This window comes from Superficieibacter sp. 1612_C1 (assembly GCF_015234305.1).
In the GTDB taxonomy this organism is placed as follows: domain Bacteria; phylum Pseudomonadota; class Gammaproteobacteria; order Enterobacterales; family Enterobacteriaceae; genus Superficieibacter.
The window spans coordinates 1-57,546 of the sequence record NZ_JADGMI010000003.1 but is presented as its reverse complement, the minus strand read 5'-3'; the positions used below and the strand labels follow the sequence as shown (position 1 = coordinate 57,546).

Genomic DNA, 57,546 nt, shown 5'->3' with positions numbered 1-57,546 from the left:
CGAATCAGAAGTGGGCGGGTGACATCACGTACTTGCGCACGGACGAAGGCTGGTTGTACCTGGCGGTGGTCATTGACCTGTGGTCCCGTGCTGTCATCGGCTGGTCGATGTCGTCGCGGATGACAGCGCAGCTGGCCTGCGATGCGCTACAGATGGCACTCTGGCGACGTAAGCGCCCGGAAAATGTCATCGTGCATACGGACAGAGGCGGGCAGTACTGTTCGGCAGACTATCTGGCGTTACTGAAGCGGCATAATCTGCACGGTAGCATGAGTGCCAAAGGATGTTGTTACGACAATGCCTGCGCGGAAAGCTTCTTCCACTCGCTGAAGGTGGAATGTATCCACGGGGAACGCCTTATCAGCCGGGAAATCATGCGGATGACGGTGTTTAATTATATCGAGTGTGATTACAATCGGTGGCGCCGACACAGTGCCTGTGGCGGACTCAGTCCCGAACAATTTGAAAACCAGAACCTCGCTTAGGGCCGTGTCCACATTACGTGGGTAGGATCACAAGGAGTCATTATTAGGGTGGCTTTTTTATGTTGAGGTGGCCGCGTTTCTTTCTCCTGCCATTATGGTCGCAGGACTGGCATGCCTGCAGAACATGGAATGGTACAGAAAGAAAGGGTATTCGAGTATTGGTGATTTGTTCAAACGCAACAGTACTGACAGGATTGAAGAGACTTGGCTAGTTAATAAGGAGGTCGGAGCTATTGAGCTGGCTGAAGCTCTGCAGGGATTTACCTCCAAAGAGGTCATTTCCCATGGAGATCGCTTCATCCTTATCATTGATAATCTGGACCGAATCAGTGCAGACAAAGTGAAAGAGCTCTGGAGTGATATGGAGCTTATTGCCGGAGCCACTCATGAACACTTCAGGATAGTGGTGCCCTATTCGGCAAGACAGGTTTCAGCCTCACTTTCTGTGGCGGGTTTCAGCGGGCGTGAGTTTATTGCAAAGCGGATTCCTGTAAGTTTTCAGGTTCCTCCTCTTATTTCGGCAGGATGGCAGGAAGCGTTAAGGCAGTACTGGAAAGAAACAGTAAATGAGGATGCAGGGATAGCGTGCCGGGAAGCAACGGTGTTGCTTGAGCGCTGGAAACCCTCTGAGTATCCTCGTATCACACCGCGATTAATGAAGAAGTTTGTTAATGATATTCATATTCTGAACCTTACCGTTCCTGCAACAGAAGATCATCGCCATATTCTTATTGCTCTCTACTTACTGGTGGTCAGATACGGGGAGCGAGATATTAAAGTATTACTTCGCGATCCCAAAGCTAGTCAGACCGAACCCGGTATTGCTCCGGATGATTTTGACGAGATGCTCTCGCTAACTTATCAACAAATATCCCGAATTTTTAATAACGATACAGAAAGATGGAGCGAATTTCTGATGAGCATCCACTATCAGTCCACGGTGGAGCTTGCCAGGAGCGAGTTGCTTGATACGCCTCTTAAAGACGCGATTGGTGCTATAAATATCCCACGGCTTGAAGAACTGACGGCCTTGTGGGGTTTCGCTGAAGCATGGCAGCGAGTGGCACCACATATTCAGATGCGAGACTGGCTGGTTTCTTATAGCCGGATGGATGAGAAGTGTCAGGCTCTCGCCGAACCGCAACTCAAAGTCGCAGTGCAAATGCTGAATCAGAGTTATGCTGTTTCACTCAGAGAAAAGAATGATGAAGGTTTCGTATTGAGTCTGCAGAAACTGATGGCTGACGGGCGGATAAGCCTAGAGCCTTTCGTCGAAAGGCAAATATCGTTTATTGTGAGTAAACTTGATGAAATTCAGGATTCAGAAAAATTGGAGGCTGAATCCACGCAGACGTTGCTGCAGGAAGCTGATTCATACTCTGTTCTGGCCGGTGAATCACTACTGAATAAAATGGAGAATTTTGTAGATGGCGTATTTTATGTGGAATACCTTGTCAATAATGAAGAGACCTTGTCAAACCTGAAAATTGGCACACTAGATATCGGAAATCACGGTCGGGAGGAGATGTTACGCTATGGAGCTGAGCAACCTCAGATAGACCTTTTTAATCCGGGAATTATCCGGCATATCAATATTGCATCGAAGGCGGTACAGAACGTAATTGGAAAGAATGATGGTACAGGTGGGGCTCAGGTTAGCTCTGCAATAATGACGCTTAAAAATCGTCAGGTTGTTGAGGACGTTATCCATTTCAGAAAAATTGTTCTGAGCCCGGACTGGAATAATAATGTTTTAAATCAATATTATCTTAATAATACGGCGACGAGGAATCTCTTCCCTGCGGAATTTGCTGCACAGGCTGTTGCTCACATGGTGCTCCATGGTAACTATGCCGGTATCGAGTCGTACAGTGAACATATTGGTGAGGAACGGTTTGACCTGGCTTTGGCTGCATATCTTCGTTATCTACGTACTGCCGAGAGTATCTTTATAGCACTTAAGGATAAAAATGTTCTGCCGTACATCAAAAATGCTGTTGGCAGGATTGTTGATTTAGGTCTTCTGGTGAATATACCTGTCCTGAGCTTTGTTAAAGGTCAGTATGACGTCATCAAAGAAGCTACAAATGCAACCTCTCTTTTAATATTTGTGCGAGAGCGTCAAAAAGCACTGTCAGAGAAAATAATTGAGTCTGATGTGAATGCTATGGGTCCAGTATTTCTCCATGACGTATATCAGTCAGGTGAGCAGTTTGATATTTTGAAGAAAAAGCTGAACGCCCTGGCATGTGGAGTATTTAGTTCTTCTGAAAGGCTTATTGAGTGTTTTACGGTTCTTCCTGTGAACATGCGCTTTATCCTTGAACAAATGCAACTTCAGGGGCAGCATATCCGGATGGAAGGTAGTGTGGGTATCTTTGCATCATGGTTCCGTGATGCAGAGCCAGACGTTGTCACAAATGCCGAGAACATTCATTTCCTGTGGTCTTGCCTCGACGATACCCAGAGAGAGACTGTACTTGATGAGTTGCACGATGTCTTACTTGAAAGACATATTCGTATTGACAGCCGTATTGCGATTATTACCCGTTTTCATAATGAGTTGTCGTTTATTGAACCTGAGAAGGCCGTTGAACGCAGGGCTATTGCGGCGCTGTTTAGCGCTTCTGTTGATAATGTATTATTGTCTCAATGGCTTGACCGTCAGACGTTTTCATTTTCATCATGGTCTCCGGAGGACGCCCGTACGGCAACGAGTTGTATAATGAATAACTCGGAGATTTTTCCTCTCATCTGCAGGAATTCACAGTATATTAAAAACAGAATGTTACCAGAGAAAGCGGACGTTACAGAAGATAGTGATACGTTTCCGGACTGAGTTCGTTCTTTAAATCCTATACCTGAAGACCACAGCGGTGGTCTTTGGGAGTTTTTTTATTGCCTGATATACATTAAGCATGTTATATCTTGCTAAGAAATAATCATTCAGGGATTAATCATAACTACTGAAGTTATGTTGTGTTCTTTTCTTTTAAAAATAAATTATTCAGATTTATTTTCTATTGATTTAATGAGGTAGGGAATGACAGAAAGTGCTTTGCTTTTGCGAGAGGCATTTAATGAATCGGTTAACTATATGACATGGTCTTTTTATTCACTGATAACTGCTTACGTTTCGATGGCTTTTTATGATAGAGTTGAGGTTAAGACCCGAATAAATAATTATCTGAATAAGTTACTTTTCGTGATTGCTATGTCCGTTTTTATCCCAAATATGTACTTTGTTTCAATGGTGTTCAGTCAGAAGTTAGGCACCGCAGCTGGCGTTGCGTCATTCATTATTGGGCTACTTTTCATGATGTTAAACTCGGCGCCTGTAATTACTGGTATCGTACAGCAGCGCAAAGATTGAGTTTTATGAGTATAGTCAGTTGGGTTTTCATCTGTTTTATCAGACTTAGAAAAATGAAATCTTTCAATTCATTGATTTTAAACGCAAAAAAATTTCTAAATGATCAGAATTATAGGGTGCTCGCTCTGCTCGATCACCGAGCATGAAGGGCGCATTATCCAGAGCCGCTCGGAAGACTCCATCATCAATGAGATCGAAGCGATCCGCGATTCTGTACCGGGTTTTACCGGGGTGATTTCCGATCTCGGCGGGCCGACGGCCAATATGTATATGCTGCGCTGTACCTCGCCGCGCGCGGAACAGACCTGTCGTCGCCTGTCGTGCGTGTATCCGGAAATCTGTCCGCATATGGATACCAACCATCAGCCGACGATCGACCTTTATCGTCGCGCCCGCGATTTGCAAGGTGTGAAGAAGATCCTGATCGCCTCCGGTGTGCGTTACGACCTGGCCGTGGCTGACCCGCGCTACATCAAAGAGCTGGCGACGTATCATGTGGGCGGCTACCTGAAGATTGCGCCGGAGCACACGGAAGCGGGTCCATTATCGAAGATGATGAAGCCGGGGATGGGCAGCTATGATCGCTTTAAGGAACTGTTTGACACCTATTCGAAGCAGGCGGGTAAAGAGCAGTATCTGATCCCCTATTTCATCTCCGCACATCCGGGCACGGAGGATGAGGATATGGTCAACCTGGCGCTGTGGCTGAAGCGTCACCGCTTCCGTCTGGATCAGGTGCAGAACTTCTATCCGTCGCCGCTGGCAAACTCAACGACCATGTATTACACCGGCAAAAACCCGCTGGGTAAAATCGACTATAAGAGTGAAGATGTGGTGGTGCCGAAGGGCGATAAACAGCGGCGTTTGCATAAGGCGCTACTGCGCTATCACGATCCGGCTAACTGGCCGCTGATCCGTCAGGCGCTGGAAACGATGGGCAAAAAGCATCTGATCGGCGGACGCCGCGAATGTCTGGTGCCTGCGCCGACCCTTGAGGAGATGCGCGAAGCACGGCGGCAGAACCGCACTACCCGTCCGGCGTTGACTAAGCATACGCCGGTGGCGCATCAGCGGCAGGGGCTGGCGGCGAATAAAAAACGCGTGAAATCGGCGGGGCGTTAAAGGGTTGGCCCGGCAGCGTTTCTGCCGGGCAGATCGTTTTATTACAAACGCGGCGGATTGGTGTATACCCTGCTACCGATCCTTCATTGCGCTCTTGCCGCTTCATCTTTTGCAGACTGAACTTCCGGGCGCAGTGCTTCAACGTCCTGCTGTAATTAACTCACCTTTGCATCCAGCGTTTGAATCTCTTCAGCCAGAAACCTTTTTCGCGCTGTATTTCATCTTTATTGGCGTAAATCGCAGCATGTTCAAAACCTAAAATAGCGTAACCCCGTAAGCGTACTTTTTCTGATGGTATTTATCCGGATTGGCCAGTAATTCAGAAATAGCAACATCTTCTACCTTGTGACTATTAGTCGCTAATTGCGGGGCTAATAATAGTTTCGATTGCGTGTCATCACGACGTTGCCACATCAGAGAAGGCAATGGATCGTCGAGGTTATCAACATCTGTCAGCAGCCAGCGATCGTGCGGTTTAAAAAGCTGAATCTTCATCGAATGCGAGCGTTTTTTCTCGTTCAGGGTAATGTGTGCCTCGGCAAACCGATTGCTATAAGGCAATACATGACGTATTTCGACGGAGATATCGTCCGGGTTATTACATAAACATAGCGCATCAGGCAGGGTGCTAAAAAGCGGTTTACTGGCGACGGACGCAGTGCGGTGGTTCTCTAACATTTCACCACGCAGCCCGATGTCATAATTCATCGAATCCTGTGGCGAATGATAAATACGCGTAATCGCCTGCTCAGGCGTTTCACTGCACCATGTGGCCTGGCTAAAGACGCCCAGCGCCAGCAGGAAAAAACATAGCCGCCAGTTTTTCACGGGCCATTCCTTATCGTCTGCGAGCCCGGCACATCATTCCGCTACCGGCAGCTGCCGAATACGAGCTGCCAGCGCCGCCAGTTTCTCATCGTCCGCTCGCTCACAGTCGTGTGAAGAAAGATAGCCTTCGTACTGCGTAAAATACGTCGTCTTTCGCGCCTCGATCGGCCTCCACTGCGTCATATCGCCGGTGCCGTGCATCGGGCTGAGTTTACTGTGAACGTGATCCACGCCGAAGCCTTCAAAAAACATCCCGGTACGGCCCACGTCAGGGAAAGCGCGATCCAGCAGTTTCGCCACCTTCTGCGTGGCGAGGGCTAAATCTGCCAGCGCCTGCGGTGGCAGATCGAATGCATAGCTCGGATAGTGTTTTTTCGGGATCACTACCGTAAAACCTTCGGTGTTGGGAAAGATGGATAGAAACGCCAGATGGTGATCGTCTTCCCAGATTTTATGGCAGGGGGCTTTACCTTCAACGATCTGGCAAAAAATACAGTTCATCATTGTGTCTCCGTTGATGATTTATGCTGGTTAATAACATTTTGCATCCGTTGAACCAGACTACTACTGCCAGAAGGAATAATGTCGTCAATAATCCATTTATCACTGATGCGATGCAGAATAAAGTCCTGCTCCTTATGCTGTTGATCATCAAGTGAGAAACGAACCCGAACCCTGACGACATCCGCTTTTTTTCTAACAATACTGATATTTTCGACCTCAGGATGCTGATCAAAATTGCAATCACAAATCGGATTGTTTAACAAATATTCTGGATAGTCATCTCCAGAATCGTTAGAGATTATGTACTGATATTTATACAAGTATCAATTATCCGTTCGACCTGTGCATGTTCTGCATCTGTAAGTTGGATCGGGATTCTCTATATATGTTGGTCAGGAATAATTGCAGTCTATCTTGCAACGCCCTAACCCCGGCAGGAATGAATGATTTCTGAAAAGCGCACGACTCATTGACTTAACAACCGAAACGGTAGTCAATAAAGAGGGATTAATGACGCGAGAAAAAGGATGCAAAAACGATTTTGTCTGGGCCTTATATTAGTCGCCCTGCTGCAAAGCGGGTGCGTAACGCACTATCAAAGTCAGCCGATGGTGGAAGGGAAGCTGCTGGATAGTCACGGACAGCCGTTGGCGGGGGCGAGTGTGACGTATTCGAGCAATGCCGGAGAGACAAGCGCCTTGTCTGACAACAACGGGCGTTTTTCCTTTCCTGCGAAGCATAAATGGGTTTTTTTCCTGCCATTAGGGCCGATGGACTGGATGCATCGTGCGGAGCTACATTTTCAGACGGCAACGCAGCAGTATGACTATCTTGCCGCAGGTAGATTAGGCAATGCGCATGAGCTGGACGGGGTGGAAATTGGCGTTATCTGCCAGTTGCCGGCAGCGACAGAATTGTCGCCGCCGGAAGTGTGTCATCAGGTTGATATCAACAAGGTGACGGGCAATCAGCCGCCGAACTGATCCGGATCCGGTCCCAGGCGTTTACCCTGGTCCAGTTTGGCGATTTCGCCCAGCTCGTCTTTGTCGAGGCGGAAGTCCCAGACGTTGAAGTTTTCCACAATACGGGACGGCGTGACTGATTTCGGGATCACCACCAGACCGTTGTCGAGGTGCCAGCGAATGACGATCTGCGCCGGGGTCTTGCCGTATTTATCGGCAAGCTGGCGGATCACTTTCTGATCGAACACACCTTCGCCGCCTTGCGCCAGCGGACTCCAGGATTCGGTCTGGATCTTATGCGTGGCGTTCCACGCATGAAGCTGGCGCTGTTGCAGCAGCGGATGCAGTTCGATCTGGTTGATCACCGGCGTAACGCCCGTTTCATCAATCAGCCGTTGCAGATGGTTGATCTGAAAGTTGCAGACGCCAATACTTTTTACCAGCCCCTGTTTTTGCAGATCGATCATCCCTTCCCACGCCTGTACATAGCGATCGATGGCCGGAACCGGCCAGTGCATCAGATACAGATCCACATGATCGAGTTGCAGCTTGTCGAGACTCTCCTGCAAGGCTTCGGCAGGACGTTTTTGATCGTCATTCCACAGTTTAGTGGTAACGAAAATCTCGCCGCGCGGTACGCCCGCGCTCTGTAACGCTTTCCCTACACCATCTTCATTTTTGTACGCGGCAGCGGTATCAATCGAGCGATAGCCCACTTCCAGCGCTTTATGAATAGCCTGGACTACCTCGTCATTGCCTGCTTTCCACACGCCGAGACCCAGTTGTGGCATTACGTTGCCGTCCTGAAGTTTGATTATGCCTGGATGTGTCATGCATTCCTCCTTATTGGAAACTCGCCGGAGCGATCCCGGCGAAGTTGTGTGCATTAAGTCTGGACGAAAAAGTCAAAAACGAAAGTCGGAAGATAAAATGGTTAGCGCGCCGCTTCGTAAATACGACGGCTGACATCAAGGGTAATATCGCCGTGTTCGCCCAGCGCGGTCATGCCGTGTTCTTCCAGTTTTGCCAGCAGCGCCGGGATGGAGCTACCGTCCAGGCCGTAGCCGGAAAGGCGGGTCGGCACGCCAAGCTGTTCGAAGAAGTTGCGGGTAGCGGCGATGGCGGCATCAATGCGCTCGTCTTCGCTGCCGTCGGTGATGTTCCAGACGCGCTCGGCATATTGCAGCAGCTTGCCGCGTTTGGCGTCGCGTTTTTCATTCCACAGCGCAGGCAGAACGACCGCCAGGGTTTGCGCGTGATCGAGACCATGCATCGCGGTCAGTTCGTGGCCGAGCATATGGGTAGCCCAGTCCTGCGGCACACCTGCACCAATCAGACCATTCAGCGCCTGGGTCGCGGCCCACATCACGTTAGCGCGGACATCGTAGTTTTCCGGTTCCTGTAACGCTTTCGGGCCATCTTCTACCAGCGTCAGCAGAATGCCTTCGGCAAAACGGTCCTGAATTTTCGCGTTCACCGGATACGTGATGTATTGCTCAACGGTATGCACAAAGGCATCAACCACGCCATTGGCGACCTGACGCGGCGGCAGAGTGTAGGTATAAACCGGATCGAGCACGGCGAAGACCGGCTGAACGAACGGCGAATGGAATGCCTGTTTGTCGCCGGTGGTTTTACGGGAAATGACCGCGCCTTTATTGGACTCGGAACCGGTAGCCGGGAGAGTCAGTACGGAACCCATTGGAATCGCGCTGCGAATGTCGCTGCCGCTGGTTTGCAGAATGTGCCACGGATCGACGCCGTCCGCGTAGTGTGCGGCAGCGGCGATGAATTTAGTGCCATCAAGCACGGAACCGCCGCCGACCGCCAGCAGGAAAGTGATGTTCTCGTCGCGGGCGATTTTCACCGCGTTCATCAGCGTTTCGTAAGACGGGTTCGGCTCGATGCCGCCAAATTCACGCACGTCCAGCCCGGCCAGCGCGCTGTGAACCTGATCCAGTACGCCGGTTTTTTTAACGCTGCCGCCGCCGTAGGTGATGAGGACGCGGGCATCAGATGGGATTTGATCGCGCAGGTCGGCAATCGCGCCTTTACCAAACAGAATGCGGGTGGGGGTATGCAGAGTAAAATTATTCATTGCTCGTTCCCTTAAGTAGGTAAAAAAACTGAGGCTTTCATTGTGGTCTTGCGATAGCGAGCTCTCAATGCATATTCCTGCCGTTCTCTTGCCCATTTCTCCATAGTGCTGGAGAAAGGCGTTAAATACGGGCAGACTAAACGGGTGAAATTGCGCCCCGGAGGTGACCGGTTATGAATCGTCAGGAAATCTGTCAGCAACTTACCGAAAAAATTAACCTGCTCAGAAATAACGAAAAATCGCTCAGCGCGCTGCTGCCGGACGTACGTCTGCTCTACGGTACGCAGCCCGGCACCCGTACACCGGTGATGTACCAGCCGGGGATCGTATTTCTCTTTTCCGGCCATAAAATTGGCTATATCAATGAGCGCGTATTTCGTTATGACGCCAATGAATATCTGCTGCTCACCGTCCCGCTGCCGTTTGAATGCGAGACGTACGCCACGCCGGACATCCCGCTGGCCGGGATTCGCCTGAACGTCGATATATTGCAGTTGCAGGAACTGCTGATGGACATTGGCGAGGACGAGCGCTTTCAGCCGGGCGAGTCGGCAAGCGGGATTAACTCCTCCGTGCTGACGGATGAGATCCTGTGCGCCGCCGAGCGGCTGCTGGACGTCATGAAGCGTCCGCTGGATGCACGTATTCTTGGCAGGCAGATCATCCGCGAAATCCTTTACCACGTATTAACCGGCCCACGCGGCGGGGCGCTGCTGGCGCTGGTCAGCCGCCAGACCCATTTCAGCCTGATTAGCCGGGTCTTAAAACGAATTGAAAGCCATTACACTGAGAATCTGAGTGTCGATCAGCTTGCTGCTGAAGCGAATATGAGCGTGTCGGCGTTTCATCATAACTTTAAGTCGGTGACCAGCACCTCGCCGTTGCAGTATCTGAAGTCGTACCGGCTGCATAAAGCGCGGATGCTGATGATCCATGACGGAATGAAGGCCAGCGCGGCGGCGATGCGGGTAGGCTATGAAAGCGCGTCGCAGTTCAGCCGCGAATTTAAGCGCTATTTTGGCATGACGCCGGGAGAAGATGCGGCGCGGATCCGAATGATTCAGGGAATGTAGCCGGGCAGGTTCAGCCGCCCGGCGCGGGAACGTCAGGCGTTACAGTATTTCTTTTTCACGACGAGGATAATGGTCCCCAGCAATCCGGCGACCAGCAGGAAAATCGGCAGGATCATCAGGAAGGTCATCACCTGGTCCTCATGACGCTTCACAAACGGGATCATGCTTAGCGCATAGCCAAAACTGGTGACAACCAGCACCCATAGCAGGCCGCTCAGCCAGTTAAAGAACTGAAAGCGACGGTTTGACAGACCGGAGATACCCGCCATCGTTGGCAGTAACGTTCTGACAAATGCCAGAAAGCGCCCGGCCAGTAGTGCCAGCAGGCCGTGACGATCAAACATGCAGGTGGCCCGCTGGTGATATTTATCAGGAAGCTGAGCCAGCCAGCCTTTTACCACACGGGTGTTTCCCAGCCAGCGGCCCTGAGCGTAGCTTAACCAGCAGCCAAGGCTTGCTGCCGTCGTCAGTATGGCAATGGTGGGAACAAAGCCCATCACGTCTCTGGCAATCAGCGCCCCGGCCAGCAGCAACAGGCTGTCTCCGGGTAAAAAAGAGGCGGGTAGCAGACCGTTTTCCAGAAACAAGGTGGCAAACATGACCAGATAGACGACACCAATAATGTGCGGATTCGCCAGGGCAGCAAAATCATGCTGCCAGAGCGCGGCGACGATATTATGAATAACAGCCATGAACTTTCCCGTGAAACAGCATCTATTCGACGATTCTATCCCTTATTGGTCCGGGCATTGTTGATCCCGGACGCAGCGTTGCAGACTTTTCCACTGTTGAGTTGCGAAAAGATGTGCGTCCTGGCCCTATTATTACACGATCCGCGTGAACCCCGCTGCTAAATCAGCAAGAAGATCGTCAACATTTTCCAGACCAATATGGACGCGGATAAGCGTGCCGTCAAAATCCACTTCGCCGTCGGGGCGAATAGCGGCAATATGCTCGGGTTGATTCGCGAGGATCAGCGATTCATAGCCGCCCCAGGAGTAGGCCATGCTGAATAATGTAAAGTTGTCGAGATACTCCGCCAGCTCCCGATCGTTCAGCCTTTTTCTAAGAACAAACGAGAACAGTCCGCTGCTGCCGGTGAAATCGCGCTTCCAGTACTCATGACCTTTGCTGCCGGGCAGGGCGGGGTGATTGACCTGCGCCACCTGCGGGTGAATGGCAAGCCACTCGGCAATTTTCAGACTGCTTTCATGGTGCTGGCGCAGGCGCACGCCGAGGGTACGCAGGCCGCGGCTGGTCATATAGGCAGTGTCCGCATCGACCATCTGCCCCATCAGATAGGCATTCTCGCGCAGTTGATCCCAACAGCGGGCATTGGCAACGGCAGTTCCTACCATGGCATCAGAATGGCCAATCAGATATTTAGTACCCGCCTGGATGGAGATATCAATACCGAAATCGAGCGCCTTAAACAGAATGCCCGCCGCCCAGGTGTTGTCGATCATAATGATGGCATGTGGTGCCACGCGTCTGACCGCTTCCACGATAGCCGGAACGTCATGGACTTCCATGGTGATGGAGCCGGGGGATTCCAGAAACACGACTTTGGTATTGGGCAGCACGCTATCGGCAATCTTTGCGCCAATCAGCGGATCGAACCAGGTCGTCGTGACGCCCAGCTTGCCGAGGATTTTAGTGGCGAAATCCTGGGTCGGTTCATAGGCGGTATTGGTGATAAGGATATGGTCGCCCTGTTCAACAAAGGCGAGGATGGTATTGGCGACTGCCGCCGCACCGCACGGAAAGAGCGCACAGCCCGCGCCGCCTTCCAGTTCGCACATCGCTTCCTGAAGCGAGAAATGGGTCAGCGTCCCGCGACGACCATAGAAAAGTTCGCCTTTCGCCCGGTTGCGGGTGGCGTGTTTTTTCGCTTCTACCGTCTCAAATACCAGCGATGAGGCGCGTTGGATCACGCTGTTTACCGAACCCTGCGTATATTTTTTGCTGCGCCCCGCGTTCACCAGGGCGGTATCAATGTGCTTCTCTGACATGTCGCTCAGCCTGTTTTTATCCATCTGGACGTCTAAATTAACACGATTACCGTATTATGCATCCGCCTGGCGGCATATTCAGAATAAAAATTTCCCTTAATTCGGCTGACCGCTTTTTTACTGCGTAAGCGCAAGGAAAATGAGCGGAATTTACGGCAATATGTAAATACTAATGAGAACTACTATCAATTCGACACTGTTTTGATATTATTATGCTCAGATTTTGTGACTTGTGTCCTGGAGATTGAGAGTGGGTAATAATTTGATGCAGACGGATCTCTCCGTTCTGGGTATGTATCAACATGCCGACATCGTGGTTAAAATTGTGATGATTGGCCTGATCCTGGCATCGGTCGTCACCTGGGCTATTTTCTTCAGCAAGAGCGCGGAAATGCTGGCGCACAAGCGTCGTATCAAGCGTGAGCAGCAGCAGCTGGCAGAAGCCCGCTCTCTGGATCAGGCCAGCGAAATCGCCTCTTCCTTCCACAGCAGAAGTCTGAGCACCCGTCTGCTGTATGAAGCACAGAACGAGCTGGAACTTTCCGCGGGCTCATCCGATAACGAAGGTATTAAAGAGCGTACCGGTTTCCGTCTGGAACGTCGCGTGGCGGCGTTTGGCCGTCATATGGGGCGCGGGAATGGCTATCTGGCGACCATCGGCGCGATCTCTCCGTTCGTCGGCCTGTTTGGTACGGTGTGGGGGATTATGAACAGCTTTATCGGCATCGCCCAGACCCAGACCACTAACCTGGCGGTTGTGGCACCCGGTATCGCGGAAGCGCTGCTGGCGACGGCAATTGGCCTGGTCGCGGCAATCCCGGCGGTGGTGATCTACAACATCTTTGCCCGCATGATCGGCAGCTATAAAGCGACGCTCGGCGATGTTGCCGCGCAGATCCTGCTGCTTCAGAGCCGCGATCTCGATCTGGACGCCAGCAACGCTGCGCAACCGGTTCGTTCTACTCAGAAACTCCGTTTAGGTTAATGCAGCATGGCTTTGCATCTTAATGAAAATCTGGATGACAACGGCGAAATGCACGATATCAACGTCACGCCGTTTATCGACGTGATGTTGGTTCTGCTGATCATCTTCATGGTAGCGGCCCCGCTGGCTACCGTTGATGTGAAGGTGAATTTACCGGCATCGTCCAGTCAGCCGCAGCCACGTCCGGAGAAACCGATTTATCTGTCGGTAAAAGCGGATAACAGCATGTTTATCGGTAACGATCCGGTGACTGATGAAACGATGGTTAATGCGCTGAATACGCTTACGGAAGGTAAGAAAGACACCACCATTTTCTTCCGCGCGGATAAAACTGTGGATTATGAAACGATGATGAAGGTGATGGATACCCTGCATCAGGCGGGTTATCTTAAGATCGGCCTGGTCGGCGAAGAGGTGACGAAGGCGAAGTAAACGCCTTTGTCCTGGATCGGCAACCCCGGTCCGGCATCTGCATCGTTATTTCCCCGGTGGCGCTGCGCTTACCGGGGCTACGTTTTGGTGCGCTGAAGGGAAGGTTAATCCACTCGCAGGCCCGGTAAGCGCAGCGCCACCGGGCAGATTGGTCGCAAAATTTCACCCCTCCGGGACAATCACCTCAAATGCTCCCCACCGCAAACGCCGTGAACTTCAGCGGTCACATAGCTCGATTCATGACTTGCCAGATAAACGTAAATCGGTGCCAGCTCCGCAGGCTGCCCTGCGCGCTTCATCGGCGTCTGCTGACCAAACTCGGGCAGTTTCTCCTGCGGCTGGCCGCCAGAAATTTGCAGCGCCGTCCAGATCGGCCCCGGAGCCACCACATTCACCCGAATCCCTTTCTCCGCCACCTGCTTCGCCAGCCCACGGCTGTAATTGAGAATAGCCGCTTTAGTCGATGCATAATCCAGCAGATGCGGGCTGGGCTGATAAGCCTGAATTGATGAGGTGGTAATAATACTCGCGCCCGGCGAGAGCAGCGGCAGGGCTTCCTGCGTGATCCAGAACAATGCAAAAACGTTCACCGCATAGGTTTTCTGGAACTGCTCGCTGGTCAGATCGGCAATCTCCTCAATGGCAACCTGCTTCCCGGCGACCAGCGCCAGTACATCCAGCCCACCCAGCGCTTCACGCGCTTTATGCACCAGCGAGCGGGCAAAGGTTTCATCGCTCAGATCGCCCGGAATGAGCACCGCTTTGCGCCCCTCAGCTTCAATCAGCGCCTTAACATCCTGCGCATCCTCTTCTTCCGCAGGCAGATAGTTAATCGCCACGTCAGCGCCTTCACGCGCGTAAGCAATGGCGGCAGCACGTCCGATGCCCGAATCGCCCCCGGTCACCAGTGCCTTACGATCTTTAAGACGTCCGCTACCAACATAGCTTTTTTCGCCACAATCCGGTACAGGCGTCATTTTGGCCTGCACTCCCGGTGAGGGCTGCTTCTGCTTCGGATATTCACCAGTGTGATACTGCGTCGTGGGATCCTGCGGGGTAGTTTGATTCTTCGGCATAAATACGCTCTCCATCGTTGCTTACGGATGAATTAAGCGTAGTCGCCCCTGATGACTTAAGAGAAATAATCGGGAATTTCTGTACCTGTCAGGCGGGATCGTTTGGCGAAGCTGGCTCTGTGGAAGTCGGCGCTTCAGCCTCAAGGGGGACGATCCTGACATTCGACGTGCGGTAATTGCCGTCGGAAAGTTTACGCGTCAGGCCCAGTGTAGCGGTTTCGCGCGCGCGTAAGTGCTGATAGCTGGCTTCAATGCTGTCAAAGATTTTCTCTTTCAGGTCCGGGCGGCGAGCGATGATTTCATTAATCACCGCGCCATAAATTTCCTCTTTTACCTGATAAGCGTAAATCTCGCGGCGGTTTTGCCATTTCATCTTCACCAGCGCGGCGGGGATGGAAACCAGCGCTTTGGCCGTATTCTGGATGGTAGTATTTTTATCGCTGATGAGCACCGCAAGATTGTGCTTTAAGGTAACGTCATCGCTTTTTGTATCGTCTAAAGTCAAATAAACGTCTTTGCCATCATATTTTTTCACGTTATTCGTCCTCCAGATCATAAAACATAGGCGCAATTTTCTCGCGGGTAATCAAATTAAGCCAAATTTCATTCCCGGCTTCATTAATTTCCAGCGTTTTATCTGCCAGAATTTGACTTAATTCCTGTGCCGAAAAGTCGCCGTTGGCCTGTAACTCATTAAGGACATGACAAAAAGCTTCAATTTTAACAACGCGAAACAGCCTGTCTTTTATATGGCGGTCGCGCTCTTCCAGCAGCATATTTCTGGAAAAACCGTTACGACCAATTGAGGTTAATATGTCATTCTCAAGCTCAAGGAGGGTTCTTTTTCCCTGAGTTAAACTAGCACTATTTTCTGCTTCCTCACTCTCTTCCCCTGCCACGGATGTGTGAAAGCGAGCCGGGATAAGGGTCTCGGGTATCATGTAAATTCCTTAACTTTCAACACCATGAGGAGCATTTTACTGTGAGGCTCGTTGACAATAACATGGCACACTTTTAAAATCAAAAAAAATGGAGCGCGCCATGAACAGTATTATTTATTTAGTGATTGCACTGCTATTGCTCACCGCTATTATTCTCTTACTGATGACAGAGTTCAATAAAAGACCGGTGGAAAGTGAAGAAGAATCCCCGTTGCCGGTACCGGCAATGTCAAAACTGGAGGGGGAGGACCATTTTTCTGTGCTGATGAACGCAATTACGCCGGTATGGTACTGGCGGGTAAACCATGAATATATTGACTTTTTACACGCCACTATTAAGCGAATGGACGTCACGCAAATAAAATCCACGCCGGGTTTATTTGATGCTCAGCGTCGCTGTAGCGATCTCAATTCCGCGGTTTATAAATATTACGATAATCTGAAACAGCGCTGTCAGAACGGTGAGAGAGTGCCGCGTACGGATTTGGATGTCGTCAACCTTCAGCAGTGCTTTCGCGAGTTTAGTATGGATGCCTATCCTACGCTGGTCGCACTCGTCTGGCCGGAATATCAGCGTCCGTTTGTGAAGCCTTACCTTGTTTAACCCTGATTCTCAGAAGGTCATCTTTTTAGAATGACTTAAGCCAGATGAATATTTCAGGATGTAGCGCTACTGAATGCTTTTTAACGAAAAGTAATATTTACAAAAAATAATCACAAAAGGTTATAAATTTCCGCCGTCTTGCCGATAACAGGAGGTAAGAGCGCCCTGTGGGCGTAATCCTTCCAAAGGCAAAGGTATCTCTATGCGACTTCTTCGTAACCTCACTATCCGTCTCGTCATGTTGTCGATTCTGGGTATTTTCTGCGTGCTGTGGTCCGGCGTCGGCCTGTACAGCGTCGTCTCCCTGAATAAGGTCGCAGAAGGCAATGATGTTGACCGACAACTGGTAAATCAGATGACCCTGTTAAGCCAGGGCAACGACCAGTATTTTCGCTTTGTTACCCGCCTGAGCCGGGCGATGGAAAGCAAAGCGGCAGGGGGAACAGCAGATTTTACCTCCGCACAGCAGGCGCTGGACACCATGCGCAAAAGACTGGATGAGCTGAAGGCCATTTCTCCCGGCGCGATGGATGCGCAAATCTCTGCGGAAGTCATTCAAAACTGGCAGGCGCTGCTGGAGCAGGGCGTTGTGCCGCAGATGCAGCGAGCGCAGCAGGGAACGGTTGAGGAGTACCGCGCTCAGGCCAATGACATCACACCGCCGCTGAGCCGTGCGTTTGGCCTGAGCGCCGAGAAGTTTAACGCTGCTGGCGCGTCGACGCTCGATCACACCCGCATTATGGTCGATGACCGCACCAATAAGACCCGGATTGCCATTATTGCCGCCGTGATTGTCGGCATTCTGCTGCTGATTTTTTCCGATCGCTATCTGGTAACGATGCTGGTGAAACCGCTGGCGCGAATTCGCCAGCAGTTCAGCCAGATTGCGCAGGGCGATCTCAGTCGGCCGATAGAAGACATGGGGCGTAACTGCGTCGGGCAACTGGTGCCGCTGCTGAAGGCGATGCAGGACAGCCTGCGTGAGGCGGTCAGCAATATTCGCTCCGGCAGCGAAAATATCTGGCGCGGGGCGACAGAAATTGCTACCGGCAATAACGATCTCTCTTCCCGCACCGAAGAACAGGCGGCGGCGCTGGAAGAAACGGCGGCCAGCATGGAGCAGCTTACCGCCACGGTAAAATTGAATGCCGATCATGCGCGCCAGGCCAGCGAGCTGGCCGATGTCGCGTCTACCACCGCCAGCGAGGGTGGAGAACTGGTAGGTGAAGTGGTCGATACGATGGTCGGGATCTCTGCCAGTTCGAAGAAAATCGCCGAGATTACCGATGTGATTAACAGCATTGCCTTCCAGACCAATATTCTGGCGCTCAACGCGGCGGTGGAAGCAGCGCGGGCGGGTGAGCAGGGCCGTGGGTTCGCCGTGGTCGCCGGAGAGGTGCGTAACCTTGCCAGCCGCAGCGCCGGTGCAGCAAAAGAAATTGAAGCCCTGATTGCCGATTCCGTCACCCGCGTGGATAAAGGCTCGCGCCTGGTTTCCGATGCCGGAACCACCATGGAAGCGATTCTGCGGGCGGTGCGGGAAGTGACGACCATCATGAAACAGATTGCCGCCGCGACCGATGAACAAAGCAAAGGCATCTCGCAGGTCGGCATTGCGATTGCGCAAATGGACAGCGTAACGCAGCAGAACGCCTCGCTGGTGGAACAGGTCTCGGCAGCGGCATCGTCCCTGCGACTTCAGACAGAGGATCTGCGCAGTTCGGTGCAGACGTTCCGTCTTTCCGATGAGCCAGCGTCGCAGGCGGCAGCGCCTACAGACACGCCGCGTTCACCGCGCACGGCTAAGCCTGCGGCAACGGAAGAGTGGGTAGCGTTTTAATTTGTCTAAAATGTCCCGCCAGCTTGCGCCGGCGGGACGGCATTATCAGGACTGACGCTTGTCTTCGGTCTGGGTGTCGAAATCGCTGGCGTCATGACGTTCGTGAAGCTGCTCGTTAAGCGGGCCGTTGGTGCGGTTAACGATGCGTCCGCGTTTTACCGCCGGACGGCTGGCGATCTCGTTGGCCCAGCGCAGCACGTTTTTATAGCTGCCCGCGTCCAGGAATTCAGCCGCATCGTAGACGTTGCCAAGCACCACGTTGCCATACCACGGCCAGACGGCCATATCCGCAATAGTATATTCATTGCCCGCGACGTATTTATGCTCCGCAAGCTGTTTATCCAGCACGTCTAACTGGCGTTTCGCCTCCATCGTGAAACGATCGATCGCGTACTCAATTTTGACGGGCGCATAGCTGTAAAAGTGGCCGAAGCCGCCGCCGAGGAACGGAGCCGATCCCTGGAGCCAGAACAGCCAGTTCAGCGTCTCAGTACGGGCGGCCAGATCTTTTGGCAGGAAGTAGCCATATTTTTCCGCCAGATAAACCAGGATCGCCCCGGATTCAAAGACGCGGGTCGGCGGCATGGTGGAATGATCGCGCAGCGCCGGGATTTTGGAGTTCGGGTTCACCTCCACAAAACCGCTGGAGAACTGATCGCCTTCGCCGATGCGGATCAGCCACGCATCGTAATCCGCACCGGTCACGCCTTTTGCCAGCAGTTCCTCAAGCATTATCGTGACTTTCTGCCCGTTTGGCGTGCCCAACGAATAGAGCTGGAGCGGATGCTTTCCGACCGGAAGTTCCTTTTCATGCGTTGCGCCAGACACCGGGCGGTTGATATTGGCGAATGCGCCGCCGCCCTGCTGATTCCATGTCCATACCTTCGGAGGTTGATAGTTATTGTCTGACATGTTGCCTGCCTTATTGAGGTTGTGTTGTGGAGATGAATACTATTGTCAGGCCAGAAGACGCTCTGCCCAGACGCTGATGTCGTCGCCGCTGCCTAAATCCGCCTGCACCAGTCCGTTGACCATAAAGGTTGGCGAGACGTGGATGCCGTTCTGGCGGGCATATTTACAGTGCCACTTAATCTCGCTCTGCAATGCCGGGCGGGCAAAGGGTTCCGCCAGGCTAACGCCGCTATACTTCTCAATCCGCGCAATAATTTCCTGCGGCGTGGCGTCCATATTTGGACCGGCGCAGTGATCGGTAAACTCAAACGCTTCCCGGTGATCGGCAACGGCCTGCATCACTTTATGCGCTGCCTCTCTGCCGTCCGGCAGGGTCGACGCGGCCAGAATGCAGCGCACAATCACCCCGGAAAAAAGATGCCAGGGCTGCGATTGCAGGCGGATCTTCACGGTGATCTTATCTTCGCCTGCCAGTTCCAGTAGCGCGTTTAGCTTGTTAAATGCACGCACGGAAAACGGACAGGTCGGCTCAAGAAAAACCTCAAACGTCCGCGGGCCGTGGCCCCATTCCAGCGGCTGCGCGACATAATGCTGTTGACTCATTTTCGACTCCTGATGATGAATGACAACGCGTGAATTTTTCCTTCGTCGGATCATGGTAGCGGGTAATGAGGTGTATGATAAGTCGACGTCTGTTTAGTTAGCACAAAGAGCAGGGTGCATTCTGCTCAGGCTGTATTACGTTAAGGTAAGGTTCATGAGCAACGGAATTACCCACCAGGATGCCCCGTTTGGGACATTACTCGGCTACGCCCCCGGCGGCGTCGCCATCTACTCGTCAGATTACAGCTCTCTCGACCCGAAATATTATGCCGATGACGCGGCCTTCCGCAGCTATATCGACAATGAATATATGGGACACAAATGGCAGTGCGTGGAATTCGCCCGCCGATTTTTGTTTCTGAATTATGGTTTTGTTTTTACCGACGTCGGTATGGCATGGGAGATCTTCTCCCTGCGCTTTCTGCGCGAGGTGGTCAACGACAATATCCTGCCGTTACAGGCGTTTGCCAACGGATCCCGCCGTCCGCCGGAAGCAGGCGCGCTGCTGGTCTGGCAAAAAGGCGGCGAGTTTAGCGGGACCGGACACGTGGCAGTGATTACTCAACTTCACCAGAATCGGGTCAGGATCGCCGAGCAGAATGTGATTCATGCGCCGCTGCCGCCCGGCCAGCAGTGGACCCGCGAACTGGCGCTGGTGGTCGAAAACGGCTGCTATACCCTTCGCGATACCTTTGACGACACCACGATCTTAGGCTGGATGATCCAGACCGACGAGACCGAGCACAGCCTGCCGCAGCCGGATATTCGCGGCGAGGCGCTAACCATCCGCGGCGCGCGTCTGGAAGATAAAACGCTGTTTGAGGGGAAATGGCTTGATGAGCAGGACCCGCTACAACGCGCTTATGTGCAGGCCAACGGCCATGTGATTAACCGCGATCCGGCGCAGTATTTTACCATCACCGATACCGCCGAGCAGGAACTGATTAAGGCTACCAACGAGCTGCATCTGATGTATCTTCATGCCACGGACAAGGTAATGAAGGACGATAACCTGCTGGCGCTATTCGATATTCCAAAAATCCTCTGGCCGCGTCTGCGTCTGTCGTGGCAGCGTCGCCGCCACGACATGATCACCGGACGGATGGATTTTTGTCTGGATGAGCGCGGGCTGAAAGTTTACGAATACAACGCGGATTCGGCTTCCTGCCATACCGAAGCGGGTCGCATCCTCGAACGCTGGACGGAGCTTGGCTATAAAGGTAACGGTTATAATCCTGGCGAAGACCTGCTCAACGAGTTGATTGGTGCCTGGAAACACAGCCATGCGCGTCCGTTCGTGCACATCATGCAGGATAACGACGTTGAAGAGGATTACCACGCGCAGTTTATGCAACAGGCGCTGGAGAAAGCCGGATTTGAAAGCAAGATCCTCCGCGGGCTGGATGAGCTGCGCTGGGATAAGGCCGGTCAGCTGATTGACGGTGATGGTCGACTGGTGAACTGCGTCTGGAAAACCTGGGCGTGGGAAACGGCGATTGAGCAGGTGCGCGAAGTCAGCGATACCGAGTATGCCGCCGTGCCAATCCGCACCGGGCATCCGGCGCATGAGGTCCGATTGATCGACGTCCTGCTACGCCCGGAAGTGTTGGTCTTCGAGCCGTTGTGGACGGTGATCCCCGGCAATAAAGCCATTCTGCCGATCCTCTGGTCGCTGTTCCCGCATCATCGCTATCTGCTGGATACTGATTTTGTGGTCAATGACGAACTGGTCCAGACCGGCTATGCAGTGAAGCCGATTGCCGGTCGCTGCGGCAGTAATATTGATCTGGTGAGCCATCAGGAAGAACTGCTGGATAAAACCAGCGGTAAATTTAGCGATCAGAAAAATATTTACCAGCAGCTCTGGTGCCTGCCGAACGTGGCCGGAAAATATATCCAGGTCTGTACATTTACCGTCGGGGGAAGCTATGGCGGAACCTGCCTGCGCGGCGATGATTCGCTGGTGATTAAAAAAGAGAGCGATATCGAACCGTTAATTGTGGTGAAAACGGCGTAAAGCTAAGCCCGGTAAACCGGGCGTAGGTTAACAGTCAATAGTCCGTGGTCATCAGGGAAACGCCGGGTTGGGCCCTCTCCGGGAAGCCAATCCCGGCGTTTCCCCTGTTAACCCGTGTGGTACCGGGCTTTGCTTTCATTACTTATCAAGTCTGCGGAACGCTTTTAAAGCCGGTCAACATCAGCACCAGACTTTCCCGTGAGCTGGCCGGGTTGAATTCATAGTGGTTGCCATGACGATCGCCGCCGATATACCAGGAGATTTCGGTTTTCCCCTCCGCCAGCGCTTTACGCACGGCTTTATCCACATCGACCATGCGATATTCGCGGGAGTAGTTAAGATAAAGGATCGCATCGGAGCTGTACTTCACCGCCGGGCGCGTATTCCAGGTCACGGTTCTGGCGTTCCAGTCATTGCTGGTCGGGTAAAAGAAAATCTGATCCGCACCGTTCTTCTCCACTTTGCCGCCGAAAATTCGAATACGGTATTTAAACAGCGCCGGGTCCACGCCAGCAGGTAGCTGGGGGATTTTAAATTTCACCAGTGTCAGCGTTTCCGGGTGCTGAGTACGTCCGCCATCCTGCCAGTTATCCTGCACGGTAAGACTTTCCGACGTCGCATTATGCTGATTCGGCTGGCTGCTGCTGACCCAGGTATTCTCTTCTGCTTTGGCATAGGCCCACGGTACGATAGTGCCGCAATCCAGGTTGTTGTTCATACACAGTTCGGTCATAAACTGCGCCGCATCTTCCGTCCAGCCGTTCATGAAATCAGCATGCGCGGTATAAATGCTTCCCCAGTGCTCTTCGCGACGGTCGCCGTGCATGGTCGGGTCCAGAGACAGCTGAACTTTAGCGGTATCCAGCGAGGTGATCTGTGGTAGCACATAAGCGATGTTCATATTTACCGTCGGGACTTTCACCGGATAATCCGTCGGGCATTTGCCTTTAACATCATAAGCGGCATTGCTGTGGCCGTGCATCGGTTTCAGGTTGACGCCATCCCAGCAGTTGGGGAAGGCGATGCCAATATTAAATTGCACGGCATCACCCGCGCCGCGTAAGCCGCAGACTTCACCCGCTTTATTGGTGTAGCCTTTGCCGTTGGCACATAAGAACGTGATATGTGAACTGGGGGCGGTTCCGTGGTGGTCGCCCGCCAGCAGCTCCAGCCCGGCCGGGAAAGGATGCAGCGGATATTTATCAACGCTAGTGGCCTGGTAATAGGTCTTCTGATAGGCCGGTTTGACGACTTCGCCGTCGGGCAGTTTCATGGTTGGTGCCCAGTACGCCGAGCCGTCCGCCTGGTTATCGCAACTGGTCTGCGGATGTGCGCGCAGGGTCTGATAGGTGGAAACGGCATCCGTATGGATATTGCCGAAAAAGTCGTGCCACATCGCCTGGTTCGGTTTGCCAAACATCATAATGGCGTCATCGCCGAGGGTATGATGGTACGCACAAACCACGTGCGACTGCGGCCCGGCGTGGGCGGTAAAAGAACAAAGTGCGAGGGTGGACATCAGTCCGGTAGTGATAGCGGTAAGTTTCATCGTAGCGTTCCTGCTGTGTGTGAATGCCAGCAGAATTAGCAGGATACCGTTGATTTAACACATCATTAATTATCAAACGATCTCATTTTAGCGTAATGAGAAAACAACCGGGGCCGCTGCCGAAAACCAGGCAACGGTCCCGGCTGCCGCTACGATGATTGCTTATCGTAGTTGGTCATCGCCTGTGCGGCAAAGATCAGCGCCAGATGACTCAGCCCCTGAGGCAGGTTGCCGGTCCAGGTACTGCTTCTGACATCGAACATTTCGTTGAAGGTCTCAACGTTGCCTTTATCACAAATCGTGTCGAGAATTTCTTCCATCGCTTGTTCAGCTTTGTTGATTTCACCCATCTCCGCCCAGGCTTCGGCGAGCCAGAACGAACAGGCCACGAAGGTATTCTCTTCTTTTTCGACGTCGCTGTAGCGGTAGAGCATCGCTCCGTCGTTGCCCAGCTCCCGACGGATAGCGCTGTAGGTCGACAGCATCCGTTGCGGATTGACTTTTTTGCCGTAGCGGTGAACCAGCGCCAGCGAGGCATCAAGCCCGCCATCGCTGCCACGATAGAACAAATACGCCTGCTTACTTTCGGACCAGCAGTGGCTTTCAACCCAGTCGCGAATGCGGTCCCGCTCGCGCTGCCAGCGCTTCACCCATGTCGGTTCAATATACTTTTCCTCCGCCATGTTGACCGCCATATCCAGCGCCAGCCAGCAGGCCATTTTGGAATGCGTATAGTGCTGAAGTTCCGGTAACTCCCAGATCCCCGAGTCTTTTTGCCGCCAGCGGTCGGCGCAGCAGTTGGCCAGCTCCCCCAGTAAGCGCGACGTGGAGAGATCCAGTACGTGTCCCGCCTCCACAAACTGCTGTGCGGTGGCGAGCATATCGCCATACATGCTGAGCTGGGTCTGATCGCGAGCGTTATTGCCTATCCGCACCGGCTGAGAATCTTTATACCCCCGCAGCGGCGGATACGACTCTTCCGGCACCAGATCGCCCTCCAGGGTATAGCAGGCGTGTAACTGGACACCGTGGCGCAGAATGGTTTGCGACAGCCAGGAGAAGGCGGCTTTACACTCCTCAAGCGCGCCGAGGAAGGCGAAGGCCTTTATGATCAGGCAGGCATCGCGGACCCAGGCGTAACGATAATCATAATTTTTCTCGCCGCCGATCCCTTCCGGCAGCGAGGTGGTGGCCGCTGCCGCCAGCGCGCCGGTCGGTGAATACCAGAGAAACTTCAGCGCCAGCGCCGAGCGTCCCACATGTTTTTGATAGCGGCCTTCATAACTCAGGCTTCTGGCCCAGTCACACCACGCGATATGGCTGGTTTCGATGCGATTATCGATAGCGGAAAGGGGCGGAACGGCCAGCGGCTCTTTTTCGGTCACCAGCAAGGCGACCAGCGCGCGCGATCCGGCGGTTGTTTTCAGGCGACCGGTGATCTGCTCATCATCGGCCGAGGTAATCTCAACGTCATCGCTGGTACGCAGCATCGCCATCAGATCGGCAATATGATAAACGTCGCCCTGTTTGGTCTGCGCCATCCACGGCGAGCGGGTTTCGGCTCGCGTACCGAAGCGTAAGGCGAGATTCAGTGTGACCTCACCTTCAATGCCTTCAACCCGGCGTGCCAGTTCGCTCCACGGCAGACGTCCCGCCAGCGTGCTGTTAATGGATTCGGTCAGCAGCACCTTGCCGGTTTCGGTTTCAAAATGGGTTTCCAGAACGTTGCTGTCCTGACGATATTGGCGGGTGACTTTATAGGAACCTTCCGGCTCAAGCTGAAAAAAACCGCCAATTTCCGGGTCGAGCAGGCGGTCAAACAGGGGAGGGGAGTCAAGATTCGGGGCGCACCACCAGTCGATTGAACCATCTGGTGCAATCAGCGCGACCGAGCGCCCTTCGCCGATTGCCGCGTAGTCGCCGAGTTCGGCAAATCCCTCCTTGCGGACGGGAGAATGGTATTCTGCATTCTTCAATTTTTGTTATCCAGAGTGATTCGTTCGGAAGACGTGGCCGCCGGACGGCAGCCACGGGACAGGAGATAACGCTTACAGGGTGCCGGTACCGCCGTCAGAACACCATACCTGACCGGAGGTGTAGCTGCTTTCCGATGAAGCCATAGTGACATACAGCGGCGCGATTTCCGCAGGCTGGCCCGGACGACCGAGCGGCGCGCTGGCACCGAACTGCTTCACTTTCTCCTGCGGCTGACCGCCGCTGGACTGAAGCGGCGTCCAGTATGGCCCCGGTGCCACGGCATTCACCCGAATACCATCTTTACCCAGCTGCTGTGCCAGTGACTTAGTGAACGCCACGATGCAGGCTTTGGTCTGCGCATAGTCCAGCAGAATCGGGCTTGGCTGATATGCCTGAACCGACGACGTATTGATAATCGTGGCCCCACGCGGCAGGTGTTCTACCGCAGCACGGGTGATCCAGAACATCGCATAGACGTTGGTTTTAAACGTCGCGTCAAAATCTTCCGTTTTCAGCGTTTTAATAGATTCGTTGAACTGCTGGCGACCGGCATTATTGACCAGGATATCCAGCCCGCCGAGTTGGCTAACCGCCTCTTTCACCAGCTTCTCGCAGAACGCCTCCGAGCGGATATCGCCGGGAATAGCGATGGCTTTACGGCCTTCCGCTTCGATAAGCTTGATCACTTCCGCCGCATCAGACTCTTCTTCCGGCAGATAGTTAATGGCAACATCCGCGCCTTCACGGGCATAGGCAATCGCCACCGCACGGCCGATACCGGAATCACCGCCGGTAATCAGCGCCTTGCGCCCGCTCAGACGGCCAGAGCCGCGGTAGCTGGTTTCACCGTGATCCGGAACCGGGATCATCTTACTGGCAAGGCCTGGTACGGGCTGCGGTTGCTCTACAAAAGGAGGAGTAGGATATTCCGGGGCGAGAGAGGTTTTTTTCGTTTGCTCAGACATGCTTACTCCTTAAACGTTGTGACAAGTGTTATTAAGCCTGGCATAAATGTGATGTTTGTCACGTTCTGACGTATAAATTTCAGTACAAAAAGATGAAAATAATTATTTATTAATGTAATGAGTTGTTAGTTTTTTAAGGTGGTATGAGAAAATAACTATTTAAAGTGATCTGATGGTCAATCCGCAGCTTTATAATTACGATGCGATAAAATAATTAATAATGATATTTTTATGGTAATCATTTACTAATACTATTAACTTGGTTGTGAAATATAATAATTATTTTATTTTTACTCTTCAGCTATTGAAATGGTCAGAAGCCATGAGTCAGGAAAATCAGCGCCATCAGATTCATATAAAAGTGATGTTTCAGTAAGTAAAGTTGAGATATCTTTTAACAGAACTGCGCTCTCATTTTCAATCGCCAGAAAAATTTGTGAAGTTCTGTATAAAGGCGTCGATGATTGGCTGGCGGAGAATACTACACCAGCTGATAAGACCCATCAGAATTACTGCTTCCACTAAAAAGATGGCGGGATGGATGCCCGGAGGGGCACCCTTGTCTGAGCATATCCCCAAAAGCAAAAACCCGCCTTGTGGGCGGGTTCTTTAAATAAGTGGTGCCCGGACTCGAAATCGATCATTTATACAATGCCTTGTTTTTAATCGTAAAATTACTTCATCTTTAGTTTTTTACCAGCATTTTTACCAACATGTATTTTGCTTCTGGTTTACAACCTTAAGAAAAGACAGCAGGTTATGCCAGTAGAATTCAGTATACTCACTATCCGACGCTTTAGCGAAAAATTCACGTTACGGTACAGCCATACCTTTTCAATGAACAGAAGTCTCTGCTTCGCACTGCCAGTCATATACCCAGGGACTGTGCTGTATCCTTACCATTTATTACAGTTTTAGTCTTATATTTGCTTTTGGCACCTCCAGCGAGGAGACAAACATAGACTGAGCGCTTACTGACATCAATACTGGCGTAGAACGTGACAGAGCCTCCTTTCAGCCCATTTCACTTGATGCTGCTGGTAGCCGCTCAATATTTAAGCTGGCGTGAAAGGTGTAACAGAGGACATTAACTCCAGCTATAAAGTTTATTTTTAATGTCTTCTTTATGAAGTTCACTCCTTTTGATGTGGTGATTGGGTATCACCGCATCAAAAGGATACAAATTACCTTAAAGAGCTCTGCTTTCCCGGGCATCTATTTAGATGAACGCATAAGAAAAACAAGGGGTATTATGGTAATGGTTAATATGAACATCATCCAGTAATCATCGATATATCCAGTCATAGCAGCCTGATGGTTTATCTCATTATTCAATGCAACAAGTCCTGAAACAGAGTTAATATCATACACAGAGGATACTTTCTCGTCAGTAAATATCGGATTATAATGTGAAACATGTTCCACCAGACCGGCATGCACAATTTGTGTATTACGGGTTAACAAGGTCTGAACCAATGAAATACCAATACTGCTACCAATATTTCTGACAAGACTATAAATAGCCGTTCCTTCAGCACGCATTTCGGGCGACAGTGTGGAGAATGTGGCAGTACTTAAAGGAACAAATATCATCCCTAACCCGATACCCTGAATAAATCCTGGCCAGATGATATCGGCCTCACTCAGCACAAGGGTATACTGACTCATCTCCCAGAGGGAAAATGCAGCAATACTGAATCCAGCCAGGAGCAGGAAGCGTATATCGACACGGGCTATAAGCCGCCCAACCAGCAACATGGCAAGCATGGTCCCCACTCCACTAGGGGCGGTCACGATGCCCGCTGTCGTGACCGGATATCCCATCAGGTTCTGTAGCATCGGAGGGATAAGTGCCCGTGTGGCATACAATAACAGACCTATAATAAAAATGAGTAGCAGTCCTGTCGAATACTGATAATTTTTCAGTAACCGAAAGTTAAAAAAAGATTTTTCAGGTGGAGTCAGAAGAGTATGAACAAGAAAATATAAAAAACTCATGATCATCACGGCTGCTTCCACGCAGGTTTCTACAGAGGAGAACCAGTCATTCTGTTCACCCCGGTCAAACAGTAACTGCAATGCACCAATTGCGATACTTAGTGTGGCGAATCCAAACATGTCGAAGTGCATACTCTTTCCGGGAGGTTGTTTTTTGATATATGTAGCCACACCATAAGTAGCCACCATCCCCACGGGGACATTAATGAAGAAAACCCAGCGCCAGTTATAACTGTCTGTCAACCATCCCCCAAGAGTCGGCCCAAGTATAGGCCCCACCATGACACCAATTCCCCATATTGCCATCGCCGATCCCTGACGTTCGCGGGGGTTAATATCCAGTAATATGGTTTGTGAAAGCGGAACCAGGGCCGCTCCGGAAATGCCCTGAAGCATGCGGGACAATACAATCTCCGGTAAAGTTGTCGATATTCCGCACAGGCAGGAGGCAATGGTAAATCCGAATATCGAAGCCAGAAGAACATTTTTTTTACCAAACTGATTACTCATCCACCCGGTGAGTGGTGTGGCGATTGCAGCAGCCACAATATAGGACGTGAGCACCCATGTGACCTGTTCCTGGGAAGCAGACAACCCGCCCTGCATATGAGGAAGCGCCACATTTGCAATTGTGCTGTCCAGTGTCTGCATGACGGTTGCCAGCATGATAGAAAACGTTATCATCCGGCGATGAGGAACCATCGATTGCATTGTTTTATCCATTTTTTCAGTGGGTTCCTGGGGGGGGACGGTTAACAATGTTTAATAAATGGAAAAGTGAAAAATGTATCTTCAAAGAGATATATTTAATAGCACGCTAATAGTTTAAATTAAAATCTTTGCGTCGGCAAGGGGACTGAGCATCTTCAGAACTGAGTATTACGCAACTGGGCCGGGCAATAATTGATGGAATTGATACCTGCGGGGATGGTTTTCTTACTCTGGCGCGTGGAGGCCAACGAAACTGGCAACCGGTTTAGCATTTCCAGTATAGTAGTCCCCGGTTTACCCGAAGGTACCGTACGTTATCAGGGGAAAAACATAGCAGGAAGGTAGTACGGCAGGGGAACGCTGCCTGGCGTTGATGTCACCGGCAGGATGACTGCGGGAGAAAAAACAATTTGAAGGTACTCTGAACTGGCGACGGCGTTCGATTATTCTCTAAATTCGTAGTCGGCGCTGACCTGTCATGCGGATGATGGCTGGGCTGAAACTGGGAACAACCTCGCTCCGGATGCCTTGTTGGGCGTTGTTGAATAAATAGATATTATGCTGCGGGCCTACCAAAACGTCGGTCTTTCCCAACGTAAAATCAGTAGGTTAAGGTTAAAGTCGGGAGCTACTCACAATAGTGACAAGCATCTTTGACCAAAGCAGGCATGCCAAAACAGCATGATTCCCTATTATTCAACAAAGCCGCCTTGTTGCTGAACAGAAAAAACTCTTATTTGTAGCTGCCCTTTGCCAAATATTATGAGCTGGCTGCGCCCTGTATAGTCTGACTGGAGCTTGTCGCCTGAGCGGCGTGGAACCGGGGTGATACCTTCATCATATTCTTGATACCATAGCTAACTGCCTGGCAAACCGGATCAGCGAATTGCTGCCATAGTATATCGAACTTCCATTGTATTAGCCCACTTTGTAAATATGATCTCCGCTGCATGCTTACGGAGATTCAAGGGGCAGCTGACAGATTCAGGCCCGGTTAACTATAATCTTCCACCATTTTTAGCTATGGCGGGCTTACCTCTGTTGCTTTTCAGAATCTTTGAAAGTTCTCTCTGCTCCCGCCGGGTTTTATAGGCAACGATTTCATCATGATCTTTATCTCCCTCTGTTTTTGTCAGATCAACAAGAAAATCATTTCTAATCATCCATTTAACGATTTCTTTATTAATGCCTTTATACAGCGGTACTCTTTTATCGTTGTAAAATTTAACATTATGAATATCACTGACGTAGTTAAGCATCAACAAAATATCTTTATAATCTTCAATATAACTGTTGATGATGACGTGGTTTTTATTCAACTGAATGCTGAATCCCAGTTCGTACAGGTCAAACAGAAAGAAAGCAGTCTGATAGTTAGAGAAATCGACATGTAATGTTCTCTTCTGAAATTTATCAATATGAAAGAGAATTATTTCAAAAAATTCATCACTACGGAAGTTTTCGATAATACCTTTTCCTTCCTGGTTTATGATGTTAACGTCACAACCTGTGTCAATTGCCAGGGACAATACTTCCGGGGACACGGGACAATGTAAAAGCGTGTTCCCTTTGCTATCGATGTGGTTTATATCGCAACCTGCGTTCAGTAATACGTTAAGGCTTTCAGGGTGTCTGAAATGGCCATAAATACAGTTCCGCCCGTGATTATCTGTTTGTTTCAAATCCAGTTCCAGGCTGATCAACTTCTCAAGCAGTACAGGATCCTTTTGATGGTACAGTGCATTTTGCCCCTTATTATTAATATGATGAATATTAATGCCATTGCTGATAAGAAATGCCATTGCTTCAGGTGTCCTGCATTCAAAAAGTGCATTATTCCCGTTGTCGTCAGTGGTATTTATATCATTACCCAGGCTCAAAAATCGCTCCACATCGCCGTGTGCTGTGGCTTTAAAGAATGATTCCTGAATATAGAAATCAAATAATCGTTGTATGTTCATCGGTGTTTCCATCAGGATCTCCCTTATTTTATGTCAGTCAGACACTACATATCAGATATTCTGTGGGATGCAAGAGGGAAAAACTGGCATTCCTGCTGCACGGGAGAAAAACATCAACAAACCACCCGTTAATACATCAGAAATGCCTGAGGTAAATTTACGACAGCCTGCTGAATCTTTGCAAATGATTCCTTCCGTTTTCTTCATCAGGAGAAGCAGTTCCCCTGACAGTCCGTTCTCACGGATGGTTATCGCTACTGATTGATGACTTCCGGTGACGGCATAAGTCACTTATGATGAAGCGGAACGGATTTTTTGCATGGGGATCATATGAAGAACTGGAACGCGACGCATACAAAAGAACTGAAAAAATGGTTTAACCTTGATAACTACAGGAAATTTGAAGCACTGCCGCTGATCCTGTTGTATCACGAACTCCTGGCCAGAACATTCTTTTTTAAAACGCCACTTGAAGGTAACGAAGAGTTCTTTGTCGGGATCAACCGTAAAAAAATCTGTAACGGCAACCCTTTTCTGGTCCCTCCGGAGCGTCTGGGTGATCTGGACCCGTTCTATCGTCTTTTTCAGCCCCCTCATCTGGTTCTGCCAAAGGTAGACAGGATTGCGTTGCTGAGTATTGTCTTAATGCAGCGCGGGATCGTTTCCTGGCAGGGATACAATGAATATGGAATAAACGAATATTTTGAAGACGCATCCATTGGTGATGCTGTTCCGGATCTTTTTGACCGGACGGTGATGTTTGAAGTCGATTTAGCCAGCGGTACGGATGAGGAAATAGCGGAATCACTGAAGTCAGCGTTACCACAGTGGCGGAGGGTGAAACATATTGCCCCGGATCCTCTTGAAGCCATCCGGTTCGGGTATGGCACGATCAAAAAAATCATCAACAACCGTATCATTCCGATGCTTGATATTCTTGTCTGGGCGAAGGAGCAGGACGTTCGTATCTCAGACGGCTGGCTGTCACGACTGCTGTACTCTCTGGATGATGAAGAGGTGCGGTATGATGACCAGATCAAGGACACGGATCGACCGCTGGCAATGAAAGCGACGACAACCGATTTTATCAGGCAGTTTCACTTTTTTATGAACAAAAACAGTCACCTGAAGGATATGGCCGTTTCGGATGTACTTAAGCTGGCCTTGCGTGACCAGAGTTAACCGGCCATCAATCTCATAAAAGGGGAATTTCGGGGCCACGGAATTCCCCGAAGATGATAACTCACAGAACCCCCTCCGAATACTTCTCCGAAGTTCACTGCTTTATATTTCTTTTCTCCTGTACTGTTCTCCTCACTGACACCACATTGAGGAAAATAATATGAATAATAAAAATATACGTCTGCTCCGCCTTCCTGAAGTGCTGAATAAAACCGGTTACGGCAGAGCCTGGATTTATCGCCTTATCCGTGAAGGGCGATTTCCTCAGCCTGTTAAAACAGGAAGCCGATCCATTGCTTTTATTGAAAGTGAAGTCGATGCGTGGATCCAGTCCGTCATTGACCGTTCACGTCAGCAGGCAGCCTGAGTCCGGAGTGTTTTATGAAAAATGACAACTCAGGTTATAAAAAAAGGCAGTGGTATTCAGGGAGAGCACGAGCACCACCTGAATGACGACACCAGCCCTGATAAATCAGAATATATATGCAGTCATGATAGCCATAAATAAAGATGAACCTGAAAGAGATATAAATATTCAGGTTTGAAATTAATGATTACAGGAGAAATAATATGAATATTTCCATTTTCGTTGCACAAGATAAAGAGTTTGTTTGTTCATTTGTGACTTCCCGGGAAAATATTGACAGGGCGGCTGAGGAATATCGGGGCTATTCCGTCCCGGGGGGAGAAGCCTGTTTTCTGCAGACCCTCATATTCATATTGTTTTCTGTAGCGTATGAAGATGGTACAGAAATAACAACAGACACGGATGTGGCGAAATATATTGCACATCTGGTCGATGAAAAAAACGCGGGCGGAAAAAAGAAATGATTTCTTCCTGAGAAAGACAGGGCGGCGACAGAGAAAAATGTCTGCAGCCCCTGTTTTTACGCCGTTGATGGTTCCGTCAGGACAAATCGATGTCAGCTGTAAAGATATTCTTCGTCATTGCACTGTGCAGGCTGAATGTTCCTTTTCCCGTCAGCAAAGGAGATTTAATATGGTTAATGAATTTACGGTTCCGGATGATAAAACTTATGTCTGCATCTTCATTGCCTCTCCGAATGATATGAAGGAAGCGATTGAGTCCTGCCGGAAGTACTTAAACAGTGAAGAAGAAACTGAATTCTCAAATGTTTTTATGTTTATGCTGTATGGTCTGTTGAAGTATGGTGATACGGAAATAACCATCAACGCAGAGCTGCAGGAATCTCTTGAATCTCTCGTCGATGAGAAAAAGTCCCGGAGACGAAAACGTCATTGACGAGCTCTTCCCGGGCAGAACTGGTCTGTATTTTATCTGAGTTTTGTCAGCCGGCATCAGCAGACCAGGTCATTCCGGAACAGACAGTCCAGCCGGGTCTTCCTGCCTTCGTAAAGTCTGACAGGTCTTTGTTCTGCAGGAGACCCCCTCTGAGGGGGCAATCTGAAGAGTAACGGGTTTCGCCCTGGCTGGTTTTTCGGTTTTGATTTTATGCACAGGCTTCTGTCATGCCCTGAAGACTTGTACCGGATAAAGGAGGGGCGGTAACTCAGAAAACTGCCGGAAAGGCCAACAATCTGATGGAACATTTCCTCAGATACCTGAAAAATGGATTGATGACGGCAATGATGGTGCGGGGCTTCCAAAGCCGTCCCTCTGAATCCTGGGTTATATCATATGCGCTGACAGAGCCTGCAGATTGCACGAAACTGTAACGGTGGATTACCCTCAAATAAACCGGGAAACCGGCAATCATAACGCGGTGCGCTGGAACAGTTCTGGTAATGAACCAGGATTAATCTTAATCCATAAGAAATAACTCAAAAAATCCGGATAAGGACTTGCTCTGTGCGCCAGGGCTGGTAAGGTCCTTCAGAAGTAGTATATAAGAACTGCGTTAATAAGAACCGCCTCACTCTGATTTGCCCCCAGGCCGGGGCTTTTTTTCCAGAATGCTGTCTCCTCAGGTGTTCTTCCGGTGTTGCAGGCATTATCGTTAGGGCTGAAATTTACACCATACTCCAAATCTCCTATTATGTTGCCCGGTAAAAAATAAATTTCAGAAATATATATCTGACAATCGTCAAAGAAAAGACGATTGTCCGGTAATCCTGTCATTCCCGTCGCGTTCGCAGGAATATAGACTGCATAAAATATTACAGTGATATCAGGCAGAAAGACTGCAAAGTTCATCACTGAAAATATTATCATTATGATGGCGGGCAACTGCCATGCTGAAAATGTCTGTTCCAGGATTTTTCTTAAAATGATATTATAAGGGGTTGCCATATCTTCCTCGTCTGGTAGGGTTTCTCCTCTTCAGGATATGCCGGTCAGAATACAGGATAATACTGTTGAACAAGAATATACTTTCCTGAATGGAGTAATGTATGACTGAAAATGAGAAGCGTCTGCGTGGCAAACGTATCCGGCTGGCAGCAGCAGAAATGCGTTATCAGAAGGCATGCTCAATGCCGGCTGTTCCCGGATGTCACCTGACAGTGATGCGGACTGAAATTGAGCGGATGAAGACGGATCTGGATGATGCCATCCGGGACAGCAAACGCAGGGAGAAATATACATAATACACCTGTGTTATTATTACCGGATACTTTCATGAGTGGCTGTTTAAAATATTAAACTACCCCGATTGTGGCTGTCTGAGTCAATTTATTATTATCCTGATCCACCCTTCAGGCTGTTTCACCGTTCCATCGCTGCCTGTAACTTTAATGCTTAATGCACTAATGGATAAACCTTCCATAGTATACCACAACACAGCATGTCAGTTATCGTCGCGCTCGTTTTGCTACACATAATGTGTTGTAATACTTTGTGGGCGAGTCTGCGGCGATAAGGGGAGACTCCGGGGTATCACCGACTCAGGTGCCCGGTCAGAACGGGATATCGTCTGCCGGCGAAATCTTTCTGGTTTTTCCGGTCGTCTTTGTTCTTCTTCCGGAATGATAAAGACTGAAGGCATTGTCAAAATCCTCAGTCTCTGCCCTGGATTTTCTGAACTTATCCATCTGCTCTTCATTAAAGCGGTGAGGAATACCTTTGACACATACGTTCGAATTCATGTAGACCTGACCATCAGGAGCATCCCTGAGCAGAATTTTTTTGTCAAAGAGCTCCCTGAATGCACGTGAAACATTGGATTTACATAGTCCGAGTTCTTTTGCTATTTTGGCCTGTGAGAAATTCACCAGAATGTTCCCGTAATCAAGGACTGAAAAAAGATAGATAACAATTTTAAACGACGTGGGCGTCAGTTTCATTCTGGCGAGCGTGGCAATGTTACCTTTGAATATCAGCGAAAAGTCGTCGCGAAAGGACGTTTTTTTATGCGTGTTGGTTTTGACACTGATTTCTTCTAATTCTTCCGGGCTGACGCCAAGGGCTTTTGCGATAACGGCTTTTTGTTGTCGGGTTAAAATGATATTTGTGTCTGACATAATGCCTCCTTTTTTATTATTGTGATATCACTTATGGCATATTAAGGTTTATTGTCAATAGCATTTTAATAAAATATAATTATTTTTTTTAAATTTTCTGTCTGTCGGGAATATCAGACAGGAACAGAACAGGTTATGAGAGTTATTACGATGGGGGGTGAATTTTACCATCCCCTGTTATGAGATGAATAATTTTTGGTGGTGAAATCCATAACCATGATGGTGTGGTAATTTGTTGATTTAATTGTTTTATTTTTCATTTTGTTTTGCAAGATAAAAGAATAATAAAGAAATAAGAAACCACAGCTTCGCTCCTGATTGCCACAAAATGCATATGTGTACTCCCCGGTAAGCACTGTCATTGCTGGTTTGCTTCCTGTTTTATTCTTTCTGTTAATGAAGCCAGCGCCACCTGCATGTTGCGCCAGCGGGCTTCAGTACGTTGCTGCCGTGTTTTACATACTGAATGTAATACGCTTCGCGCAGGTCGTCTGATAATAGTGGTTTACCGGTAGTCAGAATACGGCTCACGCCGGAAACCCACCGGAAAAATCCTTTCTGCTTCAGCGGGTGAGTGCTGTGGGCACTCAGCGGCGCTGCATGTGATATTTATCTGCAGTGCTTAGGCTTTTGGGGAAAACGTGAAATGTCATGTCTGTCCGGCGTCACGGGCGGAAGCCGGTGCAAAGCACCCTGTTAAAAATATTCCTGAGGCTTTTATCTGAACAATGGAAATGACACTGCAGGCGAAAGAAAATATATGTATTTTTTTCTGAATAATCCAGGCAATGTCAGTTGCCGGGATTGTTTTGATAAAAATGTATTTCTTATCAGGAAAAACAAAATTATTTTCGCGTATGTATTGATTTTATACCCAGACCTGATAGTACTTAATTATAAAAACCAAAAAAAGGAGTGGATTATGCGTAATGACGGTACCCTGACACAGGAGGAAAAATTTATACGGGTGATTGACAAATATATTCTCCGGCATCGTGAACAGGCTAATAATAATGAATTCTACCGTAAGTTCTATATGCTGTTTGTCGGTTATCACCTGAAGTATTTTTATGCCCGGGCACAGTACAGCAATTCGTGCTTTCACGTGGATAATATCATGCAGATGTTTATTGGTGTTGTATCCTGTCTCAACGGCAACCTGCTCAGGCAGCTCACCAGCGGCGGCTCACTGCTTCAGTCCCTGAACTCGCTTGTGAACTTTATTTCAAAAGACCCTGATGAGGCCGAGCGCATCTATGCTGATTTACTGGCACAGTATGAGAGAGGGCGTATCTCGCGTTCGATGGCATACACACCACCACGTCCGGGCGGCAGGAAAAGACTGTGAGGGTTCGGGAGGGTTAAGGACAATGCAGTATGATGGCGACGTCGTATCTCCACACGATTTCACTGCGTTGTCCTGTTCGTGGCGCTGTACCGGTCCGGGGGGCAAAAAGCAGGAGCCTGTCATCCGGTATCCTGACCTGGACGGGTTTTGTGGCGGTCTTACCTGTCAACGACCTGCCAGCCATCATCTGTTCTGATCAGCGTGACTGCAGCGGTACGTTTCTCGTTATCGACAACAGCTGTCACATTACACTTATAGCTTCTATCCGACTCTCTGACACAGTCGTGTTTTTTGACGGTGTTTAACGTCCGCAGCATGTCAGGCGTGACAGCGTTTCCTGCCATGGATTTTATGACGGCATTCGTCTGCGCCACGACTTTATTCATAGCATTGTAAATTTCCTGCTCTGAAGGTTCGCTGTTACAGCCACTCAGCAACAAGGCTGCGGTAACGAGTGTGATAACGGCATAGGTTTTCATAAATTAATTCCAGACTGTAAATTTACTTATTGAATAAGGCCGGTTTTCATCCTGCTGTTGTTTTCAGAGAACGTCCATTTGCTGACTGTTTCGTCTTTAAATTCGATTTCCAGCGTTCTGGCCTGCGTCTTTGAACCACCCGTCAGCAGTCCGACGACCGGAATGAAGGTCGTGGCATCAAACTGATTGTTATCCATAAAATAAATCCATTCTTCATTGCCACTGCTCAGCGTGGTTCGGGTGTCAGGCTCACCCAGACTGGCAGTAATTTCTGATTTCGTGGTTTTATTTTTAATGATTTTCGACTGCAGACTTTGTGATGTTTCGTTTTTGAGATGCTGGTTGCCTGACGTTGAGCATCCGGAAATAAGGAAAACGGAAATAAAAAATGCAGTAGCAATGAATCTGCTCATAAATTCTCTCATTTTAAAGTTTTATAAAGTGTGAAATCAATTTCGTTGAATAAACAGAATTCTCTCTGCATAAACTTTTTTAAGCTGGTACTTAAGAATAAATATACTGCCAAAAAAAACGATGACAGAGACGATAAAATTTTCAGTCCATGAACCTGCTAAGTAAGCCAGGACCATCACAGCGATCCCGAACAGAATGGCGACAGTGACAGGGCATTCACCGTAAACTACTTTTGCATGGCACCCGGTGCAAATTTGTACACCGTGAGGACTTTCTTTAAAACAAAAGGGGCATTGAACAGTCTGGTTACTCATTATTGCAACTCCCTGACCTGATTTAAGGTGATGTCTTTTTGAGCATTTTCGATGAAGGAATCGCTTTAGTAAAATTGCTTGTACCGATCGATGATTGTCTTGTGATAGTTATAAACTATTGTAAATAAATTATTGATCTATAAAAACGATCAATAATTCATTGACTATCATTGAATTGTGGGATAGTTAATTTGTGGCTGGCGAGAGTGGTTTTTTCTAACTGATTGTTCCTTAAGGGGAGTTTTTTCCCTGAAATAATTCGGTGTCAGAAGGTGCAGGTGCAGAATCTGGTGGAAAGGGTGTGCTGTGTCATGCAACAGAGACAGGCCCATGCGCCTGAGAAGCACCACAAGATGGCTGAGCACGACAAGCCAGGCATGCAGACGACGCTGGCGGGGTATCTGACGGGCTGTATTGTGCAGTTTGCTCCTGAGCTGGATGATACCCACTGTCTCCTGTTGCCTTTCCAGACGAATTTTTTCTTCAAGCTGAAGGATTTTCTCCAGAATGGTTTCCCGGTTTACCGCCTGTTCTTCAGGTTCGTATGCTGGCACTGGCGCTGATGCAGGTACTGTTGGCTTTTGTACCTGTTTCAGTAAAGTCAGATGTTCCGGCACGAAATCAATCAGCGTTTGCAGGGAAGACCAGCCATACTTTTTACCGAGCTGAGAGGCTTTAAAGGCAATGCCCTGGTACAGAAAAGAGAACCCGTTCATTTTTCCCGTCGACGCGATACCGGGTTTGCAGGTCACGCCAGCCTGTTGCAGCTGCCGGACAAAGGTCAGTAAATCGGGGCGGTCAGTTAAGGCATTATCAATCAGCCCCTGCAGGGCAGACCTGGGGCAGGGCGTTGCCGTTCGTTCAGCCATCTTCAGCTCATTGCGGGAAGGCTTACTTTTATCCCTGCGACGACTGCCTGTGGCGGGTGTCGTTTCAGTGAGTCCGTGCACGCGTTCCAGCTCGCTGATAATCCGGGTGCTGATAAGATTTTCATTTTTTCCCAGGTACAGCTTTCCACCGACAAGGTTAATGCGACTGGCAATAATATGGATATGCTGCCCGTCGGTATCGTCATGCAGGATATAACAACGCAGGTGTGTTTCCGTGAATCCCATCCGGGTCATATAATCGTCGGCAAATGCGGCCCACTTTCTGACGGAGAGTATTTCTCCTTTCGGGAGACGAAGTGAATTATGCCAGACGGGTCTGGCAACATCAGGTCGTAGCTGCCTGGTGTGTTCAAACTCACTGATAAGTTCAGCAGCAGTGCTGCCCGTCATGTTGCCGCCAACGACATAAGGAGTGATTTTGTGGTAAGGGCCTGACTTCAGGCTATAGAGAACCACGCCAGCAAACTGTTTACCCCGTTTTATTTTCTGCATGCCTTTCACTTGTCTTGCTCCAGAAACGTTGAAGGAATAAGGTGATCGCGAAGAGTTTTGATTTGTCTGCGCAGGGCAAAAAGTTCTGTACGTGTGAGTTCGCTGTGAGGGCTTTTGCTGTCGAGGGGAGTCAGCAGGTGATTTAAACCCTGTGCAAGTCTTCCAAGTTCAGTCCAGGCTACCCGATTTATTTCGGGCAATACTGGCGGGAGTTTGTTGAGGGACGCCATTCGTAGCCATTCCCCTTTTTTATATGGTCCTCTTTTATTGTTAAGAATGGACAATTCTTCTTCATTTAATCTGACGCTGATGCAGTGGGTTCGTATTTCAGTACGTGGTAATTTTGCAGGATTAAATTTCCCTCGCTTTGATGATTTTGTTATGTCATTATCCATAGTTATCCTTACATTATGTGTTATTACTACAGATAACGGATAATATAAATAAGTCAATAGATATCAGGAAATATAATTATGCTATTAGCAGAAATAAAATGAGAAAGCCTTCGGTTGAATAGCTTACTCGGAATAATTTATTAGGTTGCTTGTCATGTATTGAAATTTAGTCAGGCAGGATAGAAAGTTAAGTTATCAAATTCGTCTTCGCTTAGGATTAAGTTTGAGTTCTGGCTTCATAATTTTGAATAGGTCTTTGTTCTCTCTGCCTGCGATATAATCAAAGATCTTATCAGAGTCAGCACGCTGTCTCAGTATATCGTCGTCAATTCTGATATCATTACGAATAAACCATTTCACTCTCTCAATACCAGTATAGGTGCCAATGTGTTCTTGATTACCAAGATTGTAAAAATTAATGTGACTGATATTTGTATACTTCTTCAACTCGGTAAAGAATTCTTTCATTTCTCTTACATAGAGTGTAAAAGTGCATTGCTGAGTAATGGTAAATTGGAGGCCTTTTTTATGAAGTAAAGCTATCAGAGGTAACGATTCAACAGATAAATGCTTAAAAAGTGTTGGGAGAGTATCGATTTTATCTATGTGGCGAGCAAGAGCTGCTACTATAAAGTCATATTCCTTTCCTGATTTACCTGTCAAATCCAATGGAGCCAAACCATTACTGTCCCTGTGATTAATATCGCAACCTGCATTTACCATGTAATCAAAGCTGTCATTATCATATGTTTTATGAAGAATGGTTTGTCCATTACTATCCTTATTGTGGATATTAATACCAGCGTCAGTGAGGATTTTCATGCACTCTACATTCCTCCAATGACTGGCGAGACAATTATCTCCCATTTGATTGGTTTGGTGAATGTTAATGCCAGAATCAATCAGGAGTCTGAGGATTTTAGGTGTGTTATAATTAAATAAAGCATTATTTCCAAAGTGATTGATATAGTTCAGATCTATCCCGGCTTCGATCATGGCCTTAATCGCATTAAAATGATGGTTATAGAAAAGTGCATTTCCATTCTCGTACAGCGTTGAGTTGACATTAATGCCAGCTGCAATACAATTTTGGACGTCTTTTTTGGTTTCACTGAATAATAAATTAAGTGTGGTATAGTTATTCATAAGTGTTCTCCTTAGTTAAGCGACTAATTTTATAAAGTTATTGTGATTGGTGCCATATTCTTTTATTTTTACGATATCGTCATAGATCCGTGAAAAGGAAAACCATGATATCTCTTTAACTTCTCTCTTCTTGTTTTGGTAAATAATGTTGCACCCACGAAACTTGAATGCATTATTGAATACGTCATGGTTGGCATACTTGAGAAAATTAGAGAATGATTTTATCGTTTCCTTCTTACTTATGTTATAAAAGAGAAAGGTGTGGATTGAAAATAGGGTTAGGATATTTCTCTCGGTGATCATATGCCTGGAGAAGTAACAACAGTAAAAAATCTGTTCTTCATTGCACGTTTTACCGAATAGAGAGAAATGAGGGTTGTACAACCTGTAGAGGTCTACATTTTTATTTGTTTTGGCGAGATAGTTTGTCAGAGTTGGGTAGTTTTGTTTTTTCATTTTTATTCTCCTTTATTGTTTGATGGAATGAATATATATTATTAAATAAACATTAATCAAGTTTATTTTTTAATAATAAAAATAAGCAAGCGTTTTCTTTTTATTTAATTAATTTAATATAATGTTTTATATAGAAAAAATAAATTTTAGCAAAAAATGCTCTTTATATTTATGCTTATTCATTTTAGTTACATTTCATAATCATTTGGAGAAGGGAGTGTCATTATCTTGAAAGGGTGGATGGGATCTTTTTTTAAGGTTGGGTTATGTTCTGTTATTAACTTTGCAAGTTATCATTCAAAATGAATTATTCGTTATTAGTATTTTCCCAACACAGGCTAAATTTTCAGAAAAGATTACCATGAGCAAAACTCGGTTCTCAGACTTGCGTTAGCTTGATTGAGTCTTAGGCGTACACATCTCGCGACCCTCTGGGGTAATTTTGCGCAGTAAGCCGGGCACTAGCATATCCGGCAGTTCAACGGCCTGTGCCTGGATAGCGGACTTAGCGAGCTTAATTTTCGCCATGATGATTCCTCGGAACACCGGAATCCCTGGAGCCTCTTAGGATTCTTCAGCGGGAAAGTCAGGTAAGGTTTCAGATAGCACCGGCATATGTTGAACTAGCCTAATCAATTGATAAAAATCATATATATTGTTTAAATAGCTGCGCCTAATACCGCTACACTTTTGTCAGCCCATGGTTGCCTGCGGGAAACGGGCTGACGGTTTCCATAAAATGGCGAACTTTTTTCAACAATTGCCACATTGAGCGGCACTGATGATTGCGCGTTATTGTGTCGTAAAGCGCCTGCCATAGCCGTTCCACGTGATTCACCCATGGCGAGTAAACCGGTTGATAAATGACCCTGAACTTCGGGTTCTCCTTCAGCCAGCGCTGCGTTTCCCGGCTTTTGTGGATAATGTAGTTGTCCACGATTAGCGTGATGGTTTTCGCCCGCCGGTACGTCGCTTTAAGCCGCTTCAGCAGGCTGATGAACAGCGCCGAACTTTTGCTGTTACCTCCCACGTAGCTGACTTTACCCGTTCCGCAGTGCAGTGCTCCGGCCAGATAGTATTTTTCGTTCTGTCCCGGCGTCACCACGCGTTTTTGCTGCCCGCGTAGCTGCCAGTCCGCACCGATTTTGGGATTAAGATGGATATCTACCTCATCGTCATAAAATACCGGATGCTCTGCGCTGCATTTGTCCAGTGCTTTGTGGATTGCCGCCATCTTTTCATCCCTGTGTGGGTCACGGATACGCAGAGTTGGCGCGGCCCTTCGCCACATAAGCCCCGTAGACGGCAACCAGCGGCGAACAGCTCCGGCATGTATCTGGCAGCCGGTTATCTCATTGATTTTTATTGTCAGAAGTTCTGTGCTCCAGCGTGAGCGCTGGTAGCCAAAATCGCCGGGAGCATGTTTTACCAGCTTACGTAATAACGTGCAGATATGCTCAAAAGGCCAGCGACGGGCTCGTCCGGCAGGTAATGATTTCAGTCCTGCAACACCCGACAGCGTGAACCAGTTACTCCAGCGTCCGACAGAGGAACGGGCACAACAGAGCGTTCTGGCAACGTCGCTGACGCGGTCACCCCGATGCAGCATCAGCATGGCAGTCAGCCTGCGGGCATAATTTTTATCGTGCGTTTTATGGATTGCTTTCTGCATCAGGCGTCGTTCGTCACGGGGAATAGGTGCTATGCTCGGCATTGCTCAGTCCGGTGGGTGATTTGTTTTGATTTGGCGATTGATCAGATCGCACAATCCGGGCTGAGTTCCCTCAAAGTGATCTACTATTCCGCGCAGCTATTTAGAACCTATCCCAGTAGGACTTTATTCCAGACGATAAGACCACAGGCAAAATGCAACATGCCTCGTAATTTTCGGCCTTTTTTTCCCATCGGGTCAGAACCCGGCGAAAGCGATTCATCCAGCTATGAGTCCTCTCGACGACCCAGCGATGGGCTTTGAAGTCTGTGTTTTTACTGGCGTCAGACTCCTCTTTACGTGACTGGATATGCGGTTCGTAACGGCGGCTCTGTAGATACGTTTTTAGCCAGCCAGCTTCGTAACCTTTGTCCAGGCAGAGCCTGAGTCTTCCCCCCGGACGTCCCGTCTGAAGGGCATCGAGCGTATCCGCAACCAGTTTGATGTCATGCGTGTTTGCTGCTGCAACAACCAGTGACAGAGGAAGCCCGTTGGCATCTGTCATCAGACTGCGCTTTACTCCCTGTTTCCCTCTGTCCGTGGGATTACGGCCTGTTTTTTTGTTCCTGACAGCGGCGATTTGGTCATACAGCCGTCTATCGACAGCCAGGACCAGTCATTGCCGTCCAGATGCCTGCAGGCAAGCAAACCGTTCTGCCAGAAGCGCTCGAAAACACCTGCATCGCGCCATTCCTGGAAGCGTCGGTGTGCAGAACTCGATGAACATATCCCGGTGGCGTTCAGGGCATTCCACTGGCAACCGGTCCGGAGGACAAAGAAAATGGCATTCATCGCAGCCCGATTATCAACGCGTTTACGATGCGTCCCCAGTGGGTGCTGAGTTTCATGCTCCGGGATGAGTGGAGCCATTTTCTCCCAGAGTTCATCGCTGATCTGCCACTTGTTGCCCGCCATATTTTGCTCTCAGAAATTGCCATCATTTATTATCCGACAAGTCCTTTTGGGATAGGTTCTAAGTCTGTTTTTTGAACAGACTACTATCCATTGAGCGTAATGTGCGGTATTTGCCCTGTCACCATTTGCCAAAAACTTATGCAGCTCAATTTACTGAGAATTAAGCAAATTGCGATATTTTATATACTGTCTCTTCTCCCTCATGAAACTGTCCCAATGGAGTCTTTTCACTTATTTTTTTCCAACTGGCTCACAGCCCCTCCTGAGCCGAACGATAATGTATATATTAGATGATTTGTTTCTAATCGAAAAAAACTATGCACTGATAATAAAAGCCAATGTACATATATTGATATTGGATTACTATGAACTCGATATATCTGAAACGAGTCCAAAGAGGGGAAACGATGAGTACAGAACATAAAGTAGCTGTTGTTACTGGTGCGGGGCAAGGAATTGGCAGAGCAATCGCTCTCCGTCTGGCGAAAGATGGATTTAGTATCGGTAGTCTGGACTTCAATAGCGAAACGGCACATGAAACGGTGAAGCTTATTGAAGAAATGGGTGGCAAAGCACTGGCAGTAGCTGCGGATGTCGCAGATCGCGAACAAGTTTTTGCGGCGGTGGATAAGGTCGTTGCAAAGTTTGGCCGCCTGGATGTTATGGTTAATAATGCCGGTCTTGGCCCAACGACACCAATTGAGGAAATTACTCCAGAAATTTACCATAAAGTCTTTGATGTTAACGTAGGAGGTGTGTACTGGGGTATTCAGGCCGCTGTGAAGTACTTTAAGCAGCGTACTCCGGCAAAAACGGGGGATATTATCGGTAAGATAATCAATGCTTCATCTCAGGCAGGACAGGTGGGTAACCCTGACCTGGCTGTCTACGGCGCTACAAAGTTTGCTGTTCGCGGTATAACCCAGACAGCTGCAAAAGATCTGGCGAAATTTGGGATTACTGTGAACGCTTATTGCCCGGGAATTGTTCGCACCCCTATGATGAATGGTATTGCACAAAAAGTCGCGGATGAAAATGGCCAGTCCCTGGAATGGGGCCTTCAGCAGTGGGCGAAAAATGTTGCCCTCGGACGCATCTCTGAATCAGAGGATGTTGCCGCATGTGTTTCCTATCTGGCCAGTGTCGATTCAGATTATATGACAGGTCAGGCGCTCATTATTGATGGTGGAATGGTATTTAACTGATCAGCATCTATACGGGATTGCACGAAGGTAATCCCGCTATTGTCATTTACAACCCCATGCGCCTCCTCATGTGACCGCTTCAAGTCGTAAATGGTGAAGGATTCCGATAAAGCGGTTATTGCAGCAGGATGGGGTAATTATGTTATGAATAAAGGAAACCATTAAAGCCTGTCTGTTCTGGAGAACTCATGAAAGCATTGCTTGCTGATTTACTGGAGAAGATGGCTGAAGCAGATGTATCAAGCAGAGCTTGTATGGTCCAGCTGAATGTCGTGTCCATGGTTTTTCAGGTGATGTATGCCCATCTCGATGAACAGAGTAAAAGCCGTATTCGAGAAGACATTTACGCTACATTTGAAAAAATTTCATCTGAAAACGAAACGACAAACACCGAAATCCAGTTGCTGCGTATGGCTATTGATAGGCTACTCAGCAGAAAGCTGATTTTTCCTGTCTCCCTGGGGAAATGAACTGGGATAGCGCGACGGAATTATCCTCTACTGGTATCAAGCTGACACTGACAATAAAGGGGTCCGCTTGGAAAACGGTATCTATGGTCACTCCCGTTTTTGCAACACCGATTTTGACGACAAGTTGGCTTGCTTGAATCTATCCGGCGTCTGAATGGGATTTTATTCCCGCGCCTTGATGAGTTCCGCGCCTGATGAACCTCCAGAAAATATACGGCTTCAATGAGCCTTTCCGTTTTACAGGTTCCTCAACAGGCCGGTGGGCCGTTAGTATCATCAATATCAGTATTCGCAAAACCAGATCAGTAATTCTTTAAACCGGTGTATTTCTGCCGTTATGCTACATAAGTTTGCTGTCGTGCCGTTAGGGCCCAGGCTATTCTGGCCAGCTTGTTTGCCAGAGCACAAGTGACGACAAAGTTGCTTTTCCGGCACAGTAAATCCCTGACCCAATCGGCCAATTTGCCAGACTGGTGTTCCAGTTTTTGTATGAATACCCTGGCACATTGAACCAACAAAGTTCGGATCTTTTTATTACCTCGCTTACTAATTCCCAGCAATGTCGTCCTACCTCCCGTGCTGTACTGCCGAGGTACAAGCCCTGTTGCCGCCGCAAAGTCACGGCTGCTGGCGTACTGCTTCCCGTCGCCAATCTCAGTTGAAATAGTACTCGCTGTCAGTGTTCCGACGCAGGGAATGCTCAGCAAGCGCTGTCCAACCTCATCTTCGTCCAACTTTCGTTTCAACTGGGATTCCAAATCTTTAATCTGCTCAACAAGATAGTGATAATGCTGTTGTAATTTCAGCAATAACTGGCTGAGGTAAAGAGGCAAACTATTATCCTCAAGAATGGTACTCAGTCGGCTAATAACGGCAGCTCCTCGGGGAACGCTAATGCCAAATTCCAGCAGAAAAGCATGCATTTGATTGGTTGTTTTTACCTTATCCTGAACCAGGGATTCACGGACACGATGCAGAGCCCGCATTGCCTGCTGAGATTCCGTTCTGGGCTGCACAAAACGCATAGACGGACGCGATGCAGCTTCACAAATAGCTTCGGCGTCGACAAAGTCGTTTTTATTGCTTTTAACGAACGGGCGGACAAATTGTGGTGATATCAGCTTTGGGGAATGCCCCAACTCTTCCAACTTGCGTGCCATAAAGTGAGAACCGCCACAGGCTTCCATTGCGATGGTTGTAGCGGGGCATGTCGCCAAAAATTCGATCAACTTTGGCCGGGTAAATTTTTTACGGTAAACAGCCTTCCCGCGACGATCCTGGCAATGAATATGGAAAGAGTTTTTACCCAGATCGATACCAATGAGCGCAATGTTTTCCATGATAGTTCTCCGAATGAAAGCCTGTCCTCAGCATAGTACCGGGAAGGAGGGAGTGACCATCTCATTAAATATCCTACGCTAAAACTCTTTTTTGTACAGACTGCTATCCACTGAGCGTAATGTGCGGTATTTACCTTGTCTCAACTTGAGGTTCTTTCGGCAGACGTAATCCCCACTCAGATTTATGTGCTCCCATCCGAGCGGAAAAAGATGAGAAATAAGATGTTGATTTAGCAGGATATCTTTCCGTTTCAGAGAATCTATGGCTCTTTCTATATATACCGTATTCCAAAGTGAGATCGCCGCAGTCAGCAACGTCAGCCCACTGGTCCGGTAGTTCTGGTTTTCCAGTCCCCGATCTCTGATTTCCCCCAGTCGGTGCATAAAGACTGCTCGCGCCAGGGCATTGCGGGCCTCACCTTTATTCAACCCCGCTTGTACGCGCCGGCGCAGGGAAGGATCCCGGAACCAATCCAGCATAAACAATGATCTTTCTATACGCCCGATCTCCCTCAGTGCCTTTGCCAGACCATTTTGTTTCGGATAAAGCGGATGCGTTTATCATTGAGTGAGGCAAGTATACACGACCCCATTCATGGAAGTGATTTGAACAGTTCTGCATCCGGAAACGGGTACGATAGAAGATGATTTTAGCAAATCGTGCTTTTATGCCTTCAGGCCTCAACGCCATACTGCGCTACCCTGAATGAGGTATCCCATTTTGACGAAATATCAACCATTCTTTAAAGATGAAACGCACATCCCGGTAGACTTTCATGACCTGTGCCAGGCCCGTGGCAGGTTGGTTATAGATTGATGCTATGGACTGACACTTCTTTTAAGTAAATTCTAACTCTGTCCTGGTTCTTTTCACAAAAATGCCAGCCGCAGAAGAATTTTGTCGTGAATCTTCAAATGATAATGACCTTATTCACATAGCGCGCAGCGGGAAGATTACAGCGCGTTCCCACTCAATATACTCTCCACTGTTATTACCGAGCCCTAAAACTTAATGTGGAGTAGCTATGAATAGCAGCACGGCGTCACTACAAAAAATAAGGCAATTCGACCTTCCGGTAGCAATACTGTTGGTATTGTTGGGTTGTGTGCTCTTCTTCTTTTCCTTTGACAGACAAATCGTTTCCATTCTGAAAACCACCCTGATGCATGAAATGCATGTCAGCAATACTGATTATTCATTACTGATAACGGCGTTTATGCTGCCTTATACCATTATGTATTTTTTCTCAGGCGTACTGGTCGACAGATATGGCAGTCGATTTGTGATTACGGGGCTGATGGTATTAATGGCTGCTGCCACATTAATTACCGGGCTTGCCACATCACTCAGTGGCTTGCTGGCCGGGAGGGTATTATTAGGCATGGCTGAATCCGGTATTGTGCCAGCATTAACCCTGGCGGTATTTACCTGGTTTAAAGCCGAACAGCGGGCCTTTGCCTTTCAGTTAACCAATATTATCCAGTCGCTGGGACTCATTATTGCACCGCCGTTTGTCGCCTGGATTACCCTCTCTACTGGCTGGCGCTGGGCGTTCTTCATTCCGGCCTGTGCCGGGGTCATTATCGGTTTTCTGTGGTTTATGGCCAGCCGTCGCCCGCCGGTTGCGGTGGGCAGTGAGCCCGTGAAACTCGCGGATACCCATATTACAATGGCACAACGCTACCGACTGGTGCTGACCTCTAAGCCTATCTGGGTGTTGATTTTTGCCCGCCTGTTGACAGACCCGTTCTGGTTTTTCTATCAGTACTGGCAGGTTGGTTTTATGCAGGAAAAACTGGGGCTCTCCTTATCCCGTGTCGGGGAGTTGATGTGGTTCCCCCCGCTTGCCGCCGTGTTTGGCGTGCTGGTGGCGTGCAAGGTTTCGGACCGCCTGGTGGCGCGCGGCGTCGAGCCAACGCGTGCCCGACTTATCATTATCTGGTCGGTGACCTGCCTCTGCCCCCTTGTCTTTCTTTTGCCCTCAGTCACCAATGACATTGCCGCCACCGGCATTATGACGGTTATCAATTTCATGTGTACGGCATGGCTTAGCATGGCGACTATCATGATGGGTGGCCTTGCACCCCGAATCGCCATTGCCACTGCAATCGGTATTATGAGTGCGCTTGGGGGCATCAGTTCCATTATTTTCAATGGCTTTGTGGGCACGATTATAGACCACTTTGGCTATTCCGTCCCGATTTACGCGGGCGCACTACTTCACCCGCTGGGTGCCATTATTCTTGCAGTCTATTTTTTATCCAGGAAAAACACATTAGTCCATCAGGAGCATAGTTTATGAAACAAGATGTTATTCCCTCGCTAATAGGTGAGGCATGTGCAGATTTTACAGTTCTGTATTGCCTGGTTACGCATGAGGAATATTTGTTTGCGGCATGGTATGACCCGGCGCACCGTATTACCATTGGCTGTCGAGAACCGCTAAGTGAAAAGTGGGTGTCGTTCCAGCCGGAAGGCTTCTGGATTGATGAACGCAATCGCTATTCAAATATTACGGATTATGATTCACATAATTACCTGACGCTGGCTATTGATGCCGAAGGGTATATTCATTTATCCGGGAACATGCATGTTGATCCGTTAATTTATTATCGCTCGAAAATGCCACTGGATATCTTCTCAATACAGCCAGTGTTATCGATGGTAGGCGAACGGGAAAATCGCGCGACATACCCCCTGTTTTTTAAAGACTGCGACGGGCAATTGCTGTTTCGTTACCGCGACGGATGCAGCGGCAATGGTGATGATATTTATAACCGCTGGGATGCTCAAAACCAAAGGTGGCAGCGTTTGCTGGAAACGCCGTTACTTAATGGCGAAGGGGAGCGTAACGGCTATGCCAGGCCGCCAGTGGCCGGGCCAGACGGATACTGGCACATGATCTGGATGTGGAGAGAAACGCCGCACTGTGAGACCAACAACAATTTGTCGTATGCCCGCAGTCGGGATCTGCTGCACTGGGAAACCTCTGCCGGTAAGTCACTGACGCTACCGATTTCACGTTCGGTGGGGGAAATCGTTGACCCTGCCGCACCGGAAGAGGGACTGATCAATATGGTTCAGGAAGTGGGGTTTGATAACCAGGGGCGGCCGGTGCTTATTTTCCATCGCTACGATGAGCACGGTTATTCGCAGGCCTGGCTGGCAAGACCGGACGGCAAAGGCGCATGGCTGAAAACGCAAATCAGCCGGTGGGATTTTCGCTGGGACTTCCGTGGTCCCGGTTCCATTCCACCGGACGTGATCCTCTGTGCACCACGTCCGGTGGGCCACGCCCGGCTGGAGGTTGAATGGCAGGCGGTGAGCGCCGGACAGGGGGTGTGGGTCATTGATGAGGAAACGCTGGAGGTCATTGCCAGTAAGGCAGTTGCCCCGACCCTGTGCAATAAGCAACGCCAGTCCCGCCAGCTTATTCATCCGGACGCGGAGGTCCAGCTGGTAGCCGCGATGGACAGTGACGGACATGAACAGCGTCGCTATTGGCTACGCTGGGAAGCGCTGCCCATTTTTCGCGATGTTCCCCACACCGACGAGGTCGGGGCAACGCAGCTGGAACTGATTGATACCGGGGTCGAGTAAACAGGAAAACCCGTCATTGCGACGGGTTACTGGCATTGATTCGGCGAAATACCGAACTGCTTACGGAACAGACGTGAAAAATAGCTGATATCCGTAAAGCCGCAATGTGCTGAGACTTCTGAGACAGTCATCTGAGAAAATTGCAGGCAATACTTTGCCTGCAACAGTTTAAGCAGGGAAAGATATTGTTGTGGTGAAATTCCGGTATATTCAGTAAAGCCACGTTGCAGGGTACGGCGCGATATCGCAAACATCTGACATAATCCGTCAATGTTCAGCGGACTATCCCAGTGATTATTTAACCAGATTATTATCTGACTAATACGGTCATCGCTGGAACTAAAATCATGCGTCTTGTATCGCCATTCGTTAAGAATATGCAGCGCTTCAAGAAAAATCATCTCCTTGTGACTCTCGGCGAGAAATTTATCGGTGTATGCATTTTCACGATGAGCCGAAAGACGGCTAATCACATGCTTCATTATCCGCATATCGATTTGCCAGATATTTGTCTCTTCCGCAGAGGGGAGCAAATGGTCTATCCCTTTGATGACATTAAATTGATCGCGACCCAGATAGAGGAGATTGACCTGGTCTAAATTATTCATATTTTCAAAGAGATGGTAGTCCCGCCGGTTGAGGTAGCACAGCGTTCCGGCAGTCAATAAATACGGTTTTTCATTGATAACATGTACGCCGCTTCCATTCTCCACTAAAAATAGCTCGCAGTATTCATGGGTATGTTCGCGACTGATGCTTTTCTCCGGCTGCCAGAAATGAAATACCACCTTTTCCATAGGATGGTGGAAATGCGTATCCCTTGGAAGAACAAGAGTCATAACGAGTCCTCTTTAGTACCCGAATGCCGGGGCTGACAGATAAGAAGTACAGATTATAATCTATGGCTTGCGCAGGAAAGATAAATTGACGCTTATCACAGAAATGAAACATTATTTTATTACATAAAATGGTGTATTTTTATAAAATTATCAATGCTGTGCGGTGATGCCATTTTTACACGCAGTTTGTCGTAATAGTGCAAATGATATTGATATATTTCACAGTTATATTGTCATGGCCTTTTCCCCATTTAGCTCTTTGATAAAATCTCTTTCCGTCAGCAATACGTGATAGCAACAGATTCTGTGAAATTAATCCACGTGCGATTTCTGATGTTAGCAGTTGCGCACACGAATCGTGTCGGGATGAATTTAAACTACCCATAGTGTTATTCTGGAATAATAGACATGATAATCAGAAAGGTCGTCCTGGCGGGTGTCGCATTAAGCATTTCATATCCGTTGTTTGCCGCTGAAATATATAATAAAGACGGTAATCAGCTGCAACTTACGGGTGCGGTGCATGCCCGACATTATTTTAGTGATGATACGTCATTGAACGGAGACAACACGTTTATTCGTTTTGGCTTTAAAGGGAAAACGCGCATTAATGAATGGCTGGCGGGTTACGCCCAGTGGGAGGCGAACGTTCAGGCTAACCATACGGAATCCGGCAGCGATGCGCAGAGCGGGAACGCCACCCGTCTGGCCTATGCCGGGTTGAATGCCGACACATACGGTTCTCTGGATTATGGCCGTAACTGGGGGATTGATTATGATGTGGCCTCCTATACGGACTATGCGCCAATTTTTAACAACCTGACCTTTAGTGCAGGCGATAATTTTATGACCGGCAGGGGAACAGGTTTATTGACATGGCGTAATCACGATACTTTTGGCCTGATTAACGGTCTTGATTTTGCTGTCCAATACCAGGGAGCTAACGACAGTTCCGAAGCAACGGGCAGCAGTCGTTCAGCAGTAAAACAAAACGGTGAAGGCTACGGAATGTCGCTGACCTGGCATGCCACGGATGCCGTCAGCATTGTCGGCGCGGGTTCGTCATCACGGCGTACAGAGGCCCAGCAGGCGCTGTCGCTGGGTAAAGGTGATTATGCGGACATGTGGGGCGGTGGGATCAAATACGCCGGTAAGCAGCTGTATCTGGCGACCATTTATGCCGAAACCCATAACCTGACCCCGATAAAATCACTGGGCTATGCCAATAAAACCCGTAACTGGGAAGCGGTTGCCGGATATCAATTCAATAACGGTATTAAACCGCAGGTCGGTTATTTCTGGTCCAGAGCACTGGATGTGGAAGGCACCGGTAAAGTGGATTTAATCCGCTATGTTGATTTGGCCATGATGTATTACTTCAACGACAATATGGTTACCTATGTTGACTATAAAATAAATACGCTCGACAGTAATACCAAATTCGGTATTAAAAATGATGATGTTATTGGCTTTGGATTAACCTATCATTTCTAATTACTCACCATAATAAAAGCTGGAAGGGATATTCGGCTTTTATTGTTGCGATGTATTTTGTGAGGAGGACACGATGAACACAGCCGGGATCCTGATTGATAATGGCTTTGAAGATGCGGAAGCTGTTGTCGTTTATAGCTTACTCAGAGACGCCTGTATTGATGCCGTTCTCATTTCCTGTTCAGAAACCACGGCAGTAAGCGCCTATTTTGGCAGCAGAATCAAAGCCCACCATCGGTTAAGTGACGTTTCAGACCAGTTTTTTGATGCGCTGATCCTCTGTAGTGGAAAAAGGTCCGAGGAGAGGATTGCGAAAAACCCGTTGGCAATTAGCGTTATCAGCCAGCACGATCGTGCAGGAAAATTTCTCTGTGCCATTTCGTCCGCCAGCGTGCGCATTCTGGCGGCGAATCAGCTGCTTCGGGGGCGGCGATTTACCTGTTCGGCTCCGTTCTGGTACGGTATTACAGACGGTATTTATCAACCACAGGATCTGCTGGTTGATGATAATCTGATCACCGCACGCGGTCTTGGAGTGGTCGAACCATTTACCCGGCAGATTATTGATAAATTGCATGAGAAAAAGGCATTTTCATAGGCATGATAAGGGGGATGTGATGTTTTGTTTTTATAACGAAAGTGAAGAAGAACAGGTAGCAGATGGCGTTTCCCGCCGGGTGCTGGCGCACGGTGGGAAAATGATGTCAGTGGAGGTCACCTTCCAGAAAGGTGCTATCGGGCCTCTGCATCGCCACCCACACGAACAGCTCACTTATGTTCGTTCGGGGCGGTTTCGTTTTACGATTGGCGATGAAACCCATGAGGTCAGCGCAGGGGACACGCTCTATAAACGGCCGGATATCCTTCACGGCTGCGTTTGCCTGGATGCGGGGGGTGTTAATCGACATTTTCACCCCACAGCGGGAAGATTTCCTGCCATAAGCGCCTGACATGCCACGGACGTTAAAGTAGTGTTACTTGGCACTGGCATTAAAAATGGTCATTATGGTGGTTTTGACAAGGTTGGATCCCAGATTTATTTTAATAATTAGTGAGTCACAGGCAAAGTCGATCCTAGTCAGAGGAGCCAGATTCAACGCCCAATCTTTACAAAAGATCGGGGCGTTTTCGTTTACGCCGTTTTACGAAGCCTGTCTGAGATGGATTTAACAGGCCAAGATGAAAACGCTTCCCGATGTAGGTTAATTTTACCCGCTGCATCGGGCAAAACGGGTGGTCAAGTCCGGGATTGGGTGAGTTCGATAATGGCGAGCCCCCATATGTCCCTTACCGATACGAAAATCCGCACCCTCAGAGCTTCTGATAAACCCTTTAAAGCTTCCGATTCCCACGGACTGTATCTGCTGGTCAAGCCGGGCGGCTCCCGTTACTGGTATCTCAAGTATCGTATTAACGGAAAAGAATCCCGTATTGCACTGGGTGCCTGGCTTGCCGTCTCTCTCTGACGCCCGCCAGCAGCGTGAAGGTATAGCCCCCGACACTACCGTAAGTCTAAGCTGGGTTAATAGCCTTTACGAGATATTGGCAATATTTATCTGGTTATCGACGCGTCAGCCACGGGGGACCTCTGGGCAGCATTGTTTCATTACACTTACCCATTGAACTCACAGCGAGAAGTGGACGTAACTAGCTGTTCGGCATAATTAATAAGCTGTGGGAGCAGTCCCAGCTAACGCCATAACTGATAACCCAGTATGCTTAAATATGTTCTGCGCAACCAAATAAATTATGATAATGGTTGGACTAAAAATGCCAGTTACAAACATAAAAATTAATAAGAAAAAAACAGGTACTGCTCAAGTTATGGTAATGCTTCAATTATATTTTTATACTGACCGGCGTTAAATATAGCTCTACTACCACCTTCTATTCCCAATGAAGGGGGGCTGGTGACCTGTGTTGATAAGCTAATATCATTTTATTTCATAGACATAGGTCAACCTTATATGTATATAAATAAGGTTGACGGCAGATATTTTTTTCTGACGCCGGGAACATACAATACCTGTAATCTGCATGGCGTTAAAATTTACTTTCGAGCAGTCCAAAATTCTTTCTGCAATTTGAGTGTTTCCTTTTCAATTTCATAAACCGGTCCGGTCAGTTCAATTTTTTTCTGTCCATGCTTAAAAATATACGATGCAGGAATACTCATGGTCGGATTTTCATCATGATTCCCTGTACACTCAAAGAGATGCTTTTCACTCATTCCATACACAACCCGACCAATATTGGCCCAGTAGATGGTTCCGGCGCACATGCAGCATGGCTCAACCGCAGTATATAAGGTGCATTCCCAAAGGAATTCAGCAGGAAAATTACTTGCCGCTATTCGGGCAAGCGTCGATTCTGCATGATTAACGGTATCGATATTACACTGTGTTAAAAGTACGGTTTCTTTGTCGGGAGCAACCAGCACTGCACCGAAAGGGTGTTTACCTAAGGCGATAGCACGTTTTGCAACCTCATTCGACATTCTCAAAAATCTAATATCCGTTGCGTTATTCATCTCCTTCTCCTTTTTTAAAGTTCAATAATGCATTCAGCAAAACAGCGGTAAGCCCCCCCATAAAAATGCCGCTGTCAAAAAGCAGTTTTAACGATGAAGGAAGGGATTTAAACAATGCCGGGAAAGCCATAGGGATAACTCCGATGCTTATTGATACGGCAATAATGATAATATTATTGTCATTTTTAAAGCTGACATCTTTAAGTTGCTGGATGCCAGCGGCCAGTGTCATGCCAAACATCAAAATGCCAACACCGCCCAGTACCGGTCGCGGAATAGCAGAAACAATTGCGCCAAGTTTAGGAAACAGGCCGAGTAAAACAAGTATCACGCCTGCGGCAACCAGCACCAGACGACTGGTGATACGCGTGAGCATGATCAACCCGGCGTTTTGAGAAAAGGCATTGTAAGGAAAACTGTTAAAACAACCGCCTACCATTGTTGAAAGACCATCAGCGCGAATCGTATCGGCAAGACGTTGTGATGTCGTCGGACGGCCAATCAGCTTGTCTATCAACAGGACATTGCCTGTTGTCTCTGTCATGACAATGATCATTGCCAGACAGGATACGAAAACAGGAACGGGTGAAAACACCGGTAGGCCAAAAGAAAAAGGCATACTGATGCCAATCCATGCGGCATGACTTACGGCTGCAAAATTGGTTAATCCTGCTATAAAAGCGATAAGGGTTCCAGCCAGCATGCCCACAAGTATACTGAAATTTCGGATGACGCCATGCGTTTTACAATAGAAAAATAATGTAATCATCAGGGTAGCCAGGCCCAGTAATAAGTTGGGCAGGTTGGCAAAATCAGGCGCATCAGGATTACCTCCGCCAATCCAGAGTGCCGCAGCGGGCATCAGAGAAATGCCAATGATAGTAATAATGCACCCAATCACAATGGGCGGAAAAAAACGAACTAAACGGCTAAAAAGCGGAGCGATAAGAATAGTAAATAATCCACACGCGATTGCAGAGCCAAAAATAGTAGTAATTCCATATTCCTGACCAATTATCACCATAGGTGTCAGAACGATAAATGAGCATCCCTGGATTAATGGCAGTCGTCCGCCAAACCGACCTATGCCAACAGACTGAAGCAGCGTGGCGAGTCCGGATGTCAACAGGCATGCGTTAACGAGCGTAACCGTTTGAGCCCCGTATAAGCCTATGACCGATGCAAGGATTAAGGGTACCGTTACCGTACCTGCGTACATAACGAGAACATGTTGTAAGCCCAGCGAAGCTATTCGCCTGACACTCAGCGAGCTTTCAGCTTTTTTTTCTGTAATCGACGTTTCCATAAATATCCTCAGTCGTACTTTTAAAGAGTAGGACGCTCACTTTATAAGTAAAAAAATGGTACAAGTGAGTGAGCTATTTTCAAAAAAGTTGAAAGCTGGGGGGATTTTGAAATATTCATTGGAACAACTTATGACGTTTGAACAGGTAGCCAAATCAGGCTCCTTCTCTTCTGCTGCGCGCCAAATGAAGAAATCCCAGTCTTCAGTGAATATGGCGATGAGCAATCTGGAGCTTGAACTCAACATTACCTTGTTTGAGCGGACGCCACGGCAGGTGCGACTTACTCCAGAAGGGAAGGTTCTTTGGGAGTATGTAAAAACAATACTGGAAAGATGTCAGGCTTTTGATCAACGAGTGGCAGCATTCAACCAACAAATTGAGAGCCATGTCAGTCTTGCAATTGAACTTCCTTACGTCACGATTGTGAATCGCCACGGGTTTAACAGACACCTCAGAGTCATTTAAGATGGCTTAAAGAGAGGTGCCCATGAGCGGTAAGCGTTATCCCGAAGAGTTTAAAATTGAAGCAGTCAAACAGGTTGTTGATCG

Annotated in this window: 53 protein-coding genes and 5 pseudogenes (1 of these 58 only partly in view); 26 read left to right on the top strand and 32 right to left on the bottom strand. The window is 48.6% G+C overall.

All coding sequences use genetic code 11. From position 1 onward, the window contains the following. From INT84_RS11350 to INT84_RS11335, 4 genes and pseudogenes are all read left to right on the top strand, one after another. The gene (locus tag INT84_RS11350) for an IS3 family transposase (protein ID WP_087855188.1) occupies positions 1–485 on the top strand (it extends 666 nt beyond the left edge of the window). Within the gene, positions 1–485 belong to an annotated coding region that runs on past the window's edge; the region does not span the whole gene. A 67-nt stretch (positions 486–552) separates the two neighbouring features. Continuing rightward, positions 553–3,324 carry a P-loop NTPase fold protein gene (locus INT84_RS11345; protein WP_032415320.1) on the top strand — a complete coding sequence of 924 codons (2,772 nt, stop codon included), beginning with the start codon at positions 553–555 and terminating at the stop codon, positions 3,322–3,324. Positions 3,325–3,528: 204 nt separating this feature from the next. Continuing rightward, positions 3,529–3,858 carry a hypothetical protein gene (locus INT84_RS11340; RefSeq protein WP_000140246.1) on the top strand — a complete coding sequence of 110 codons (330 nt, stop codon included), beginning with the start codon at positions 3,529–3,531 and terminating at the stop codon, positions 3,856–3,858. Between the two features lie 114 nt (positions 3,859–3,972). After that, a pseudogene (locus INT84_RS11335) lies at positions 3,973–4,980 on the top strand (DUF3362 domain-containing protein); the annotation flags it as partial. A 255-nt stretch (positions 4,981–5,235) separates the two neighbouring features. On the opposite strand, the gene INT84_RS11330 reads toward INT84_RS11335, so the two are convergent. Genes INT84_RS11330 through INT84_RS11320 form a run of 3 tightly spaced genes read right to left on the bottom strand, consistent with a single transcriptional unit; the run spans position 5,236 to position 6,632 of the window. Then, entirely contained in the window at positions 5,236–5,808 is a 573-nt protein-coding gene (locus INT84_RS11330; RefSeq protein ID WP_194206884.1) for a hypothetical protein, read from the bottom strand. Positions 5,809–5,841: 33 nt separating this feature from the next. Further along, positions 5,842–6,309 (bottom strand): HIT family protein, encoded by a 468-nt coding sequence (locus INT84_RS11325; RefSeq protein ID WP_194207284.1) that lies wholly within the window; start codon positions 6,307–6,309, stop codon positions 5,842–5,844. Then, on the bottom strand, positions 6,309–6,632 hold the full coding sequence (locus INT84_RS11320) for a hypothetical protein (RefSeq protein ID WP_194206883.1): 324 nt from the start codon (positions 6,630–6,632) through the stop codon (positions 6,309–6,311). Before INT84_RS11320 ends, INT84_RS11325 begins: the two co-directional genes overlap by 1 nt. A 207-nt stretch (positions 6,633–6,839) precedes the next feature. Here INT84_RS11320 and INT84_RS11315 point away from each other — a divergent pair, with 207 nt between their 5' ends. Then, the gene (locus tag INT84_RS11315) at positions 6,840–7,295 is read left to right on the top strand and encodes a DUF6795 domain-containing protein (RefSeq protein WP_194206882.1); all 456 of its coding nucleotides are present in this window, start codon (positions 6,840–6,842) and stop codon (positions 7,293–7,295) included. Here the strand turns inward: INT84_RS11315 and dkgA are convergent. Next, positions 7,280–8,107, bottom strand: coding sequence for a 2,5-didehydrogluconate reductase DkgA (gene dkgA / locus INT84_RS11310; RefSeq protein WP_194206881.1), 828 nt, complete (start codon positions 8,105–8,107; stop codon positions 7,280–7,282). The two genes, INT84_RS11315 and dkgA, sit on opposite strands and share 16 nt — an antisense overlap. A 101-nt stretch (positions 8,108–8,208) precedes the next feature. Further along, the gene (gene yqhD, locus INT84_RS11305) at positions 8,209–9,372 is read right to left on the bottom strand and encodes an alcohol dehydrogenase (protein WP_176918465.1); all 1,164 of its coding nucleotides are present in this window, start codon (positions 9,370–9,372) and stop codon (positions 8,209–8,211) included. A gap of 173 nt (positions 9,373–9,545) precedes the next feature. Here yqhD and INT84_RS11300 point away from each other — a divergent pair, with 173 nt between their 5' ends. After that, on the top strand, positions 9,546–10,445 hold the full coding sequence (locus INT84_RS11300) for an AraC family transcriptional regulator (RefSeq protein WP_194206880.1): 900 nt from the start codon (positions 9,546–9,548) through the stop codon (positions 10,443–10,445). A gap of 32 nt (positions 10,446–10,477) precedes the next feature. Here the strand turns inward: INT84_RS11300 and yghB are convergent, their stop codons facing one another. Then, complete coding sequence (gene yghB, locus INT84_RS11295) at positions 10,478–11,137, bottom strand: DedA family general envelope maintenance protein YghB (RefSeq protein WP_194206879.1); 660 nt, start codon at positions 11,135–11,137, stop codon at positions 10,478–10,480. A gap of 132 nt (positions 11,138–11,269) precedes the next feature. Further along, on the bottom strand, positions 11,270–12,457 hold the full coding sequence (metC, locus tag INT84_RS11290; protein WP_194206878.1) for a cystathionine beta-lyase: 1,188 nt from the start codon (positions 12,455–12,457) through the stop codon (positions 11,270–11,272). 250 nt (positions 12,458–12,707) lie between these two features. Between metC and exbB the strand changes: the two genes are divergently transcribed. Further along, on the top strand, positions 12,708–13,442 hold the full coding sequence (gene exbB / locus INT84_RS11285) for a tol-pal system-associated acyl-CoA thioesterase (protein WP_194206877.1): 735 nt from the start codon (positions 12,708–12,710) through the stop codon (positions 13,440–13,442). 6 nt (positions 13,443–13,448) lie between these two features. Continuing rightward, positions 13,449–13,874, top strand: a complete 426-nt coding sequence (gene exbD, locus INT84_RS11280) for a TonB system transport protein ExbD (protein WP_176918470.1) — start codon at positions 13,449–13,451, stop codon at positions 13,872–13,874. A gap of 179 nt (positions 13,875–14,053) precedes the next feature. On the opposite strand, the gene INT84_RS11275 is transcribed toward exbD, so the two are convergent. The 3 genes from INT84_RS11275 to INT84_RS11265 all read right to left on the bottom strand — a co-directional run bounded on the left by INT84_RS11275 (position 14,054) and on the right by INT84_RS11265 (position 15,891). Continuing rightward, a complete protein-coding gene (locus INT84_RS11275; protein WP_194206876.1) occupies positions 14,054–14,950 on the bottom strand; it encodes an SDR family oxidoreductase in 897 nt (298 codons plus the stop codon). A gap of 88 nt (positions 14,951–15,038) precedes the next feature. Beyond that, positions 15,039–15,506: a cytoplasmic protein gene (locus INT84_RS11270; RefSeq protein ID WP_194206875.1), complete on the bottom strand. Its 468-nt coding sequence runs from the start codon at positions 15,504–15,506 to the stop codon at positions 15,039–15,041. Continuing rightward, a complete protein-coding gene (locus INT84_RS11265; protein WP_176918473.1) occupies positions 15,487–15,891 on the bottom strand; it encodes a hypothetical protein in 405 nt (134 codons plus the stop codon). Before INT84_RS11265 ends, INT84_RS11270 begins: the two co-directional genes overlap by 20 nt. Positions 15,892–15,991: 100 nt before the next feature. On the opposite strand from INT84_RS11265, the gene INT84_RS11260 reads away from it, so the two are divergent. Then, on the top strand, positions 15,992–16,495 hold the full coding sequence (locus INT84_RS11260; protein ID WP_194206874.1) for an ESA_00282 family adhesion-associated protein: 504 nt from the start codon (positions 15,992–15,994) through the stop codon (positions 16,493–16,495). Between the two features lie 202 nt (positions 16,496–16,697). Next, entirely contained in the window at positions 16,698–18,335 is a 1,638-nt protein-coding gene (locus tag INT84_RS11255) for a methyl-accepting chemotaxis protein (protein ID WP_194206873.1), read from the top strand. A 45-nt stretch (positions 18,336–18,380) separates the two neighbouring features. Here the strand turns inward: INT84_RS11255 and yghU are convergent, their stop codons facing one another. Together yghU and INT84_RS11245 are read right to left on the bottom strand one after the other, a co-directional pair. Then, positions 18,381–19,247 carry a glutathione-dependent disulfide-bond oxidoreductase gene (gene yghU, locus INT84_RS11250; protein WP_194206872.1) on the bottom strand — a complete coding sequence of 289 codons (867 nt, stop codon included), beginning with the start codon at positions 19,245–19,247 and terminating at the stop codon, positions 18,381–18,383. A 45-nt stretch (positions 19,248–19,292) separates the two neighbouring features. Further along, on the bottom strand, positions 19,293–19,850 hold the full coding sequence (locus tag INT84_RS11245) for a thioredoxin (RefSeq protein WP_194206871.1): 558 nt from the start codon (positions 19,848–19,850) through the stop codon (positions 19,293–19,295). Positions 19,851–20,004: 154 nt separating this feature from the next. Between INT84_RS11245 and gss the strand changes: the two genes are divergently transcribed. Further along, entirely contained in the window at positions 20,005–21,867 is a 1,863-nt protein-coding gene (gene gss, locus INT84_RS11240) for a bifunctional glutathionylspermidine amidase/synthase (protein ID WP_194206870.1), read from the top strand. 145 nt (positions 21,868–22,012) lie between these two features. Here gss and INT84_RS11235 read toward each other — a convergent pair whose 3' ends face one another. From INT84_RS11235 to INT84_RS11215, 5 genes are all read right to left on the bottom strand, one after another. Next, positions 22,013–23,416, bottom strand: coding sequence for a DUF1996 domain-containing protein (locus INT84_RS11235; RefSeq protein ID WP_194206869.1), 1,404 nt, complete (start codon positions 23,414–23,416; stop codon positions 22,013–22,015). 149 nt (positions 23,417–23,565) lie between these two features. Further along, the gene (locus INT84_RS11230; protein WP_194206868.1) at positions 23,566–25,392 is read right to left on the bottom strand and encodes a glycoside hydrolase family 15 protein; all 1,827 of its coding nucleotides are present in this window, start codon (positions 25,390–25,392) and stop codon (positions 23,566–23,568) included. Between the two features lie 72 nt (positions 25,393–25,464). After that, a complete protein-coding gene (locus tag INT84_RS11225; RefSeq protein WP_194206867.1) occupies positions 25,465–26,358 on the bottom strand; it encodes an SDR family oxidoreductase in 894 nt (297 codons plus the stop codon). Between the two features lie 1,215 nt (positions 26,359–27,573). Further along, complete coding sequence (locus tag INT84_RS11220) at positions 27,574–29,079, bottom strand: MDR family MFS transporter (RefSeq protein WP_204372502.1); 1,506 nt, start codon at positions 29,077–29,079, stop codon at positions 27,574–27,576. Positions 29,080–30,065: 986 nt separating this feature from the next. Then, positions 30,066–31,040: an ankyrin repeat domain-containing protein gene (locus INT84_RS11215; protein WP_194206866.1), complete on the bottom strand. Its 975-nt coding sequence runs from the start codon at positions 31,038–31,040 to the stop codon at positions 30,066–30,068. Between the two features lie 318 nt (positions 31,041–31,358). Here INT84_RS11215 and INT84_RS11210 point away from each other — a divergent pair, with 318 nt between their 5' ends. The 4 genes from INT84_RS11210 (at position 31,359) to INT84_RS11195 (ending at position 33,474) form a co-directional block, all read left to right on the top strand. After that, positions 31,359–32,210 (top strand): DUF6387 family protein, encoded by an 852-nt coding sequence (locus INT84_RS11210; protein WP_049006186.1) that lies wholly within the window; start codon positions 31,359–31,361, stop codon positions 32,208–32,210. A 160-nt stretch (positions 32,211–32,370) separates the two neighbouring features. Further along, on the top strand, positions 32,371–32,577 hold the full coding sequence (locus tag INT84_RS11205) for an AlpA family transcriptional regulator (protein WP_049006188.1): 207 nt from the start codon (positions 32,371–32,373) through the stop codon (positions 32,575–32,577). A gap of 203 nt (positions 32,578–32,780) precedes the next feature. Continuing rightward, positions 32,781–33,041 (top strand): hypothetical protein, encoded by a 261-nt coding sequence (locus INT84_RS11200; RefSeq protein WP_049006190.1) that lies wholly within the window; start codon positions 32,781–32,783, stop codon positions 33,039–33,041. A 37-nt stretch (positions 33,042–33,078) separates the two neighbouring features. Next, the gene (locus tag INT84_RS11195) at positions 33,079–33,474 is read left to right on the top strand and encodes a hypothetical protein (protein WP_151200465.1); all 396 of its coding nucleotides are present in this window, start codon (positions 33,079–33,081) and stop codon (positions 33,472–33,474) included. Positions 33,475–34,065: 591 nt separating this feature from the next. Here INT84_RS11195 and INT84_RS11190 read toward each other — a convergent pair. After that, complete coding sequence (locus tag INT84_RS11190) at positions 34,066–34,482, bottom strand: hypothetical protein (protein WP_049006193.1); 417 nt, start codon at positions 34,480–34,482, stop codon at positions 34,066–34,068. A 101-nt stretch (positions 34,483–34,583) separates the two neighbouring features. On the opposite strand from INT84_RS11190, the gene INT84_RS11185 reads away from it, so the two are divergent. Then, a complete protein-coding gene (locus INT84_RS11185; protein WP_049006195.1) occupies positions 34,584–34,778 on the top strand; it encodes a hypothetical protein in 195 nt (64 codons plus the stop codon). Between the two features lie 309 nt (positions 34,779–35,087). On the opposite strand, the gene INT84_RS11180 is transcribed toward INT84_RS11185, so the two are convergent. Continuing rightward, on the bottom strand, positions 35,088–35,651 hold the full coding sequence (locus tag INT84_RS11180) for a helix-turn-helix domain-containing protein (protein ID WP_049006196.1): 564 nt from the start codon (positions 35,649–35,651) through the stop codon (positions 35,088–35,090). 922 nt (positions 35,652–36,573) lie between these two features. On the opposite strand from INT84_RS11180, the gene INT84_RS11175 reads away from it, so the two are divergent. Next, a complete protein-coding gene (locus INT84_RS11175) occupies positions 36,574–36,999 on the top strand; it encodes a hypothetical protein (protein WP_049006208.1) in 426 nt (141 codons plus the stop codon). A 158-nt stretch (positions 37,000–37,157) separates the two neighbouring features. Here the strand turns inward: INT84_RS11175 and INT84_RS11170 are convergent, their stop codons facing one another. From INT84_RS11170 to INT84_RS11135, 8 genes and pseudogenes are all read right to left on the bottom strand, one after another. Beyond that, positions 37,158–37,478 (bottom strand): hypothetical protein, encoded by a 321-nt coding sequence (locus tag INT84_RS11170; RefSeq protein WP_049006197.1) that lies wholly within the window; start codon positions 37,476–37,478, stop codon positions 37,158–37,160. 26 nt (positions 37,479–37,504) lie between these two features. After that, positions 37,505–37,891, bottom strand: coding sequence for a hypothetical protein (locus INT84_RS11165; RefSeq protein ID WP_049006199.1), 387 nt, complete (start codon positions 37,889–37,891; stop codon positions 37,505–37,507). 36 nt (positions 37,892–37,927) lie between these two features. Further along, a complete protein-coding gene (locus tag INT84_RS11160) occupies positions 37,928–38,206 on the bottom strand; it encodes a hypothetical protein (protein WP_049006201.1) in 279 nt (92 codons plus the stop codon). 167 nt (positions 38,207–38,373) lie between these two features. Then, a complete protein-coding gene (locus INT84_RS11155) occupies positions 38,374–39,597 on the bottom strand; it encodes a relaxase/mobilization nuclease domain-containing protein (RefSeq protein WP_194206865.1) in 1,224 nt (407 codons plus the stop codon). After that, positions 39,594–39,983 carry an ATP-binding protein gene (locus tag INT84_RS11150; RefSeq protein WP_077259493.1) on the bottom strand — a complete coding sequence of 130 codons (390 nt, stop codon included), beginning with the start codon at positions 39,981–39,983 and terminating at the stop codon, positions 39,594–39,596. Before INT84_RS11150 ends, INT84_RS11155 begins: the two co-directional genes overlap by 4 nt. Positions 39,984–40,178: 195 nt before the next feature. After that, positions 40,179–41,129 carry an ankyrin repeat domain-containing protein gene (locus INT84_RS11145; RefSeq protein ID WP_049006344.1) on the bottom strand — a complete coding sequence of 317 codons (951 nt, stop codon included), beginning with the start codon at positions 41,127–41,129 and terminating at the stop codon, positions 40,179–40,181. A gap of 1,138 nt (positions 41,130–42,267) precedes the next feature. Beyond that, entirely contained in the window at positions 42,268–43,299 is a 1,032-nt protein-coding gene (locus INT84_RS11140) for an IS630 family transposase (RefSeq protein WP_049006347.1), read from the bottom strand. A gap of 107 nt (positions 43,300–43,406) precedes the next feature. Beyond that, a pseudogene (locus tag INT84_RS11135) lies at positions 43,407–44,211 on the bottom strand (IS5 family transposase). 407 nt (positions 44,212–44,618) lie between these two features. On the opposite strand from INT84_RS11135, the gene INT84_RS11130 reads away from it, so the two are divergent. Together INT84_RS11130 and INT84_RS11125 are read left to right on the top strand one after the other, a co-directional pair. Continuing rightward, positions 44,619–45,416 carry a (S)-acetoin forming diacetyl reductase gene (locus tag INT84_RS11130; protein ID WP_049006352.1) on the top strand — a complete coding sequence of 266 codons (798 nt, stop codon included), beginning with the start codon at positions 44,619–44,621 and terminating at the stop codon, positions 45,414–45,416. A 188-nt stretch (positions 45,417–45,604) separates the two neighbouring features. Continuing rightward, a complete protein-coding gene (locus INT84_RS11125) occupies positions 45,605–45,886 on the top strand; it encodes a sigma-S stabilization anti-adapter protein IraP (RefSeq protein ID WP_049006354.1) in 282 nt (93 codons plus the stop codon). 335 nt (positions 45,887–46,221) lie between these two features. Here the strand turns inward: INT84_RS11125 and INT84_RS11120 are convergent, their stop codons facing one another. Then, entirely contained in the window at positions 46,222–47,226 is a 1,005-nt protein-coding gene (locus INT84_RS11120) for an IS110-like element IS4321 family transposase (protein WP_000427623.1), read from the bottom strand. 78 nt (positions 47,227–47,304) lie between these two features. Further along, a pseudogene (locus tag INT84_RS11115) lies at positions 47,305–47,772 on the bottom strand (Tn3 family transposase); the annotation flags it as partial. A 479-nt stretch (positions 47,773–48,251) separates the two neighbouring features. Between INT84_RS11115 and INT84_RS11110 the strand changes: the two are divergent. Both INT84_RS11110 and INT84_RS11105 read left to right on the top strand, forming a co-directional pair. Next, positions 48,252–49,529 (top strand): MFS transporter, encoded by a 1,278-nt coding sequence (locus INT84_RS11110; protein WP_049006357.1) that lies wholly within the window; start codon positions 48,252–48,254, stop codon positions 49,527–49,529. Then, on the top strand, positions 49,526–50,827 hold the full coding sequence (locus tag INT84_RS11105) for a BNR repeat-containing protein (protein ID WP_077259494.1): 1,302 nt from the start codon (positions 49,526–49,528) through the stop codon (positions 50,825–50,827). The genes INT84_RS11110 and INT84_RS11105 overlap by 4 nt, the downstream gene beginning before the upstream one ends. A 26-nt stretch (positions 50,828–50,853) precedes the next feature. Here the strand turns inward: INT84_RS11105 and INT84_RS11100 are convergent, their stop codons facing one another. Then, a complete protein-coding gene (locus INT84_RS11100) occupies positions 50,854–51,666 on the bottom strand; it encodes a helix-turn-helix domain-containing protein (protein WP_077259495.1) in 813 nt (270 codons plus the stop codon). Between the two features lie 408 nt (positions 51,667–52,074). On the opposite strand from INT84_RS11100, the gene INT84_RS11095 reads away from it, so the two are divergent. The 4 genes and pseudogenes from INT84_RS11095 to INT84_RS11080 all read left to right on the top strand — a co-directional run. Beyond that, on the top strand, positions 52,075–53,160 hold the full coding sequence (locus INT84_RS11095; protein WP_049006362.1) for a porin: 1,086 nt from the start codon (positions 52,075–52,077) through the stop codon (positions 53,158–53,160). Positions 53,161–53,233: 73 nt separating this feature from the next. Continuing rightward, positions 53,234–53,758, top strand: coding sequence for a DJ-1/PfpI family protein (locus INT84_RS11090; RefSeq protein WP_049006364.1), 525 nt, complete (start codon positions 53,234–53,236; stop codon positions 53,756–53,758). 19 nt (positions 53,759–53,777) lie between these two features. Further along, positions 53,778–54,102: pseudogene (locus INT84_RS11085) on the top strand (cupin domain-containing protein). Positions 54,103–54,440: 338 nt separating this feature from the next. Next, positions 54,441–54,651 (top strand): annotated as a pseudogene (locus INT84_RS11080) (Arm DNA-binding domain-containing protein); the annotation flags it as partial. A gap of 559 nt (positions 54,652–55,210) precedes the next feature. On the opposite strand, the gene INT84_RS11075 reads toward INT84_RS11080, so the two are convergent. Further along, positions 55,211–55,690 carry a nucleoside deaminase gene (locus INT84_RS11075; protein ID WP_049006369.1) on the bottom strand — a complete coding sequence of 160 codons (480 nt, stop codon included), beginning with the start codon at positions 55,688–55,690 and terminating at the stop codon, positions 55,211–55,213. Continuing rightward, positions 55,683–56,996 carry a nucleobase:cation symporter-2 family protein gene (locus INT84_RS11070; protein WP_049006371.1) on the bottom strand — a complete coding sequence of 438 codons (1,314 nt, stop codon included), beginning with the start codon at positions 56,994–56,996 and terminating at the stop codon, positions 55,683–55,685. Before INT84_RS11070 ends, INT84_RS11075 begins: the two co-directional genes overlap by 8 nt. Before the next feature lie 55 nt (positions 56,997–57,051). Here INT84_RS11070 and INT84_RS11065 point away from each other — a divergent pair, with 55 nt between their 5' ends. Then, on the top strand, positions 57,052–57,462 hold the full coding sequence (locus tag INT84_RS11065) for a LysR family transcriptional regulator (protein ID WP_228066183.1): 411 nt from the start codon (positions 57,052–57,054) through the stop codon (positions 57,460–57,462). Positions 57,463–57,546: the final 84 nt, after the last annotated feature.

Excerpts from the sequence above, each read along its gene's own strand:
- INT84_RS11340 (WP_000140246.1), top strand. The coding sequence starts at position 3,529 with ATGACAGAAAGTGCTTTGCTTTTGCGAGAGGCATTTAATGAATCGGTT.
- INT84_RS11325 (WP_194207284.1), bottom strand. The coding sequence starts at position 6,309 with ATGAACTGTATTTTTTGCCAGATCGTTGAAGGTAAAGCCCCCTGCCAT.
- INT84_RS11315 (WP_194206882.1), top strand. The coding sequence starts at position 6,840 with ATGCAAAAACGATTTTGTCTGGGCCTTATATTAGTCGCCCTGCTGCAA.
- dkgA (WP_194206881.1), bottom strand. The coding sequence starts at position 8,107 with ATGACACATCCAGGCATAATCAAACTTCAGGACGGCAACGTAATGCCA.
- yqhD (WP_176918465.1), bottom strand. The coding sequence starts at position 9,372 with ATGAATAATTTTACTCTGCATACCCCCACCCGCATTCTGTTTGGTAAA.
- INT84_RS11300 (WP_194206880.1), top strand. The coding sequence starts at position 9,546 with ATGAATCGTCAGGAAATCTGTCAGCAACTTACCGAAAAAATTAACCTG.
- yghB (WP_194206879.1), bottom strand. The coding sequence starts at position 11,137 with ATGGCTGTTATTCATAATATCGTCGCCGCGCTCTGGCAGCATGATTTT.
- metC (WP_194206878.1), bottom strand. The coding sequence starts at position 12,457 with ATGTCAGAGAAGCACATTGATACCGCCCTGGTGAACGCGGGGCGCAGC.
- exbD (WP_176918470.1), top strand. The coding sequence starts at position 13,449 with ATGGCTTTGCATCTTAATGAAAATCTGGATGACAACGGCGAAATGCAC.
- INT84_RS11275 (WP_194206876.1), bottom strand. The coding sequence starts at position 14,950 with ATGCCGAAGAATCAAACTACCCCGCAGGATCCCACGACGCAGTATCAC.
- INT84_RS11270 (WP_194206875.1), bottom strand. The coding sequence starts at position 15,506 with ATGATCTGGAGGACGAATAACGTGAAAAAATATGATGGCAAAGACGTT.
- INT84_RS11265 (WP_176918473.1), bottom strand. The coding sequence starts at position 15,891 with ATGATACCCGAGACCCTTATCCCGGCTCGCTTTCACACATCCGTGGCA.
- INT84_RS11260 (WP_194206874.1), top strand. The coding sequence starts at position 15,992 with ATGAACAGTATTATTTATTTAGTGATTGCACTGCTATTGCTCACCGCT.
- INT84_RS11255 (WP_194206873.1), top strand. The coding sequence starts at position 16,698 with ATGCGACTTCTTCGTAACCTCACTATCCGTCTCGTCATGTTGTCGATT.
- yghU (WP_194206872.1), bottom strand. The coding sequence starts at position 19,247 with ATGTCAGACAATAACTATCAACCTCCGAAGGTATGGACATGGAATCAG.
- INT84_RS11245 (WP_194206871.1), bottom strand. The coding sequence starts at position 19,850 with ATGAGTCAACAGCATTATGTCGCGCAGCCGCTGGAATGGGGCCACGGC.
- gss (WP_194206870.1), top strand. The coding sequence starts at position 20,005 with ATGAGCAACGGAATTACCCACCAGGATGCCCCGTTTGGGACATTACTC.
- INT84_RS11235 (WP_194206869.1), bottom strand. The coding sequence starts at position 23,416 with ATGAAACTTACCGCTATCACTACCGGACTGATGTCCACCCTCGCACTT.
- INT84_RS11225 (WP_194206867.1), bottom strand. The coding sequence starts at position 26,358 with ATGTCTGAGCAAACGAAAAAAACCTCTCTCGCCCCGGAATATCCTACT.
- INT84_RS11220 (WP_204372502.1), bottom strand. The coding sequence starts at position 29,079 with ATGGATAAAACAATGCAATCGATGGTTCCTCATCGCCGGATGATAACG.
- INT84_RS11215 (WP_194206866.1), bottom strand. The coding sequence starts at position 31,040 with ATGGAAACACCGATGAACATACAACGATTATTTGATTTCTATATTCAG.
- INT84_RS11210 (WP_049006186.1), top strand. The coding sequence starts at position 31,359 with ATGAAGAACTGGAACGCGACGCATACAAAAGAACTGAAAAAATGGTTT.
- INT84_RS11205 (WP_049006188.1), top strand. The coding sequence starts at position 32,371 with ATGAATAATAAAAATATACGTCTGCTCCGCCTTCCTGAAGTGCTGAAT.
- INT84_RS11200 (WP_049006190.1), top strand. The coding sequence starts at position 32,781 with ATGAATATTTCCATTTTCGTTGCACAAGATAAAGAGTTTGTTTGTTCA.
- INT84_RS11195 (WP_151200465.1), top strand. The coding sequence starts at position 33,079 with ATGTCTGCAGCCCCTGTTTTTACGCCGTTGATGGTTCCGTCAGGACAA.
- INT84_RS11190 (WP_049006193.1), bottom strand. The coding sequence starts at position 34,482 with ATGGCAACCCCTTATAATATCATTTTAAGAAAAATCCTGGAACAGACA.
- INT84_RS11185 (WP_049006195.1), top strand. The coding sequence starts at position 34,584 with ATGACTGAAAATGAGAAGCGTCTGCGTGGCAAACGTATCCGGCTGGCA.
- INT84_RS11180 (WP_049006196.1), bottom strand. The coding sequence starts at position 35,651 with ATGTCAGACACAAATATCATTTTAACCCGACAACAAAAAGCCGTTATC.
- INT84_RS11175 (WP_049006208.1), top strand. The coding sequence starts at position 36,574 with ATGCGTAATGACGGTACCCTGACACAGGAGGAAAAATTTATACGGGTG.
- INT84_RS11170 (WP_049006197.1), bottom strand. The coding sequence starts at position 37,478 with ATGAAAACCTATGCCGTTATCACACTCGTTACCGCAGCCTTGTTGCTG.
- INT84_RS11165 (WP_049006199.1), bottom strand. The coding sequence starts at position 37,891 with ATGAGCAGATTCATTGCTACTGCATTTTTTATTTCCGTTTTCCTTATT.
- INT84_RS11160 (WP_049006201.1), bottom strand. The coding sequence starts at position 38,206 with ATGAGTAACCAGACTGTTCAATGCCCCTTTTGTTTTAAAGAAAGTCCT.
- INT84_RS11150 (WP_077259493.1), bottom strand. The coding sequence starts at position 39,983 with ATGGATAATGACATAACAAAATCATCAAAGCGAGGGAAATTTAATCCT.
- INT84_RS11145 (WP_049006344.1), bottom strand. The coding sequence starts at position 41,129 with ATGAATAACTATACCACACTTAATTTATTATTCAGTGAAACCAAAAAA.
- INT84_RS11140 (WP_049006347.1), bottom strand. The coding sequence starts at position 43,299 with ATGCCGAGCATAGCACCTATTCCCCGTGACGAACGACGCCTGATGCAG.
- INT84_RS11130 (WP_049006352.1), top strand. The coding sequence starts at position 44,619 with ATGAGTACAGAACATAAAGTAGCTGTTGTTACTGGTGCGGGGCAAGGA.
- INT84_RS11125 (WP_049006354.1), top strand. The coding sequence starts at position 45,605 with ATGAAAGCATTGCTTGCTGATTTACTGGAGAAGATGGCTGAAGCAGAT.
- INT84_RS11120 (WP_000427623.1), bottom strand. The coding sequence starts at position 47,226 with ATGGAAAACATTGCGCTCATTGGTATCGATCTGGGTAAAAACTCTTTC.
- INT84_RS11110 (WP_049006357.1), top strand. The coding sequence starts at position 48,252 with ATGAATAGCAGCACGGCGTCACTACAAAAAATAAGGCAATTCGACCTT.
- INT84_RS11105 (WP_077259494.1), top strand. The coding sequence starts at position 49,526 with ATGAAACAAGATGTTATTCCCTCGCTAATAGGTGAGGCATGTGCAGAT.
- INT84_RS11100 (WP_077259495.1), bottom strand. The coding sequence starts at position 51,666 with ATGACTCTTGTTCTTCCAAGGGATACGCATTTCCACCATCCTATGGAA.
- INT84_RS11095 (WP_049006362.1), top strand. The coding sequence starts at position 52,075 with ATGATAATCAGAAAGGTCGTCCTGGCGGGTGTCGCATTAAGCATTTCA.
- INT84_RS11090 (WP_049006364.1), top strand. The coding sequence starts at position 53,234 with ATGAACACAGCCGGGATCCTGATTGATAATGGCTTTGAAGATGCGGAA.
- INT84_RS11075 (WP_049006369.1), bottom strand. The coding sequence starts at position 55,690 with ATGAATAACGCAACGGATATTAGATTTTTGAGAATGTCGAATGAGGTT.
- INT84_RS11070 (WP_049006371.1), bottom strand. The coding sequence starts at position 56,996 with ATGGAAACGTCGATTACAGAAAAAAAAGCTGAAAGCTCGCTGAGTGTC.
- INT84_RS11065 (WP_228066183.1), top strand. The coding sequence starts at position 57,052 with ATGGTACAAGTGAGTGAGCTATTTTCAAAAAAGTTGAAAGCTGGGGGG.